Source organism: Nostoc sp. EspVER01, assembly GCF_034530635.1.
Taxonomy (GTDB): Bacteria; Cyanobacteriota; Cyanobacteriia; order Cyanobacteriales; family Nostocaceae; genus Nostoc.
This window is the reverse complement of record NZ_JAVRCS010000047.1, coordinates 1-46,630: the sequence shown is the minus strand read 5'-3', so window position 1 is coordinate 46,630 and position 46,630 is coordinate 1. Positions and strand designations below refer to the sequence as shown.

The following is a 46,630-nucleotide window of genomic DNA, read 5'->3' as shown; positions in this document are numbered from 1 at the left end:
TCCAATGGTCGAGTGAGAAAACTTTTTCTCTCCCGACAATTAATCCACCCTGCCTTCCCGCGTCGGGAAGGGGGGTTAGGTTTTGGTGGACTTTTCCACATAACCTGAAAAGTCAGTCGTTACACAGGGCGAAGGCACGGGTTTTCAGAAACCCTTACTGGGTAAGGATCTGGAACAAAAAATAGGCTAAACGATAAAATGCGGAAACCCTTGCTATCAAAGGTTTCGTATACAGATGATGGGTTTGCTCTGGCTCGTTGCATCCGTTTGCAATTTCCGGAAAGTGGAAAAGCAAAGCATGAACGAGAATCGGGTTGTTACCGAAAACTTGCTCAAAACGATGAAATATCAAAATGTTTCGACACAATCAGAAAGTGCAGATTTGACAACCTGCATGGAAAGTCGAAAATGGATATTTGCGATTTTTCCCCAGTTGAACTGGAGAAAATAGCGTGAAGTCAGTGGAATCTATATCGTACTAGCCGTAGTCAAGAACAACTTCCAAATGCGAGTTTACATATTTGACATCTTGATATGTCAAATACCTGAACTTGTGAACTCCTGGCTGAGAGCAAGCGTCACGCTACACAAACACGAAACGATGCTTTAGCAAACCCTAAATAGCAATTTAAGGGATTGCTGTACAATGAGATGGCTTTTTGCTGTATATTAGCCTAATTATTGATTTACAGACGATTATATCCTCATATAGATGCTTGTCAACAGACTGTAACATTATATGTACGTATTTATATGGAGACGCACATCAATAACCCATATTGACCACGTAATAATCTGGGTTTTAGCCATCGTGTAAAAAACCTACACCTGTCAGGGGGATTAAAGTTGTTGGCTTATTCGTATCAATGAAAGTATTTCATGAACGAGTAAGCTTTTCTTATCTCAAAGAAATTTTGGGCAACCCGTACATCTAATTCCACTGTCTCTATCAGGCACAGCGATCGCTCTTTGCGGGCGGATAGCCATCACAAAGCGCGCTCAACGAAAGCAGCGATCGCTCAATGCTACTGACTATAGGTAAAGTCAAATAGAGTGCGATCGCCACTGAGGTATTTTTGTGAACACTACCATGCCAGCAATACAATTAGAAGATGTTTAAAATTTTGAATAGTCCGTCAAACTATTGTTATATAAAGCTTTTCAGAAATTATTTAATCGTTTTATTTGTTGATTAGACTAGGAATCAAGTTTTTTGAAAGTCAGGAATCAAATTGTTCAACCGTTATTTCTTCTTTGTCAGGAAATAACAAGCATTTGATGCGCTAAAATTGTTCAACCGAATTATTTGTCTACAGTAGTCGGTTATTTTTTCGTATGATAACTTTAGGTCACTCGAAAATAGAATTACATGACTACGAGCATTAGTTTTAAGATTAGTTTTGACTATAATAAGCTAATCAGCATTCAAGTTGCATAATCAGGGCGGGCAAGATGCCATTAGTGTCAACTTAAGGTTAAAATCCATTTGTCAACGATAGGTTTTGTTAGAAACGAAGTATAAAGGTGAACTTTTTCTGACTTCTATACACAAGCTGGGAGTGATGCTAATAAACAAAGCATTAATAGTCCCTGAAAAAGTTCGTTTTTTGTCCCTTGAAAACCGAATTATTCAGCCTAAATGCTTATTGACATAGTAAGTTTGAGCTTAACTTGACACCAATGGCAAGATGCCCACCCCACAAGATATTGAGAAAATTTTCATCTGCAAATTAGATGTGTTTTAGCTTAACTATATTCAGTGCTTGGGCAAATTCTTTATGAAGTAGGGTAGCGTGATAAACATCTGTTTGGATTTGATCCTCTATACTACTTTTACATAAATATTTGTTCTGTATGTTACTATAATCCAGCTTTTCACCGTATTTACGACGAGAGCGTTTATTGGGGTCAGGATTTTGATAAGGTACGTACAATGCTGAATCGTAGCGTAACTTGGAAATTATATGCAAGTTAACTTGTCGAGCCATCTGCAAAGCGTTATTGTTACCAAAATGTCCATCTATTACTAAGTAAGTAAGTGGAACAAATCCAGATAGTAATTTGAACAGCGAATTAATCATTTTTTGAATTCGCACTAATTCAGATGTTAAAGTAACCTCCACCTTATTTTTGTTCTTGCTCCCTTTTGGTCGCCCACGTCCACACTTTTCTTTGGGTTTGATTTCTGGTTTTGGCGCTACATTACTTTTTTCTACATCCTTCCTGATTACCTGTTCTATTATCGCTATTACAGGGTTGCGTTATCCATTTGCCTTCAAGATTCTGGTAAAAAGTTCCCAGAAGTTGGGAACCGTTCCAAACTCGATACAGTTCTCCCAAATCATCTGGCACTGAGTCAATTTCAATTTCTGGCGCTACTGCGTCAGCTAAGTGGTCAACATATTCCTCAAACTCTGCTTGATCCGGGGCTTGGTTGTCAAATTCATCTTGTACAATCATTTGAGTAACCTCATTGATGGGGTTTAACAAAAGGCGATCGCCTTTTTGCTTTCATCAATACATTAGTTACTTTAGTAGCTAAAAATCAAGAAAATATCTAAAACTTTAATTAGTTACTTCAAGAGTGCTAAGGAAGTCGCTTAGAGAAATACCCAATGCTGCACAAATAGCCTCTAATACTTTAATAGAGACACTTTCAGACTCACCGTACTCTAGTTTTTTGATGTTCTGATGGGAGCATTCCCCTCCTGTGGCTGCAATTTCATCAGCTAGTTTCTGCCGCGATTTTTTACCGCGTAATCGCTTTAGAAGCTCCCCCCTCTCGTTATTCCAAGCAACGAATACAACATCTGCAACATAAATATACATTTTAGTTTCTTTTTTACCCTTCTCACTCATATAATAGCTACAGCAGTAAACAAAGACCGGAATTTTGGGCTACTACAGTTTACAAACAATGAGGAGATTAAGATGAAAGCGATCGCATCAGGATAGATTTAATTTCTGGAGTCCCTTACTGTTCTCCTTGGCAATAATTTCGATATTAGAAAGCCTTCTTGGAATAACTCGCGTACATCAGCGAGATTTTAAGAGTTCTAGTCCGATTATTAGGCTTAAGGATAACTCAACTGTGAGAACCAGGGAAAATCCAGTTGGAGTTGATCGTGTTTTCGTAGATGCTTTCAATACTAAACACTTGCGAGTAGCCTTTCTGATACGACAATTGGCTGGTAGTTTAGGTGAGATATGATTTGAACAAAAGTCTTGGTTACTTGGTTGAAATTACCCAAAGTATATTGTAATATTGCAATCCATTGAATTTTAAAAAAGCTAAGTATAAATAGGGTGCGTTACGTCGGAGTCCGTAATGCACCAAAGCTTTCGGACGGTGCGTAACGCAACGCTTTCACACCCTGCGTATATTTCCAAAATCAAACATGAGTCCTATAGTAAAGCAGGCTAATTTGGCAAAGTGGTTATGTAAAGATGTTAAGTTATAAAAGCCTTATTGATATATGGAGTTAAAAAAGGTTCTTGGGTGAAGTACGTGCAGATTAAATCCTTAGAAACTACAGTAACATTTGCAACAGAAAAAGACTTACCTTTTGTCAAGGCTCTCGCAGATGCCCATCGCCATGAGATAGGTTTTGTTAATAGAGCTACTTTGGCTGAGGCAATAGCTCATAAGGAAATTTTATGTACGTCTCATGGCTTCTTGCATTTTCATCACAGGCGTGACAGAATATCCACTTTATACCATCTTTCTGTTTCCCCATCTCACCGCCGACAAGGGGTAGGTTTTAAACTAATTAGAGCATGGGAAGAATATAGCAGAACATCCGGTATAAAAACTTTACGCCTCAAATGTCCATTAGATTTGGAAGCTAATGGTTTTTATTGCCGAATGGGCTTTAGTCGAGTCAATATTGAACCAGGAGTAAAACGCAGTTTAGTTGTGTGGCACAAAAAATTAGTGTCTGCAACACCATTAAGTTCTCAATTTGTTGCATCTTTTAGTGCGGGTGGTTCCCAATTGCAGCGCCTTTTTGAACTATGGAAATCAGGCGGTGATTTGGAACGTAATCCCTTTGCTTACGTTATTTATTCACCTATCACTTGCCCACCATCTACTACCAAATTTTTGCAGCAACAAAAAGATGTAGCAAACATTAAAAGTGTCTGGTTAGATTGTGGTGCTTATCAAGTGCAGCAAGGTAAACGAACTTATGATGAACTTCTTGCCTTTTTAGATAAATTTTATAAAGAAAATCAGTGGGCAGATGGGTATGTATTACCTGACATTGTACCTTTAAGCACAGATAATGATGAGATTGTAGAGTACAAAGTCCGTGACACACTCTACCATTGTGAGGCATTTTATAGCAAAATGCCTAATTATGTACAAGAGCGTGCGATCGCTCCCGTACAGGGACGTACTATCAAGCAAATCAATCGTTGTATCGAAACCTATGCGAGACTTGGTATTCGCAGAATTGGCTTTGGTTCTTGGGGAACATCAGGCCCTAACGGAAGTGTCAATATGATATCTTTTGAGAGCTTGGCATTATTTAAAAAAGTCTGTGATATTGCTAGAGAACATGGAATGCTTGTTCACTGTTTTGGGATTGGCGGGCCAAACAGCTATAATCGCCTCCGCAGACATAACTTAATTCCCGATACTCTCGATAGCACAACTTGGTGGAAAGCTGGAGGCTTTGGCAGTATCTTTTTCCCCAATAAATCTCAAATTCAAATTACAGTGAGACGTAGTTTTGAAACCACGAAAGCGGGTGTAGAAAAGCTCAAAAGAGATACTCACCACTCCTGTTATTTTTGTGAAAGTATTGAGCAATTAAGAACTAGCCGAAATCATCGAATTATGCACAACCTAGTCGCTTGGTTGGATACATTGGAGCGTGATTTATGAACAAAAGATTGACTCTCCACCTACAGCAAAATACCACTTTGTCAAGAGTGGCGGTTATTCTGGAAAATTTTTCTATTCAACAAACAGATATTGACCAGTTAGCGGTTCTCTGTAAACTTGGAGCTACTGTTTTACAAAAAAATGTTTTTCCCTTTCTGCGTAACCTTTCTATTCTCGACAAAAAGAATCCATCTAGTTTAACTTCACTAGGTAAAGTAGCGGCTGATATTCAACAATCAAACCCAGCTTTACTAGGCGATTTTTTACACTTAGTAATTTATCAGCTACATCTTTTCGACCCTGATAAAAGGTTCTCCTGGGCTTATGCAACTGTCGTACAACAACTGTGGTTACGAAAAGAAGTTATTTTATCACCTGCTGAAAAAAAGTCCATAGTGGGAGAAGTGATTGAAAAAGCTGCTGTGAACTTTGAACTTACTGCCAGTGAAATAGCATTCAGTGATAGCAGTATCACTGGTGTCTTGAACTGGTTACATTCTCTATCACCCTGTGTAATTAAATCAGAAGGAAAATCCGAATACTTCAGTCGTCGCTACTTCTGCGCTGCTCCTATTTTTATAATGGCGGTAGACGCGATTTACAAACAACGGCAACGAACCTATGGAACTAAGATTTTCTTGCGCGAAGACATTAAAGACGCTATCTGTCAAATGCTTTTGCTAGATCCGAGTGGGTTAGACGGCACTCTAGATAATGCAAAATGCACCTATGATTATGACCAAGGAGAGTTCTTTGACTGTGGGTATGAAGGGGGTTATGGACAGTGGATTATGTTAAATAAATCCCCAGAGTGGACTCAATTAATTTAAAAATTTATATTCCCTTCAAACCTATATATGAAACGACTATTTATGAAGAAATTATTAGAGCAACTAGAATCAATTCAAGCAATTGTAGATACCGTTAGTCCATCTCAGATTGAAAGCGAACTTGAAAGTATAGCCCATAATTATGAATTATATGCTATCAGCTACGACCCACTCGAACAAGTTAAAACACTTCGAGATCGTTTAATTGATGAAATTGGTAAGGGAAAGCCTGTCAATGGCTACCTAAGTGCTGACTATGGCTATGGTAAAACAGCAACCCTGATTTATTTGTGGTCTGAGTGCAGGCAGAATACAATTGTAGCTGTGCCACCGTTCAAATTTAAAGAATTGGGCGACTTAATGGTTGCCACTTATGCCTGGATTAAGGCAAGTTTAGAACAATCCTCCCCTAGTCTTGTTCCTAAAATTGAGGCACTATATTCTCAGTACGGTCTAAAGTCTCAACAAGAACAAGCCGCAGAAATAGCCCGCAAGTACAGAGTCTCTGAAGACAAAGCTCTGAAAATTGTTCAAGAATTAAAAACTGACACCACCAATACTGATAGTGTTCTAAATTTTTGGCAGGAGAGTGTTTCTATTTTGCGGGAAGCAGGTTTTAAGGGGTTAGCAATATTTGCTGACGAATGTCAAGAATTCCTGCGGACTGAAGAGGGATCTAGCGTTCGTATCCAGATTTTGAGCGATTTAGTCAAAGGAATGCGGGCTTTAGGTTCTACACCTGTCGCACTCATTCTCGGAATGCCTACCACGCCCACTGAATCAGCGATTGAAGAACAGGCTGGTGATATTATCCACCGGATGCAGGAGCAGAAAGTATCGCTGCGATTAACTGACGCTTATAAATCTGATTTTCCGGGTAAGCTTTGGGATTTTTTGTGTGAGAAGTTTTTGCCAGAAGATAAGTCTCAGGGAAACGAGTTAGTAGATTTAGCAACCCTTGAAAGTTTGGGACAGTTGTGCGAGCGCAAAGACCTGGGAAACGGCCCTCGCACCGTTATCGAAGTCTTTAAACGCATAGTTACTTTTGCTCAAGAAAAAGGGAAGCCGTATACTCCTCTGGATTTGATTGAGGATTATCTTGAGGGACGAGTGCAGTTATACGGTACGCAGCAGCACAAAATTAGTGATGCTATTAACAAAGTAGAGTCAGTGATTTCCTTTAAAAAACATCCAAAAGGACGAGAAGTAATTAAGCTTCTTGCTAGTTTTCCATCGGGTGTGAACGCAAGTATCGCTGAGAGCTTCAGACTGTTAAAGAGTTTAAAAAAGCTGGCAGAAGACGACGATTTTTATGGTTCGTACATTGTACAACCAACCGAACGTAGCTTTGCCTTAGTTGCTCTTCTTCAAACAACTCCTCCTACAGTCATTGATAAAATTCTTGGGTCATTTCGTCGTAGCTGGTTTGGAGAGTGGAATGATGCTCAAAAAGAAAAGATAGCAACAACGATTTTCTGCCAGGAAATTCTCCCCTTACTTTTCCCAGTTTCTCGCTCTGGTCAGAAAGCCAATTGGAATTGGCGCTATAAAGGTGAATGGCAAGAGGATAGATTTGGATTTTATAATTTTTTGACCGGCTCTCCTGAGAGATATAATTTAGAGTTTCCCAACCGTTCTGTCGTTATTAGTGTTGGTGGTGAAGACTCTGACTTGATGAGATTTACTCCGCCGGAAGAAACTCACTTAGACTGGCGATTTTACTTGAGGTATGACCAGAATGCAGCTAATGTTCCACAAAGATTAACTGCGATCGCGGGGACAGGTCAAGTAGATTTCCACCTTCAGCTTGCTCGAAGCGAAAGGGAATATCCGACAGCTTTCGGCTTACTCCGCAAAATCATGGTTGCCGAACAGTGTTCAGCTTGTACGTTGCTTAATTTATCTAATTATATTCAAAACTGGCTCTCAAGCCATCCTGAAGTCAGCGCATCAGATAGAGATAGATTAGAACATCACCGTCAGGAGTGCCACGCCTTAGCTCTGCGGCTGCTATTCCCATCAATTGCATCAGAAACCTGGAAAATTCTCGGTTTAGAGGCAGTCAATGGTACGGAAACAAAACTGATAGAATCTGTGTTTTATCAAAAGTGTAAAACTCTATTTCCGAACTATCAATCTTTCTACACAAATCTGCGTCCAGCACTTCTCAAGTATAAGGTAGCGCTTGAGAAAATTTCGTTGTCTGTTCGCCGGGGTCGTCAGTTTTATCAAGCCTCAAAGGAAGATTTTGAAAATTTATTTGAAGTTGCGGGTTCTGGTCTGCCTAGCCTTTTGGCAATTTTGAAACAGCACAGTTTGATTAGTGAATCCAAAATTGCTAGTAAGAAAACAGAAAATTCTCAAGTTCAATTTACTGTTCATCCTCTGGAATCCTTGATTCAAAACCAACTCAAATCAAAAGAGGCAGTTGAAAATGTACAGGGTCAGGAAACTCAGATATGGAAAGAGGTCAAAAAACTTGGCTATCTTCAAGAAGAGTTTGAGGAAGCACTGGAATGGTTGCAACGTCGTCGCTATATAGAATGGGAGCGACCAAGGGGAATCATTCGCACTTCTGTGGCAGAACTAGACCTTAATGATTTGAAGGGTCAGTTAAATGAACTTCGCACTCATGTTTCTTCATTACTAGAAATTTTTGATGAGAAGCTTTTAGACGAGGTTCTTAGCGACCTCAATGAAGCAGAAACAACTCTTTCTTCAGTAGCAACTTCACCACAGGGGTTTAAGACAACTGAAGAGAAACTAACTTTATCTAAAGACTTTGATAGCGCAGCGTTAGCGAGTATTCGAGCGTCTGGCGTAGAGACTGCACAGAAGTTCGCGCAACACAAGGATGATGTGGTTCTTGATGGAGTTTATAGAACAATACAAAACCTAAGCGATCGCCTGGAAATATTTCGCCGGGATAAACGTTATACTCTGCAAAAAGAACTAGGTGAAATGACACGAAAATTAGAAGATTTAACGCTCGAATTGAAGGCTTCTAAAGTTAGTCAGGCAATTCTTACTATGAGTGGTTTAGAAGATTGTTTTAATGACCATCGAAAGACTTTAGAAAAACAATTTTTACAGCTAGATCAAGATTGCCATAATATAGCCAGTTCGGTTGCCTTAGAAGAAGCAGACATTCTGAAATTACATCATCAACTCAATCACTGTAAGCAGTTTTTGCAAACTAACGAAAGCACTCAAAAAAAACTTATTGATTTAGTAGCTGGTCTCGAACAGTGGCGAATTATTTTGACACGTGCTGAGAATTTACGAAACAGTTTGAGTAACGATTCAGAACATCTAGTGCGGTATAACGATGAGTTTGTTGACCGAGTGGTAGAGCATTTTAGCCGTCATGGGGTAAAAAGTTTTAGAGAATACGATCTGCTGCAAAAACCCTTGGCTGAAATTGAAGTTATTATTAAAGGTGAGAGGCGATCGCGTCGAGATAGTTTCGACCAACTACTAACTCAATACGAAGATTTATTGTGTCTAATTGCTCCTAATGAACGTTATTTGAAAGACAGATGCAAATTTGATGATGAAGACCGTGAAGGGTCTTATGAAGCCCTAAGACAAGTTTTTTGGGAAAAACTACTCCAGCAGTGCAAAAATTGGATTTTAGACTGGGAGCAACTAGAAAGAGATTTATACTTTATTGCCCGAAACCGCGAACAAGATGTGACGGCTTTTTTGAATCAAGTCAGCAATTTAAAAACACAGTTACTATCAAAAATAGACTTTTGTAAAGAAGCACTCACAGACTTTGAAAACCTTGAAGCCCAGGTTAACGAAATCAAATCTATTTTTGATAAATGTCTGGGTTTGCATGAGGAATTGAGCAAAATTCACCTTCCAAAGGATGAAAATGTTCTAGAAGAAGAAAGACAGTTTTTAAATGTCATTAGCACAGTAGAAACTGGTCTTACAATTAGCCAGGTTTGTCAAAGTTTACCAGATAATCAGGATGTATGGAAACTTTTAAAGACTTTGCACAAAAAGGGATACTTAGAGATTACGCTCCGCCAACGAGATTAATTTTTACTTTGAAAGCAAGGGTATTTTTGAATAAAAATAGCCAGACTACCGTAGCACTCCGATTAAGTGATAAGCAATAAAATAGAATAAACTTTCTACTTATACACTTAAAGGTACTATGTCCAAGATAATTCCAATTTTTTATTTACCTAAAGAGTATCCAGAGGATATGAGCATACTTGCAAAGGGTCTTGTAGTGAATAACGGTCAGACCTTAAAGAATGCTTTGTATTGGCTAGAAGGTAAGCTAGTTACTCACAAAGTAAATAAAGGAAAACCAGCAGGTACGCCTATGTCTGCTACAACTATAAAAAACTATTTAGCGGGTTTTTATGTTCTCGATCTGTATAAAGCAGATGGATATATATACTCAGAGACAAACACTAAAAAGACCACAGCATCGATTTCTGTTCAATCAACAATCAAAGTTATTAATTCTTTACAAGACATATCACATAATTTGCCCTCTATTGAAGTTTTTAATGAAAATTTAACTCAGATTTGTTCTCAGTACTCGCAACTTGTTAAAGATTACACTAACGCTAGGTTTCAACTTCATGAAAAACATCAATTATCTGAAAATCCAGAACCATCACTACTTCAAAAATTATTAATACAACACTGTGGCTACAGCTATGTTGGTAATCCAGGGGTGGGTTATCTGGATTTGTTTTATAGAGACAAAATACAAATTGACAATTACTTAAACCTCTTAGACTTCATTTTAAATAATTACCGCGATATTGCCCGAAAAAGTCTTGGTTTAGTTCCAGTTTCTCAAATTCGTGATACAATTTTGAGTTACGTATCAGCTTATACAGAAGAAGACTTCAAAAAACATCTGATTCAGTTGCAGCTCACTCACCGTATCGAATTAAGAACAACTAAATCTCAGCTTGCCCGTAATATGGGAATTGAGTTAATTGACATTCGAGGAGTCAAGTATGGATTTATCAAACTTCTGGAACCTATGGCTGTTTAACTATGTCCTATCAAAATGTTAAGGGAAAACTCATAGAACCTGCTCTAAATCCCTATGTCGCTTCTGGCTCTGCCATGTCAGTATTAGAGCAGAACTATGATTTTACAATTGTTCATACAAAATTTATTAACAATCTTCTAGAAGAGGTTAGACAATCACTGAAAATAAAGAGAACAATAAAACTATTTTTTGTTGGAGATTATGGATATGGCAAGACAACTTTATTAAATCTTATAGCCAAAGAATTTCGTGAAACAACCGGTATCTGCATACCCATTAAATTCTCTGAGATAGTTACGCCAGTCGCTGCTTCTAGTCACCCTGATAAGCACTTTGAGAGTCTTCTGGGAGCTATTTTAACCAAGATGTATAACGTTTTGGTTCAAGAAGGATATTTGACAAAACAAGATGAAGGACTATTTAAGGAGATAGAGTTGATCGATCTCTTCGACGTTTTTTTTAAAATGCTGGAACGAACCCAGAAACAGAATATATTAATTGCTTTTGATGAAGTAGAACTCCTCTTTTCCAACCTAGAACTAAAACTTTCATATTTTATGACTTTTTTGCACGGGTTGTCGGAAAAATTTTCAAACCGACCTGGTTGGGGATTGTGTATAAGTGTCACTCAAGAATACTATAGTCAAATAATTTCAGAGGCTAGACAGTTACAAGAAGCTAGGTTTAATTTTAAAATTATCACTCCTCTCCCTTTAATAGAAGTTAAAGAATACATAGAAACAAAAAATAGTGCAGTTACTTTGAGAACGACTGATAAAATTTATCCTTTTGAAGAGGAGGTAATTGATTTTATAACAGTAGTCTCTGGAGGGGTTCCAAGATATGTAGAAACTATTGGCCAATTGCTTTGGGCAGAAGCAGAACCCCACCACACATCGGTTAGTATTGAAACTGCTAGAAGAATTTTCAGTAATACTTATCGAGTTTACGCATCACCGTATTTCTCTGAGTTACGGGACAGTTTCAATTTTACGGAAGAAGCTGAAGCTTTTTTGAATATTCTCTTTTTTAGCGGTGGGAGAAGACAGTCAGTTCCAGAACTTTTGAAGTTGAAGGATGCTTGTTCAATTTCATATTTTTATGGGCTGTCCGTTGAACAAGCTAATTCTAGACTGAAAAAAGCAAGTACAGAACTCAGAAATAAGTTAGGGGCACAGTACTTAGAAGTGTTTGGGCAAAAACCATATAGGTACACTCTCACTAGCTTAGTTTTCCAAGATATCTTCCGTTCGCGTGAAAGAATTTAATAAGAGATAGTATTGAATATATGACCCAAAAAGACTCTAATAATTATCCTAAATTAAAGGGAAATATTATAACGGATGAAATCAAGTCATTGCGAAGAAAAGTGTTAGAAATAATGGCTCCATACAGGAGACCTATTTCTTCTATTTTACCAGAGAAAAGAGAAGTAGATGAAAAGGAAATCTACGATATTTATTACATAGACGCTATTGCTGAAAAATTGCGAGAAGCTCCGGGAAATATATCTACCAATACACTCCGTGAATGGTTAAATCAATTTGATACGTTGATTGAGAAGAATATAGCTTATTTGCTTTTGAAAGAAATTCAATTTTTTTCAGAAGATAATATTAAGTCATCCGTGAGGAATTTACGAGACAAACTTCTGGATTTTCTAATCGATCAAGAACATTTAAGGGAAGTATTTCATTCTCTTGAAAACCCAGCAGCAAAGACTGAAATACAATTTAAAAGGTGGTTACGTAATAAAGTTATCCGGTATGCTTGGCTTCCTCAACCACAAACAACAGGTGTTGAAAGCCAGCATGGACTTTGGGACTATTATGAAATTCATGCTCTTACTGGTTCTGAAACTGCTTGCCCTTCTGCAAGTAAACCTAGACTCCTAAAAGATTATTTTGAAAATCCTTGGTACAACGATCCTGAAAATGTAACCCCGGAAAATACTGTTTTTGTTTTTATGGATTACATAAATGGAACTGGGAGACAATTGTCCAAATGTGTTCCCCTCATCAACGATCTATTGGAACAGTCCCCTCAATGGAAAAAGTCATTTTTTATTTTTATGTATATTGCTCAATCAAAAGTTTTTAAAAAAGAAAATGTAAGTTTATCATCAGAAAACTGGCAGACAATTTACAATGAACCAGTGTTTTCCTATAAAGATTCAAAAATTATGCAAATTCTATCTAGTCATAAAATATTAGAAATAGAATATGAAAATTTTGTCAATAAATATTGTCAACGCGCTGGAAGCACATCTTTAGGATATCTCGACTCTGGCTCTCTAACTTGCTTTTACCGTAGTTGCCCTAACAATACCTTGACATTTTTTTGGAAATCTTCTGCTGACTGGACAGCAATTTTTGACCACAGCCAGACTCCAAACGCAACACGCTATGGAAAACGTTAAATTCCATCATGATGGTTTGGAGCCAAGTAGATTAAAAATTTTAATCTTTTTGTCTCTTCAACCTACGTCTCTTCCTCTCAAACTTCACTTGTTGCTCATAAACTACTTTTAAGCATAATCTGCTGGGCGACGTAAAACCTTAAACGGATTGGCAGATATTACGTCAAAACCCGTATATTGTTGCCTTGCCATTTCCTCTGCCGCTATCCACTCAGGATGCTCATCAGTCCACAATGGATGTCGCAAAATCAATACCTTTGCCAACTTCCCACTGCGAACGTAACCACGTAAACTGCCAAACTGTACATGTGAAGTGTACCCCAGACGTGCCAAGGTAGCAGGGATTGGTGCTTTTGCTCCTAGAATTAGATTCCTCCAAGGATTGGGACAGCCATTCCAAGATGATTCAAGGTCGATCGCACTGGCACTTGATGACGCTATCCGCGCCATATCCAACGCTAACCGCCAGTCTAAAAGACCATGATAGGACAAATTGTAAAAATCTCGCAGGCACAAATTGCAAGAGGTATCGCACTCGCTTTCATGCTCTGGAGACATCCACTTTGCGGCGATATTATCGGGATGCATTGGTTCTGCCATCGCCATCAATCTGCTCAACTGGGCAGCATCATTAAAAAACTGGCAATATCCTGCACCATTTTCTAGCTTGTCACATAAAAATGCTTGACCGATAGGTTGTCCCGTCACTTCATCTGGCAAAACACGCAACCCCGCTTCCAACTCCAAGGCATCCACATCCAACAGCGCACCCGCCGCAATTCTCAGCCAAAACGCGAAAGAATACCAACCGGCACGCCCCTCAACCGTCGTCGGATCGGCAAACACCCCAGAAGGCCACTGTTGAATATTGACCAGCAAAATATCTGTTACCCGCCGCGAAATCAACGCCACACGGTAAGCAGCACCAGAGACGGAAACATAACCCTCCTCGCCAACAGCATAAGCCCCATTCTTCAATTCCCCGTAAATTTTGGCGGCTTGGAAATCGAATCCTCCCTTCCCTTCATGATCATTCACTGAGAGAATTTGGTCAGTTAGCGCCACCACCGAACAGTTGCCGACATTGGCAGAGGCAACTCCTCTGGCATCCACAGTCAAAGAAGGACGAGTCGATCGCGGTTGCCACTCGAACTGTCCATCAAAATCTTGCGGTTCCAGATCGCTAAAAAAGCCCTTCGGTTCGCGGACATCCAGAGGTATGAGAGAGGGTTCGGGGTATTGACAAACTGGACAGGTTTGCTTTTCAGGTTCCCGTTTTCCTAATGCGGGTTGTGGCATAGCAGGCAGGGACAGAACCGCCTGACAATGTTCGCACACTCCGATGGGGTTGGTGTTTCCTTGAGGCAAAGGCGGGTAAAAACCATTTTCTGAACTGACAACCTTCCCTGCTGGCCTCAGCACCACCACACCAACTGCCGTGTGAACTGCCTTATCCTTAACTGTTTCCGAACCCGGTGCAAATTGACTGAGAGCAATATCCAAATTACGATCAACAAGACCATCTTCTGGGGGCCAGGGGAAAGATTGGCGGGGCCAGCGCGTGTAAAGCACTCGCACACGAGTCGGGAAACCAAACATTGGCAGCAAACCAGCATTGGCGAGGCGTTCGCTCAAAGCATCCTGGGAGTAAGATTCATTGCTAGCAATCTCTCTGATTTCCTCAATCAGGCGATCGCGCAAATAGCTTCGCATTTCCTCTTGAAATTTCTCACCAGCCACACCCGCCCAAGGGGTTTCAATACTGAGAGATTCCATAATCGAATTGATAACCTCTTCATTCCTAGCATCTTGCAGCCACTCTCGAATTTCCGGCTCATAAGTTGCCCATTCTTCAGCCGTGCCAAATTCCCCATGTACATTATCAGTTTGACTGCCTTGACTCAAAATTGGTGTGTCGGTAAAAGCTTGGCGCAATACCTCTTTAATTAACACCCGTTTGTAGATTGTTTGGCTTCTCATATCCACATAGGGAGGCGGGGGCGGATCGCCTGTCATGCTTTCAGGACGTTGGTAGTAAAAATCATCGTGGCTTCTCCCCCGGCAAAATGTCACCGCCAGAGAAACCCCACTAGCGCGACGACCAGCCCGCCCAACTCGCTGCTGGTAATTAAAGCGTCGCGGCGGCATATTTGCCATCATTACCGCATTGAGAGCGCCGATATCAACCCCTGCTTCCATAGTGGTTGTCACGCTTAACAAATCGACTCCGTAAATCTTCTTTTTGGCAAGTTCATTAGCAATGAAAACTTCCTGAAACCAACGCTGTCTTTTCGGTCTTTCTGCTTTATCAGTTTGCCCGGTCAATTCTTCGCAATTCATGCGAAACAGCTTGGCATCTGGTCTATCTGTTAATTCAGTGTAATAATCAAAATCCGATGTTAACTTTTCTGGTGCAACAGGTTGCAAAGATTCAGGATCGATGACCACATCATGGAGATAAAACGCATTGGTTTGCGGACACCTGTAGACTCCCTGACTCAGTTCTGGAGGGACTAAAGTTAATTTATCTGGGTTTAAAATCAGTCCATTAGACGAAGAAATTCCTGCCCCTGACTGTAACAATTGCTGTTGCACTTCATCGTCAGTCACGCCCCAATTTCGTATTCCTGCAAGATAATCGAGCGAGTAACGCCGAAAGTGGTTTTCTGTGCCTTGATAAATCCAAGAGCAATATTTATATAAACTTCTAACGCCTAACTGACGGATAACGGCTTCTGTGGCATTAATTAAAGCTAGTGAAGCATTTTTGTCAGTTTGGTAACTCACCCAACCTTGACCCAAGGCTTCCAGCGTCCTGGCAATATGGGGGAATAAAGCATACATTAGCTCTGCCATCAACAGAGCGTCCAAGCGAGCAATATGCTGTCCTTGTTCTGCATCAGCGTTGACTAAAGGCAAGGGAACAGCATTACTCCAGTCGTAGCAATTAAACCAAAAATCCCAGAATTTATCTGCTGTTTTGTATCGCTTGGCTTTGAATTCTGAGCCACCGTGACAGATACCTATTTCTAGTAATTGATCGCGAATTGTGCCGCGTAAATTTGCTAAAGGAATTCGCCCTGGATAACATTCTAATAACTTTACCCAGTCCACATGAGCTTGCTGATTATTAGGTGGCGCTCCCATGAACCACCTTAAGGCTTCAGTCATTAGATGATCGTTAGCAGCCTCAAATCTTCTCTGTGCGATCGCATCTTCTGGTTGGGAGGGTTTTGTAACTTCAGCATAAAGAAGCGAATTTAACGTTTGTAACTGGGGAAGATTAGCAGGGTTAAAGGTAAACATTATCCGCAGGTAGGAAACCAAATCACCCCAATATTGCCGAAACGATTGAATCATAGTGAGGCGTACCATATCTCGATAATGATCTCGTTCCATTCCCGCAGCCAGTTTTGCCGCATCTTGGCGACTGTCAGAAAAAATCACAAGTTTTCGGGATGAAGATGTTCCTATCCCTTCATCGGTCATTTCTCGGAATAAAGCTCCCGCCAAGACTTGACAGGCTTTTTGAAACCCTGTCCGATGACTTCTTAAAGGTGTTCTGAATTTCTTGCGCTTTCCGTAGTCAGCATCGCACCGAGGACATTTGCTTGGCATGGAAGGCTCTGTTGCAGCTTTTTGTCCGGTGGAGGGTATTGAAGGCGGTACTGCTGCTTTTTTTCCGGCTTTTTTTTCGTGAACTTGATACAGCCATCCTGGAACCTCTTTGTCTAAGTTGAGCGGTACAATTTTTTGGGAAAGTAAACCTGTTGTTTTATCTAACTTAGCCTTGACCCACTTTCGCTCGATTTTGTCAAGATCCCATTTCAAATCTTGCGGTTCAACTGACCAAGCGGGTTGATCGTGGGGGAGTGGCCAAAATACAGCATATTGCCCATGTTGTTGCTTGAGGTTAACACGGTCAGGCATATTTTCCAGATCGGGTCTGTCGGAAGTAAGAATGAAATTACCTTCACCAAAAGGCCGTTTATAACCGCCGAGAAATACATCACCGCAGACTTCACACACAATTAAATCCAAAACGCGAGAACCGCAAGAGCAGGCAATTCGATGGGTAGTATGAATAGCTCCAACTGTAGGAAGTTCTGAAGTGGCGGCGGTGCGAGCTTGGGCATCAATTGCATCATCATCGCATTTGGGATTGCAACACGCCCAAAGATTTTGCAAGTTATGGAAGAACAAATGCCCACGCATTGGTTGTGGCGAACGTCCTGTTTTTGTGAGTTTGGACATTCCCAAGGCTAGTAGCAAACCTCTCATAGCATCAGAGGCGATCGCATTTGGGGAAATGGTAGCCCCAGGAAATAATACCCGATCTAAATTTTCCACTCGCGCCGGACGCACTGTGCGATCAACGGCAACAATTTGACAAGCATCTCGCAATGCATCAGCAGCTTTAATATTTTCGAGAGCTTCTCCTAGAGCTTCCGCTCCCTTTCCATCTTTACGAGGGTATGCCAAACGCTCGGTTAACTGATTTAATTCCCGATCAAACCGACCGATTTCGGGAACGCCAGCCAAAGGATCGCCTTGAATGTTCTGGGCAAAGTCTGCAAAAGCACTTTGATAAGGTAATAAAAATGTTCGCGCCCCCCGCTCAGGTTCGGTTTGCTGACTTTTGATAAACTCAAATCTATCTCTGCCAAAAAATTCCTGCAAAAACTTCCGCCCTGAACTATCATCTGTCAAACTAGCTGTAGTCGTCAGAATGCGAAGTTGAGGAGAATCTGGGGTTAAACCGAGTCGATACAAAAGTAACCGGATAATATAAGCCACCTCCGTACCAGGAGTTCCTCGGTAAGAGTGAAGTTCGTCAACGATCAGGAAAAATTCTCGCTCTGGATGTCCGGGTTCTGCTAACCATTCCTTCGTCTGCTCAAAAATATCGTTCTCAATGCTCCGCATCATCATAATGTTGAGCATTGAGTAGTTGGTAATTAAGATATCTGGTGGGGTTTCTTGCATATCCCACCGCGACCACATTTCACCGCCATCCAGTCGGGGAAAGTAGTATTGCAGATTGCGATCGCAGTTGGGATCGTTATTCAGTGCATCCAAAACCTCTTCACGTTCTTCCTGTATCTTTTGCAAAATTTTACGGAGGCGATCGCGGCTTTGTTTTGTTTCTCTGCCGGAAACTGGAGTTAAGCCAGTATAGCGACCAAAAGTGATATAATTTCCTTGACGCTGTTGTTCCAACCACCTGTGAACGTCATTGTCATCTAATGCTATTCGCAGTCGTCGCAGTTGGTCTTCTACTAAAGCATTCAGAGGATAAAGAATAATCGCTCTCAAAGCGTGGGGACGAGTTGTGTGCGCCCACTGCGAAACTCTGATATCGTTATTATCATCTTTAGAATTATTCCACCACTGGCGGTTAGCAGATGGTGAGCCTGAAGTAGTCCAAGTTAACGACTCTCGTGCGAGTTGGGCAAAAAGTGGCAGCAAGAAACACTCAGTTTTTCCCGAACCTGTGCCGGTGGTGACGACAATATCTTTACGGTTGACTAAAACTTCATCTAGACTTTGCCTTTGGTGTCGATACAGTTCGATATTGGAGGGAAAGAGCTTTTGCCCTAATGATGACAAACCACTATATTCTGATGGTAGCCGCTTTGTTGCAGCCGCTAGATTCAGACCGGAAGAGGGATAGATGGGTACGGTTTCGATTAAGGGCGGTTGACTTAAAACTCCGGTTTGATTGAGAACCCGAAAGCGTTCTTCGCCTAAAACTTGCGATCGCAAAGGAAAAGCACTTTTGATGTAAAGTCGATACAGGCGATCGAGCCTTTGATAAGCTCCTAGTAGGTCATGCACAGCTAAAACCCTCGTCGCAGTTTATATAAAGTTTTTTTGTCAATTTTTCTGCTAAATTTGGAGCAATATTTTCATAAATAAGCCATAGATTCTGTTCGGTTTTGTGATAGATTGGCACAAATCCAGAAGCTAGCACTAAAGCACGTTCGTATAATTCAGGCCATCGTTGAGAAAACGGAATTGCTAAACGTGCGGTTGTAGAATCGTAATGGGCGATAAGCAAGCGATCGCTGTAGTGCAGAGCGAGAAATCTTAACCCATACCAATCTCCTTGTAGCCAAGTATCGGTTTCTGCTTCATAAAAAAGGGTCATACGGGAAAAATCGCTGCCTTCTCTATTCCACATTTGGTACATTCCAGTTTCGTTCTGGAAAGTGCGCTCAACAAAATCATTGCCGTCAAATCGCATCCATTCGTAAAGAGATGGCACTATACCCGGTACGCTTCTAAGACTCTGCTGCCAAATTCTCATATCCGGTAAGATGTCAGCCAGTCGGCTCGATACATCACCCGTGTTAATAATAGGAAACTGCTCTGTAATTATATTACGTTCGTTTACTTTCAGACGAATACAAGGTGGTGCATTTCCTGTGGGTTGGGAAAGGGGTATTATCTCTGCATATTTTTCTAACTGGGTGAGCCAACTGATGCAACGCTGACCGCATAAAATAAATTCTTGTGAGTTTAACTGAGAGTTAATTTTCACAAGAGTCGCAGGAGCAGCAGACCATCGTTTACCATCTAATGAAGATTCAACATGACCGAGCAACCTAAGTCGGCGTAAGATGCGTTTAGGTTCTTCAAGTTGCAAGACTTCACACCCTTTCTTGAAAGATTCCCAAGTTCCACTACCAAGAGCGGATAGCCAGTAAAGAAGTTGCTCGGATCGACGGGATATATCAATATCAATGAATGAATTATTGATAGATGCTGATTCTATTAAGTCAAATGGATGATCGCAGGTTAATTCCTGTACGGGCTGATAGGGAATGTTGTTACTATACTCATAAACATCATGAGCGACCCCAACCATAGGTTTTATTTCTTCATAACTAAAGCTGGGATTACCTGGAATAGTAGATTTAAAAAAAGGTAGTTTAAGCAGATTTGATTGAACTTCCGTTGGTATGTCACCTTTTTGTAAACTTTCAAGCGCCAGAAAAAAGTAAAATGGTTTGCGTGATTTTACCCCTTTTTCCACTCGTAAAAGCGGAACGAAATTTCCCAAATTGTGACGTTGAACTTGCTTGGAAATTTGCTCAATAAGTTCTTGTGGATTTCCCCTATAAGAAAAACCTTTATACCAGCGCTGGATTTGTGGCATTATGCACCTGATTTGCTTTTACTCTTTTGCAGAAACAGTCTGAATGACGCTGCCACATATATAATTCCCAGAACTAATAGGTGTTATTTCATAACGTTGTGGTTTTTCTATACCAAGCCAACTCCAATCGACGATTTTGACCAAACGTTCTGTGGATTCTCCTGCACAAGTTGCCTTGACAACATAGTCTCCTGAACTTGGTAAATTTACCGAAATTGGCGTATTTGTACTTTGCGATCGCTCAATTATTGATAAATTATCCAATAATCGAGTTATTTGTAACGTCACAGTGGGATAAAAACCAAAGATGGTAACTTGAGGACTATGACCCTCCAACCATGCGCTCTGCTGCGGAACACGTAACCCCCCTGAAAAGCTAATAGATAAACAAACATTGGGCTGCAAAGCATCCTTAAGTTCTTGATTGCTAATAAATACTCCATTCCAAGCTAAGGAAATAACCATACACTGGTGAAGCTCTACCCAGTTTGAATTATTAAATACAGGCTGAGGTTCACCGCTCCACTCTATTAGCCGCTCATCTCGCAAGCGATTGATATCTGGAAGTAGTTCTTTTTTACATAGCAGGATAAATTTAGTGCCGAGTGATGGTTGACCCCAAGTTGCATAAACTCCTGTATCTGTATCATCTGGATCGGGAATTAACATCCAAAAATCACGAGAAGGTAAAACCAGAGAATCAAGGTCAGATTGCAGAATAATTGGGTATTTAGCACCGCGTTCCAATTCACTTAAACTTAGAGGAAATTCTAAGGGTAAATACCAGCCAGGGCGTTCATCTATTAACCGTTGATCTCTCTTACCATACTGAATTTTTATAGTGTTTAACTCCCATCCCCGCACTTTTTTTGGGTAAGGATAGTAATTAACATCACCAAAAAACGGATCTTCTGTGCGATATAAACCAGCAAATATGTTACGACTCCAATTACGTACTCCTGCTTTTACTACTGCTGGCCGTCCTTGTGCTTGCCACTGCTGGTAAACTTCATGAATAGATTCGGCTACTGCTTCATAGCGTTCCCTGTTATCAGTTAGCAATAGTTTGAGATGTGTAGAGAGTCGCTGCGCTTCTCGTCTCACACCAGCAAACAGAGTCATAGCATCCCACTGCGCTGTCCATTGTTTCTCATTAAACAGTTGTACAAGTCGGTTTTTATCTGTACGACGAAGTAACGATTGAGAAATTGGATAATTAATATAAGTGGTTGGGCCTCCACGACCTCGATGTGCTGAAGGCATGAATCCATTTACCATCAACCAAAGATTCCAGCCTTCCCATAAGGGTTCTTCTCCTTGTTTACCAAACTTCATACCTGGCGGACGACCATTTTCTGATGTTGGCAAACCTAATACTGCTTTTAGACGCTTAAAATAGTTCTCTTCTGAGATTTCCTCTTCATCTACCATTTCATTGGCAGCCAGAACCATTGCACCTAAAAAAGCAACTCCTTGCGGTAAGCTGTCTAAATTACATCCTTGCAATTTAACCAAATCAACTCGTCCTTGTGTGACAACTTTTTCTCTTACGGCTCTACGGAAGTCATCACTCCAATTGCCATCTTCAATTTTTTGGTTGAATTTCTGACCAATTTGCTCTAAAATTTCATTGTCAACACTCAGATAAACTCTTTTACCCCGTGGCAAGCCAGTGGTAAAATAAAATATAAGCGCTTGATTCCACTCTCTGTAATTTGCCATTGCAATTCTAAGTACTTTGATCTTGATGTGTGTATTTATGCGTTTATAGACAAAATATTAGATACACTCATGCTTTGGTCAGTACAATTTTTTATACCTTCATTATCACAATAAATTATACAATTATTATACTTAAAAGGCGAGGTGTGGTTATCGCTTTTATACCAAACTTCACTATTTACGGTAAGAAAATGTCATAGACCAACAAGTTTTCTAGAAGCGTACCAGTCCTTCATTTACACTTGGGAATACATGGAGCCGAAATCAGCTTGTAATATGCGTTCCAAGCAGTTTTGTTCTGGGTAGACTTCAGAGCGATCGCTGGTGATCATGATGGAAAGTCCCAACAAAGACGGCTGAAAACTTCATTTTCTCATCACCTTGCAAAAGTTTTTGGTCTACTGAACGTAATACATCCTAACTGGAAATACTTTTGGCAAATACTTGCTAAGGCTGGTGTGAGGAAAGGCTCAAAAGATTAGTTTGATCGCGCAGTGAAGACTTCCGTGCCGAACTATAGTATGTTCACCACTTTAGAAACAACTGCTCTGAATCTGGTAGGCACAAAACTGGTGCTATTATCCACCTGTGATACAGGTTTAGGAAATATCTCGGCTGATGAAGGGATTTATGGCTTATGTTGCGCTTTGGTAATTGCTGACGCTGAAAGTCAGCTGATTATCTTATGCAAAGCGGCAGATATTTATAGCAAATATTTGATGATAGCCTACTACAAAAAATTACTATACAATAAGGGACGAAGTGAGGTACTGCGCCAAACACAACTAGAAATGTTGGAGAGTGAAAAGCATCAACATTCTTACTATTGGACAGCAATCACAAATTTTAGAGTTAAGTGATCGCTCAATGCTACTGGCTATAGGTAAAGTGAAATAAAGTGCGATCGCATCCCTCGAAACTCAAGCTTTTGATTCAGCTTTGTACTTGGAATGCTTAGGCGCAGCCAGCCGTAGGCATCGTTACTAAATCTTGGAGCAAATATTCCCAAATCCTTACAGGGAAATCGGTTGCAAAATTGTACAACTTTTTTATCTGTTTTTATATGGTAGTATGATGAAATTGTAGAACTTTATTTTTTTAAATCTTCTCAGTAGCTCACGATATAATAGTGCTTGTAGCCGCGTAAATTGTACAACTTTTTTAGTTGTTGACAAAACTCTGCCATTATTTGGTTATTGGGGTGCTGGAATTAAATTTCCGAAATTTATGCAGCTATTTCCACACTTTTTTAAAGCTATCAACAACCTCTCCTTCTGTTCCCTGGATGTAAAATTGGTTAGGATTACATTCTCCTTGAGTTGCCCTCAACATGGCGTGAATTAATGCTTTGGCTTTCAGCATTGTTTCCTGAAATTCCATTTGGGGGTCAGACAGTGCTACAATACCACCGCCAACGCCAATTGAGGTTTGCTCGGTCGTCAGTACAGCGCTACGAATGACGATATTCAAATCAGCTGATCCATTCAATCCCAAAAAGCCGATCGCTCCTGAATATACTCCCCGCGCTGACTGCTCTAATCGGTCAATAATTTCCATAGTTCTCAGTTTGGGAGCGCCTGTCATGGAACCACCGGGGAAAGCATTGCAAATGCATTCTATGGCGCTCATATCGGCGCGTAATTGACCGCGAATTGTCGTCACTAGTTGATGCACTGTGGCATATGTTTCCACATCCATTAATTTAGGAACATGGACAGTACCAACTGCACAAACCCGTCCCAAATCATTACGAAGCAAATCCACAATCATCAGATTTTCAGCCCGATCTTTTTCGCTGTTTTGCAATCGTTCACGCAGAATAAAATCTTCGTCGGGTGTCTTTCCTCGTGGTAGAGTCCCTTTGATCGGCTTTGTTTCTACCCAACCTTGGCGATCAATGCGTAGAAATCGCTCTGGGGATGAACAGGCGATCGCCACATCACCAAAGCGTAAAAATGCAGAGTACGGAGCAGGATTGATGTGGCGTAATGAACGATAAAATGCTAGTGGCTCAGGGGTCGCATCTGTGTGAATTTGGTTTGTCAAACAAACTTGATAGGTTTCTCCTTCGTGAATTTCCTGTAAACATTTCTCAATGTCATGAAAATAAGTCCTTTGCGATCGACTTAATCGGAAGATTACAGGTGTCTCTTTCTTCTCAGGAACCACAGGTGACAAGGGGGGGAGGTGGTCAATCTCCTGTCTAATTGATTCAAACCAGGCTTCGGCTGAAGCTTTTTGTCCCGGCTGAATTAAGCACAGTAAATAAAGGGTTTGCTCCTCGTGGTCAATTGCAATCATCCGATCAGCCAAGAGAAACATGGCATCGGGTAAGCTAGAGGGGTGGTTTAATTCAGAACCACATTCTGCTTTTAATTCATAGCCAAAGTAACCCACAAAGCCGCAGTTAAAATCAAAGGGTAGATCATCAGATGCACAGCGGCGTTGTTCCAGTTCCCGCTTGAGATACTCAAAAATCCCCTCTATCCTACGGATAATGGCATTAGAATTTGTGACTGTGAGTTCTTGGGATAGGGTCTGATAACGAATCAGCAGACTATTTTCCCCGCTGCTATCTCCCATGAAGGAAAAGCGAGCAAGACCGGGTTCAACACGGCTGCTGTCTAACCAGAAAGCATTCGGTGATTTGCCAAACAAATGCACAAACATCTGCTCGGTATCAGGACATATATTCAGCTTGCGCGTACAAAGTTCAAATTTCTGCTGCTGTGTTTGGCAAGAATAACTTGCCGATAAAGGAGCAGTCTGGCTCTTTCTTGTCCAATACTGCTTTGTGGAACCTTTACCGCACTCTTGGACAAATTTAAGAGTAATTTCTTTAAAATTCTCAAATAAGGTGTGTCCATACTGAGTGCAGATTGACTCTGGATGGAACTGCACACCCCATAGTGGTAAAGACCGATGGCGCATTCCCATGATTAGATTGTCTTCTGTCCACGCCACTTTTTCTAAACAGTCCGGTAGGTCATCTGCAACTAGCAAGGAATGGTAGCGCACCACAGAGAAAGGTGAAGGGATGCCGGCAAACAAATTAGTTCCAGTATGATAAACCTGACTAAGCCGACCATGCCGCACCTCTGGGGCATGAATAACTTTTCCTCTAAACACATGACCAAGCCCCTGATGTCCCAGACAAACACCCAGAAGAGGTACTTGGGTATTTTGAATCGCTTGATAGCAAATGCCAAAATCTTTGGGATTTTCAGGACGACCAGGCCCTGGTGAAATTACAATGTTGTCAAATTCCCACTGTTGCACTTCTTCCCACGCAAATTGATCGTTGCAAATTACAGTGGGATACTCTCCATTGACTTCTGCAATTAATTGATAAAGATTAAAGGTATACGAGTCATAGTTGTCGATAATTAGTGTTTTCATGTGGTAATTATTAGTAAAATATAGAGAACTAGATTTTAAATTTTGAATCTTAGCTCGACTTTATCCAAAATTAAGAACTTGGTTCTCTTGATACGGCAAAAACCCTGGCTTTTTGGCAAATACTTTTTACACATCATAGATGAGCGATTCACTTCAAAAAGTAAAGCTACTGTCCCACAAAGGTTTTAACGATAGCGATCACGGTACGAAAAAAATGGATAAAGTCGTACCGGACTGTAGCTCACACCGACATTTGGGTAACTCGATAGCAAATCCCAGGTATGCCAAGGTAGTTTCCACACGATTGGTTCTTTGGCTTTGATGGCTAACCGCATGGTATCAGGCTGACTGGCTAGCTCTTTGCTTAACCTTTCTCGAATTTTTTGCCAGCCCAGTTCCCCCGATGGTTGCAGCCATTGGTTCAGGTTAGCCTCCACTTGTTGCATCCGTTGCCAACAGTCGGCTGCAATCTCGCTATTGGCGCGATTTGTTGGTAAGCTTTTCTCAATCTCCCAACCATGATTTCGGGCGATCGCAGTAAGATTGCGAAAAGATTGTTGGCACAAAAAATACAATCCTTCAATCTCTGTGTTAGCTCTTAGCCTACCTTCAATTTCCCCCGCGGGAAACCCACGCAAAGCTACAGCAGAAGTTAACTGATGCCCTCAGAGCAATTACACCTGAGATGATTGCTTCTCTTACTTCTTACGACTTTATCCTTGAAGCCTTATTTAGCGTAGCTTCATCAAGAATTAGTATTACAAATTTTTTAACACAAAAATAAGGATTCCAAGTTTTAAGAGCGGGCACTTTATGCTTGAAAAGCTGCCATCTTATCTTTTAAGTGACAACAGTTTTGAGTAGCTAGATTTTAATAATGGAGCTAAGCGGATTCGAACCGCTGACCCCCTCAATGCCATTGAGGTGCGCTACCAACTGCGCTATAACCCCATAACCCTTAGTAGATAAGCTTTAAAAGCTTACTAATTAGTTTTATCAACTGTATTAGTTTAACTATTATGCAAGTTTATGCAAGTTAAGTCAAGAAAACTATATTAAGTTATATACCAGCTAGTATGTCTAATTAAGCTTGACGTGCCTTAATTTCAACAATCACCGTATTTTCAGCAGTGTCAGCTAAATTTTAAGATAAGTATTTATGATTACCATTGAACAAAAGTCTAGGAAATCTTAATCTTAAACGACCTTCCAAGGCTTCAATTCCAACTTTCATGACTATCACGCTGTTGAATAAGCATAGTCATTCCATAGTCAAAAGAGCCTTATATAGCAATTCAGTTCCTTAGTACTACAGATGACTAGAAGCTGAAACCGTTATATAGATTAACTTTTAAAGTGGCTCAGGTCGGAGTTGAACCAACGACCCCAGGCTTATGAGTCCCGTGCTCTAACCAACTGAGCTACTGAGCCATGTCTTTCCAAATCATAAACTATGATAGCATACAAAACTGCATAAGACTAGCCCCTTTTGCAATTTTGTTATAAGTTCCATCCCTAGTGAGTCAATAGAAAGTAGAAGAGGGAGGGAAGCTCCCTCTTCTACCAAGATAATAATTTAGTTACAGACAGCCAATTATATGCGTTCCGGTAACATAGCTATTGGGTTAACAGCACCCTTGCCTGATGGATGGATTTCAAAGTGGGTGTGTGGCCCAGTACTGTGACCAGTGCTACCCATTAAAGCAATTGTTTCTCCCTGATTTACTTCCTGACCAGGTTGCACCAGAATTTTGCTGTTATGAGCATAGCGAGTAGTGCTGCCATCAGGATGGCGGATTTCGACGAGATTGCCGTAGCCACCATTGTTCCAGCCAGCTTTTAGTATTGTCCCCTCAGCTGAAGCGACAACTGGCGTGCCAGTGGAGTTAGCAACGTCAATTCCTTTGTGCATTCTACCCCAGCGCCAGCCATAGCCAGAAGTAAGAGTGCCCTTTGCTGGCCAAGTGTAAGCTAAGGTTGAGGAAGATGGAGGAGGTGTAAGTTCGTCAATGGGTCTGGGAAGATATTGATCCACTGCTGCCAAAGGCGGTAATACCTGTGGAGAAACTGTGGTTCCTCGCATCTTTCCTAAGGAGTCAGAGGCATTTACTCTTACAGAAGGTGTGGTAACTCTTGTGGCAGATTGAGTACGAGAGGGAGTCCACTGGCTAGCAGAACCTAGATTAGGCAAGAATTCTGGGTTTACTGCTTCGGTAGGGCGTACAGTCGTACGGAATTGGGGCTTAATTGGCTGAACGCTATAGTTAGCCCGAATCGGTGTCGGAACTGGAATTGGTATTGCTACACTATTCGGTCTAGATGCAGGTTTAGGTACACTGAAATTATTGGGCGTAGAAATAGGAGTGAGCATAGCAGCATTATTTGCTTCGATCGCTGCTGCTGGCACAACTAAATTACCAGACTGTTGAGCGCGATATTTCTGCTGTAACCTCTGAATTTCCGCTTGTAAGCCCCGCAAACGGTCATTATTGTTATTGTTTACCCTTGCTACCCTATTTGCTGGTGTCTTAGGCTGTTGCATTTCGGCAAAAGCTTGTGGCACTGGAATGTCACCACCGACGCCATAAGATTTAGCTGTAGGGGGGGCAGTTTCTAATTCGGTCGCACTATTTGCCTGAATCTGTACAGTTACCGGTGTAGGGACGGCAACGCTATTGTTGTCGGCAATAGTTGGCGATGGTGAACTAGGTAGATATGAGTTAGCACTGCCAATATTCAAAGGGGAGGTAGCTACTTTTGGAGTTTTGCTAGGCTCTACAAAAGTGGGCTGACTCGCTACAGTTGCCTCAACTTGAACAGCAGGAATTTGAACAGCAGGAATAACTAGTTTTTGACTAATTCGCAGTTCATTGGGATTATTGAGGTTATTTGCTTTAACTAGTTCTGATACTGAAGTGTTGTATCTGCTGGCGATCGCTGCTAGTGTATCTCCAGGTTTAACTTCGTAAGCTGTATGTGCCGAGGAGGCAATCACTATTGGCGCCGCTGGTACAGATGCACTTGTCTGTGCCTTCTGTTTTAACCTCGATATCAGGTTCGCTTGGCTTACATCGCTAGAAGTGTCTGACTGGGCTGGTAATGCAGTCTTCTCAACCACAGTTGTCGGCTGCACCAATGCTATATCAGCTTGTGATAAATTTTTGGTCTCTCCAGACTGCAACTGCGCCAGACTCTTTCTTAAACGGTTCGATTTTTCTTGTAAGCGATTTAGTGCGAACTCTTGTTGCGCCTTAAGTTGTGCATTTATTTCACTGTTGACTGCGGTTGACGTTGCCACTGTTTGTGGCTGGGCAGTTAGTGATGCGTTTGTATTATCAACACTATCAGCACTATAGTCAGACAGATTATTGACTGTTGGAAAACTAGTTTCGGCTAAGGTATTGTTCAATCCCTGTGCCACTTGGGGCTTCAGGTAGGTGGAATTTTTATAACCTGCGTTTGTTTGAGAAAACGTGTTTGATGCAGGAACTTGCAAAGATATTCCACTTGCCGCGACTTGCCATTTAGCTTCAAGCCCAGGTACTTGTGAGACTGCCGTTGGTTCCACGATTACAGGATTTTCCGGCACGCTCGCTGCTGAGACTGCTTGGGACTCCAGCTTTGTGGAGGTGAATTTCACCTCGGTGTCAGGAACAGCAGGAATAGTTGAGGTTGCCTTTTGGCTGCCTACTGGCACCGCTGCTTGGGCTTGATCGCTTTGTCGAGTCACCAAAAGGCTGGTTGCTCCCATAGAGATTGCCAAGCCAATCATTGCCGCTTTTGTCCGCACCCGGCTGTTAACTTTTGGATTCATCACATTTAGCAGTTCTACCGGGGCATCATCGCTGCTGGGGGTATTGTTCAACACAGCTTTTACTCTCTTTTTCAATGCTCGTTTCAAAGACGACCTCCTATGATCACTAGCGCTTAACTGACCTCAATTTTTCTGTTGGATACTAGTAAATGATTTAGATCACAACAAACCATAGATTGAGATCACATTCACCAGAGATGCTTACGCAAGATTAACCTGCTTCTCTGATTTAGACAAGTTCACATCTGTTAGCAAAACTTAAATTTTGCTGTGTTTACTTGTCCGAACCACTCCTAACACCACTTAGGACGATTTTACTCTTTACCATTATCCGCCCTTGTCTTGCGTCAATTGCGGGAACTAGACAAACTTGTTTGCCAAGTTCAAGTCGCTGCTGAAAATTAAATTGCGGCGACTTCTGGAAAAGTTATGCCCCCTGCTGTAGATATCTTCAAGATATTTCTACCCCATCAGTCTTCTCAACACGAGACTTTACGTTGATTATTCCCTAAAAAACAACCGTATTAACTATCGGCTACTTTTGGGCTGATTTCTGTCCTTGATTGAGCCAGAATAGCTCAAATGTAAGACATGACTGGATTTTAGCAATTTCGTTCCTAGTTTAGGATGTTTTAAATTCATCAAAATCTATCATTCAAATTTGGCAATATCCCAAGTTTCATATACAAATTTCTTATAATAACCTTACTATACTTGTAAGTATCTTCCACTACATTTTGCGAATAAATACAATTTTCGGTATATTCTTTTACATATTCTTGCTGTCACCAAGAAAATTTTTGCAATCACAAATAAATCGTCTAATAGGTTTTTGGAAAGCTTATAAGTAAATACACTTATAATCATGAATGTAAGCAACTATTCTAAATAGCCTAACTGACGACGGGTTTCAAATAAGCCAATGGCCACACTTACTGACAGATTCAAGCTACGAACCCCCGGTTGGCTCATGGGAATATAGAGGGTAGCATCGCAATCTGACAGAATTTCAGGTGGTAAGCCCGTGGTTTCACTACCAAACAGTAGCCAATCATCAGGTTGAAACTGAAAGCTTACATAATTACACTTTCCACCAACCGTATAACCCAACCACCTGCCGCCACGCCCCTGATGTACGGTTTTAAAGGCTTCGATGGATTCGTGATAGTGTAGTTTGACATAAGGCCAGTAATCTAAGCCGGCTCTTTTGAGGTAGCGATCGCTAATTTCAAACCCCAAAGGCCCCACTAAATGCAACTCTGTACCCGTAGCTGCACAAGTACGGGCAATATTACCTGTATTAGGAGGTATCTGCGGGTTAACTAAAACTACCTGAGGCATTATCCGTATAATTTAAGTATTGTATAAAACAATTAATGGTCAATGTTAAATCTACCAAAAGATAGAGGCTATTCATAGGTTTTGTTAATAATAATCAAGCATCATCTATCTATTAGATTTTTTAAACGAAATACAAACCATCCCAGATCAATGCCTGAGAGGATATTTGGCTACAATCGGGAAATATTAAGTTTTGTGTAGAAAAAGTAAGTACTTGTATTTTTTGGGGCTGGTAGTGCCTGCAATAAAATCTACTATTTGTATGAAGATGAAAGTGGGGAAATGAGGGGATAAGGGGATAAAACAAAGTGTTTTCTCAATGCCCAATCCCCAATGCCTTTTGAGTTAACCCAGCAGAGACGAACATAATTTGTCTTCGAGTTCGATTTCGCGCTCTTGGGTGGCGATAATAGCCTGAGTGATGACGCGCTGGGTGTCAACACCGACCGCGTGTAATTGCAACCACTGTTGAGCTTCATTGCCTTCGCGGAGGATTTTGTGCAAAGGGGAAAGGAAACAGCTAAAACCTTGTTGCTTGGCGATCGCCCAAACATCTTGGTACATTTGAGCAATCCAATCTCTCGCTACGATGCTTCTGCCATCTTGCCAATGCCTCAACTGAGCATCAAGACTACCAGCAGCAGCAGCAGCTTCGTTCTCAGCAGTCAGAGTAACAAGTTCTTCAGCAGAGAAAGTACTTTGGGTTAACGGATCGATGCTGGGATTTTCGATTATTTGCAATAAACGCGCTTCTAATAAGGCAGTAATGGCTAGTAAGGCAATAGGATCTGTGACTAAATCGCAAATTCGCAGTTCTAGGCGATTCAAGTCATAAGGACGGCGATCGCCATTTGGTCGCACCGATGCCCACAAGTGCCGCACATTCTGCATGGTTCCGGCAACGAGTTGATCTTCCACCCACTGGATATGATCGGCGTGGCTGGCAAATAAGGGCACATGGCTAGGCGTTTGTGGGAAAACGCCCCAACGGGTGGAGTGATAGCCAGTAGCTTTGCCATCCAAGAAGGGAGATGAGGCGCTGAGGGCGAGAAATAGGGGCGCTTCCATACGGATGACTCGACACGCCCGCATTAATACTTCTGGGTCACTGATGCCGATATTGATGTGTACGCTAGCGGTAACTACTTTCGTGCCGTAGGTATTCTCAATGTAATCATGATAGGGGTTTGCTGGATCGGAACGGAGAAAGCGATCGCCCCCACCCAAAGATAAAGTACTCCCTGGTATTAGGGTGTAATCGCCCAAACGATTGAGGTAGTTTCGCAACTCCCGCCGGGGACGCAACAAAGCACACAATAAATTTTCGTAATTATGGGATGGTTGGGTTATGTACTCAACGTTGCGGCTATCTGGTTCGCGCATAAATCCATCCAAAGCCGCAACAATTTTGTCGGAGAGACCGACGATTTCACCTTGAGGCGTGCCAGTGTACATCTCAATCTCAAAGCCTTTTAATAAGACCACCTTGTTCTCCTCGGCTCTCTCTACCTATAAATTGTATCGAACAAGACGAATCTCTGGATCTATCTTTAAGTCAATCAAAGGTTAAGAATCATTTAATTGACAATCCCCGCGAAATGCAAGCTCGGTATATTTCTGGGCTGTCTTTGATAAATTATTACTATTGGAGTATGAAAAATATCCTACTGTGGGTTAAGTACGGTACAAAATAAAATCATTGCGTGAATCACTCTCTTGAACAATCTTGAGACGTATAAACTCCGCCCATACTTCATCACTAAGTAAGTTTAAAGCAGTTTCGGGATTGTTAATTGCGATCGCGCCGATAACTTTCCGCCATCCCTGTTGCAATTGCTCAATAAAAGCCTCTTCAATAGAAACTTGACTCAGCAACGAAAGTGCAGTTTTAAAACTTGCTGAATCATCTGATAAATTTTTCGACTTTAATGCCTGTAGTGCTACATTCAACCATACAGGCAAAAGTTCAAACCAATTATTTTTCTGTATCTCTTTGATTGCAATATCTTCCATACCTAGCGCACCCCATAGACATAAAGACTCTATTGCAAGTTTAGAATCGCGGTTTTCTAGAGCATTTTCCCATAATTTTTGAGCGTGATTTTGGAAGCGATTAGCGATAAATTCATAAGTTTCCTGGACTTGAAGAGGAATTGTCACTTTATAAACTGACTCGCCTAGTGGTAAATAGTCGCCGCGATAAGATAGCCAGTTATGAGATCCGCAAAGATAGATTCCTCGATCAACTATTACTTCTTTGACATGGGAATCTCCCAACCAAAAAACCTCTACGGATGGTAAACCATCAGGTGTTTTTATCGCTCGAAGTTTTTTCTCTACTTCTGGTGAAATTAGTGTCTCTTCATCTTCTTGTCGCTGCGCAATTCCATGTCCAATTAAAATCCATACTCCGCGATTAGCTAATTTCTGTAATAGAGTAAGAAATTTTTCATTAACAACTGCTTGATTCACCCAAGGAGAATAAATCAGAACTTGGCTTGTAGCCGAATTTAAAACTTCTAAAAAAGCTTGGCTAATTTGTCCATTTCGTAACTGAATGGCTTCACCTACTACTGATTTTTTACCCGCTTTTGTAGCAGATGTTATCGCCTTTGTGCGAATATTTTCGAGTCTAGATTCTATTTCAGTATTTTTCTGCTTGAGAATAGTTTCACGTTCATAATTGAGGGTTTCGTTTGACAATTTACATAATTTTTGCAAAGAGATTTTACCTTCAGTGTGGAGAACTTCTAACCAATTTGATGCTGATTCTAAAATTTGTTTTCCATTTCTTATTTGAATAATCAATTTATCTTCAAGGGCATCAAAGATAATGAAAAGCGATATCTTTCTCCAATTTTTTTGAGTCGAAGCTAGTACCTTGGAGGAAGTGACAATTTTTCCCTCTTCTGGAACATGAAGTGCTAAACCTGAAGCTTGAATACTTTTTTGGATTTCCTCAAGCGGTAAGGAAGCAATATCGGCAATTGTATTATCAATAGTTATAAAGTCTGCCAAATCAGGCAAATTTATTACTGTCTCATTTAAGGATTCAGATTGAAAGGTTATCTTGTCACTTAAAGGGTCTGTAATAGCATAAATTTGTATAGGATATGGTGGCTGTGGTACAGATCCTTTTTCATAAAATGAACGTCCTTCAGGAGTAACTGTTAGTGGCGATGTTGCTGATAGAGTTTGTAATGAACGAAGAGTTGCAGTAGTAGTTTTAATAAATACAGAATCAAGCCCAAGTACAGAGGCTAATTCATCCTCTGTTGGCGGAGGTTGAAATTCAATAGCAGCGCGGATGATAAATTCTTCGAGTACATTAAACTGGCGGGGTTCCTTGATATTTACTTCTACCGAAGTTTGACGCAAACTATAACGGAATTCACGCGCTGCTAAAACTGAGAAACTAGGACTTTGCGCTTCTATTTCGGTTACAAAATTTTTGAGATTGTCGTCAATCGGTTTACCAGAAGAGGCGAAAAACATCAACAGAATAAGATTGGATAATTTAATTTGTACAAATACTTGTAACCCATAAGGTAAACTACCTTTATGCTTTCAACAAGCCTTGGCTGCGACTAGCCCACCAAGCAAATCCAGCACCAGTCACAAACATTAGCAGACTATAAATTGCCCCAGGAATCGCCATTGTGGGATTATTTAGCAGCGTAGGTGTAGAAGCGATCGCGATCGCTAGAGTTCCATTTTGAATTCCTACTTCTATGGTAATTGCCGTAACGCTTTTTTCTCCTAAGCGGGTTAAGGTTGCGATCGCAAAACCTAAAGCCATTGTTACCACATTCAAAACCAGAGTTGCCCAACCCACATCTATTACATAAGAAATAAAATTATTTCGTTCTCGCAGCAGCACTCCAGTAATTACCACTGCCAGGAAAAATAAAGACAGCCACTTCACAGGTTTATCTGCCTTGTCTGCCAGTGCAGGTGCATATCGCTTGGCTATCATCCCAATTGCTACAGGTAGAAGTGTAATCACCGCAATCTGCAAAACAGTACTTAAGAAAGGTAACTGTAGCGTTGTTCCTTGCCCCAAAAATGTCTGCATTGACAAATTTATGATCAGAGGAATCGTAAAAACCGTAATTAAACTACTAATAGCTGTTAGCGTCACAGAAAGAGCGACATCACCCCCAGCCAAAAACGTAATCATATTAGAAGTAGGACCACCAGGACACGCTGCTAAAATCATCACGCCTACTGCTAATTGTGGGCTAAGGGGAAACACTGATGCAATGCCAAAGCCCACAATCGGCAACACGACCAACTGCGCCACCAAGCCAATCACCACCGCTTTAGGATAGATTACAACTCGTTTGAAGTCCTCTAGGGTCAAGGTTAACCCCATACCTAACATGATAATAAATAGAGCCAAGGGCAGAAAAACAGCCGTCAGAAAATTTGCTTCCATCTTTAACCCGCGTTGGTAACAATAAAAGTTCCTCTGGATTTTACCGTATTCCCGTTAAAATTCTAGTTATTGCTTGTGACAAATCAATATAATTAACCACAAATAAATATAGATTCTCATAGAAGCGCACAGATGTACGCCCCTAAGCAAGCTTATATTTAATTCAAATGAGAATCGCTACCTGGAAGACGAGTGGTTTGTACCTCTTCTAAGGATGGTGGAGATTTAGAAGAACTAGCGCTACTTTCTGGTGTTGAAAGCTCATCATTTACAACTCCATCCCATGAATAATTGCAGATTTTAGTGCGAAGTAATGTACCAAATGTCAGGTTAATTACTACAGCGAAGGAATCGATAAAAATTAGATTCAAAAAGCGATCAATCATTAGACCCCCTTGAGCTAAATTGAGCATCAAGTGATACTTGCTTTCTTACTACACATGCCACAATGTCTTTTCCAGAAATGCATGGTGTCTCATATCGTGTCCGGCTAAAGACTAGAGCGAACGCAGGGGGGGCGGTTTGCGGAAATGTTTTTTCTAATCAGCACCTTAATGGTTCGATAGCTTTCTTGTCGATTCCCTCAACTCAAAATTGTTCGGAGTAATGCTCTCATATTGCCGTTCTTGCGTCTGCCCGTTAGATGTCAGACGGCAATCTCGATGCTAAGACTTGCTGTAGACGATACCACCAAATAGTCAACAACGGTTGCCCGTATTGCTCTAAATATTTAGTTGCGTTAGTTCGGATTGTCTCAGACTGAATATTCTTTAAAACCGTGTGGTAGTCAAGCTAGAACAACCGCAGACTTTTTATCGGTAGTATAGTAAATGATGTAATTATTATCTACATGAGACATGGAAGAAAATTCCTTAGCTTCAAGAACTTCAGACTCACTTACTCAGGAAGTGAAAATATTGGGTTCAGAGGAAGTAGAATTATCACTGAATGTTAATAATATATCTTACTCCTTGAAGATAGAACCTCGTGTTACATTACTAGATGCACTTCGAGAAAAGCTGGATTTGATGGGCACTAAAAAAGCTTGCGATCGCGGTGAATGTGGTGCATGTACTGTATTAGTTAATAATCGGCGAATTAACTCTTGTATGACTCTAGCTGTAATGCACATCGGTGCTGAAATTACCACAATTGAGGGATTAGCACAAGATGGTAAACTCCATCCTATGCAAACAGCCTTTATTACCCATGATGCTTTTCAATGTGGCTACTGTACATCAGGTCAAATTATCTCAGCCGTAGGGATGATATTAGAAGAATCGCCAACATCTGAAGCAGAAATTCGAGAAAAGATGAGTGGAAACCTTTGCCGTTGTGGAGCATATCCAAATATTATTGCAGCGATTCGAGATGTGCTAGAGGAAAAGGAAGATGCAGCCATTTAGTTATGCTAAAGTCACCTCAGAAGAAGTGGCGATCGCCACAGTTGAGCAAGATAAAACTGCTGTATTTATTGCTGGTGGCACAGATTTACTGGGGTTAATGAAGGATGGAGTCCAAACAGCGGATATATTAATTGATATTAATAGTTTGCCCTTAGCAGATATTGAATCTCAAGCGAATGGAATCCGCATTGGTGCTATTTCTCGAATGAGCGATGTGGCTGTTCATCCCCAAATTCAGGAATGTTATCCCGTAATTAGCCAAGCTTTATTACAAAGCGCTTCACCGCAACTGCGAAATATGGCAACAGTGGGCGGTAATTTACTGCAACGAGTCCGCTGTGGTTATTTTCGCGATCCGGTTTTTCCTTGTAATAAACGCACTCCCGGTATAGGTTGTTCGGCAATTACAGGTTACAATCGAATGCATTCTATTTTCGGAGCAAGCGAACATTGTATTGCCGTTCATCCTTCCGATTTAGCTGTAGCTTTGACGGCATTAGATGCAGTGATTTGCATCCAAGGAATAGAAGCATCACAGCGAATTTCAATTCATGATTTTTATCTCTTACCAGGTGAGACACCAACAAAAGAAACTCTATTACAGCCTGGAGAATTAATTGTTGCTATTGAAGTTCCAGATTTTGCATATAAATCCCATTATTTAAAAGTAAGAGATCGAGCTTCTTACGAATTTGCTCTCGTTTCCGTAGCTGTTGCTTTAGATATAGAACAAGACACGATAAAATCAGCACGTATCGCTTTTGGGGGAGTAGCACCCAAACCTTGGCGTGCAAGGGATGCTGAGGAGATCCTCAAAGGTAAAGCAATTAACGAAGATATCTTTACAGCCGCAGCAGCCGCCGCCGTCAAAAAAGCAAAACCGCAAACACACAATGAATTCAAAATTGAATTAGTCAAACGCGCTTTGATACGCGCACTCTCAGTTGTGGCAGAAAAATTATGAATAAAATTATTGGGAAACCACTCGATCGCGTTGATGGTAGGCTGAAAGTTACAGGAGAAGCGCCTTATACAGCCGATGTGCCAATAGAGAATTTAACTTATGGAGTGATTTTTCAAAGTGCGATCGCCAGCGGTAAAATTATCCAAATAGACACAACGGCAGCCGCAGTCGCCCCTGGTGTAATCGATATCATTACTTACCAACAAACTCCATCTCTGATCAAAATACCCTTCTTTGGCCCTCCACAACCTCAGTCAACTGAAAAAGACCATAATATCTACTACGATGGTCAACATCTGGGGGTTGTAATTGCCCAAACTTTAGAACAAGCCGAAACTGCTGCCTCTAGGATAAAAATTATCTACGAAGAAGCTATTCCGACAGTCACAATGGCACATGCAGAGATATTTGAACCCGAATCGATATTTTTGGGCATGATGCCAGGTAAAATCACTAGAGGGAATGTTGAATCGGGGAAAGTACAGGCAGATGTCTTAGTAGAGCAAGTTTATACTACGCCAATAGAACATCATAATCCCCTAGAACCTTCTGCAACGATCGCAATGTGGTCAGGGGATAACTTGACGCTGTATGAAACCACTCAAGGCGTTTCAGCAACCCAAAACCGAATCGCATCTATTCTGAATATTCCCGAAGAAAATGTCCGCGTCATCTCCAAATATTTAGGCGGCGGATTTGGTTGTAAAGCACTACTGCGATCGCACACGATTTTAGCAGCGATCGCAGCTCGTCAAGTAAAACGCCCTGTGAAAGTTGTGCTAACGCGATCGCAAATGTACACAGCTTGCGGCCACCGTTCTGAAACTCAGCAGCAGCTAACGTTAGGTGCAACCAAGGAAGGCAAACTAACTCTCATCGAGCAAATCGGGACATCTTTAACTTCCCTGTTTGATGACTTTGCCGAACCTGTGGGTGCAGCAACAACGATGATGTACGCCTGTCCCAATTTGGAAATTAAATATCGTTTGGGACGCATCAACGCCGGCACACCAACCTTTATGCGTGGTCCAGGAGAAGCGCCGGGAATGTTTGCCTTAGAAACGGCAATGGATGAATTGGCATACACCTTAAATATCGATCCAATTGAACTAAGACTGAGAAATCATGCAGATATCGATCCGCACAAAGGATTACCTTGGTCAAGTAAATCCCTGAAAGAATGTTATCAAAAAGGGGCAGAAATTTTTGGGTGGGCACAACGCAATCCAGTTCCCCGTTCCATGCGAGACAATTATTTCCTGATTGGTTGGGGAATGGCAAGTGCGACATTTCCCACCAATGCTAGAACTGCATCAGTCAAGGTAGAAATTTTTGCTACTGGAGAAGTAAAAGTACAAAGTGGTACTCAAGACATCGGTACTGGTACTTATACAGTGATGACGCAGGTAGCTGCTGAAGTATTAGGCTTACCAGTGCAGTTTGAATTAGGTGATAGCAATCTTCCTAAAGCCCCGATTACAGGGAACTCAATGACAGTTGCCAGTGTTTCCCCGGCGGTACATCAAGTGGCGATCGCTGCACGGGATAAGATAATTAAAATGGCGATCGGAGATGCAAATTCTCTGCTTTATGGCTCGCAAGCAGAAGATATTGCCGTTGAGTCAGGGCAAGTATTCTTAAAACAAGACCCATCAAAGCGAGACAGCTACAGCGATATTCTCCGCCGTCATGGATTAGAAAGTTTAGAAGTTACAGAGGAATCGTCACTCAACCCGGAGAGTAAACAATATGCCAAACACTCATTTGGTGCGGTATTTATCGAAGTTGCAGTTGACGAGTTGTTAGGAGAAATCAAAGTTAGACGTTGCGTAGGCGTTTATGATGCTGGGCGAATTCTCAACTTCAAGACAGCGCGGAGTCAAGTTATCGGCGGGATTACCTGGGGAATTGGTATGGCGCTGATGGAAAAAACTGTAATGGATGCTAATCACGGCAGAATAGTTGGTGCTAACCTTTCCGATTACCTGATTCCAGTTCATGCAGATATCCCTAATATGGAAGTGCAATTTGTTGAAGAACACGATCCTTATGTGAATGCACTAGGAACCAAAAGCCTGGGGGAACTTCCGATTGTTGGGGTAGCCGCTGCCATATCTAATGCAGTTTATCATGCCACAGGTAAGCGGATTCGCGATTTGCCAATTACACCAGATAAGTTGTTGTGAGTAAATCGGTTTGTAGAGAGAAGGGGTTGGGGGATGAGGGCAACCCCAGAACCCTTTCTCTTACATAACTTGTACTTGAAGTTGACACCTATGATAAATGCTGTGTCCCTAAAACAGATATGGTTCAAATAGATGAAAAATACTTTAAATGAGCAATAGCTTCAGTTAGTTTATTTCTAATTGGAAAAGTTCACTAATATTAAGTAATGTGATAACTTCAGTAGAGTGAAAGACTATTAAAAGTATTATATCTCTTACTTAAAAAGTATTTTATACCTTCTTATAAGATACTATCATAAAATAAAAATTATTAGTCGGCATAGTCGTACTTTGCCTTAATAGCTGCGACTTACAACTGTATTTATTATTCTTTTTTCAGAGCTATTAAATAAAATAAAGATCCTTGAAAAACTTTTTGTAGTTATAGCATAATAACATTATAGGACTCATATTTGATTTCTGAAAAAACTCAGTACATCTTAGAAAGCCTATCAAAACTAATAACAACTCTTTCTGGATTTATCTGCTGTTCGTTTTCACATTTGCCTATAGCCATAGCAACTCTTCCCCAATTCGGATCTGCTCCATAAACAGCAGTTTTTACTAATGGTGAATTTACAATTGCTTTCGCTACTGTTTTAGCTTGTGTATAGTTAATCGCTGAATCTACTGTCACCTCAATTATCTTAGTAGCACCTTCTGCATCTCGTGCGATTTTCAGCACTAATTCCTGTGCAACTTCTTGCAATGCCCTTGCAAAATCTGGTTCTGAAACTTCACCGGCTATTCCATTAGCTAGAATCACAGCAGAGTCACTAGTAGAAGTATCCGTATCTACGCTCAAGCAATTAAAAGTTTTATCTATAGTAGAACGAAAAATAGAACGAAGGCTATTTGCAGAAATTGCAGCATCAGTAAAAAAGAAAGTTAAAAGAGTAGCCATATTAGGCTCAATCATGCCAACACCTTTGGCAATTCCTACTAGCTTGGCATTTCCTATTTGTCGTGTAGCTAGTTTCGCTACTGTATCGGTGGTCATAATACCACGAGCGGCGGCATTAAAATCAGCATCAGTCAACTTTTTGCCAAATCCTAATAAACCAGCCCGGATTTTTTCAATGGGGTAACGTCTGCCAATTACACCTGTAGAAGCTATCACAATATTATGTGCAGCAATTCCAGTTTCAGTTGCGACTAATTGCAGAACCTCTTGGGCGTCAGCGATGCCAATAGAACCATTAGCTACATTTGCATTTTTAGATATAACGACAATTCCTTGTGCTTGTGAATCTTTTAAATTATCGCGGCTAATAGTAACACTTGGCCCAGCAAAAAGACTTTGAGTGAAGACTCCATCTGCAACACAAGGAACTGATGATTTAATAAATACAAAATCATCAGTTGTATCTCGTATTCCCAAATTAGTGATAAATGCACTAAAACCTTGAGGTGCGGAAGATATGGTTAATGACATTTTTCGATATTTAATAATTTGCTTTCATTATCTCATATCAAGTTCAGTTAATTACTTATCATAAAATCTATTCATGCAGATTGGGTTGGATGACAGTGAAGCCCAAGCTACATAACAAATCATGAAATATTAATATCAAAAACCTATTATTCTTGCAAAATAATTTGCTAAGTATTCAAATATTTGGCAACACAATTTTTTTTGCTTCCCACCCTCATCTAGAAAAATTTGGGTTATCGAGGACTATAAATCAGTTAATGTAAGAGTGAATATAGTCCATCCATTGCCACTTTCTACTTTAATATTTCCTTGCAATTGTTCGACTAATTTCTGGACTATAGATAAACCTAAACCCGAACCACCTTGATTCCAGATATCTGCATTGGGGAGACGATAAAATTTATCAAATATCCGTGGTAACTCTGTCACCGCAATTTCTACTGAATTACTGACAGTAATAATTGTTTTTGCAGGTGCTTCCGAGGAATTGTGACTTACACTTAAGACAATTTCACCACCCGCAGGTGTGTATTTACAGGCATTATTGAGCAATTCTACTATAATGCGTTCCAAGCTAATGCCATCTGACAATAGCGGCGGGAGATTTGCAGGGAGATTCGGCTGTAGAGTTTGCTGATGTTGTTGAACACGAATTTGAAACGGCTCGATAACCCAAAGTAACCACTGTTGTAAGAGCAACGCATCAGGTGTAATAACTGGATAGGATGAGCTTTCTAGCCGTTGTAAGTCTAGTAGATCGTTAATTAATTCTAGTTCGCGATCGCACTCGCTTTCCATTAACTTTAGACAGCGTTGAGCTTCCTCAGTATTATTAGATAGTTGTATCATTTGAATCATCATCTTGATATTACTCAGAGGCGATCGCAGTTCATGAGAAACTAAATTCAAAAAGTCATTTTTGAGTTGATTTATCTCTTCCCATTGCTCCACAAGTTGTTCTTGCTCAATTTGCTTTTGATGCGCCTCAATCGCTCTTTTGCGCTCAGTAATATCTCGAAACACTAACACAGCCCCTGTAATATTATCTTTGTCATCTTTAATCGGTGCAGCGCTGTCATCAATTGGTATTTCTGCACCATCTTTATTAATCAGAATTGTTTCTGCGGGGAGATGAACGATAGTACCATCTTGAAGAACTTTTATAATCGGACTTTCAATAGGGTTATGAGTTTTGCCATTAGCAATATTAAATACTTCTGATGAATTTCTACCATAAGCTTCTTCCTGTTTCCATCCAGTCAGATTTTCCGCAACTGGATTCATAAAAGTGATTACATCTTGTAAATCGCTAGCAATCACACCATCGCTGATACTTTTTAAAAGTGCATCCAGCCATTTTTTATTAACTTTTAATTGCCTTTCAAAACCATGCTTAATCAAAGTTATTTCAATATTTGTTTGTAACTCTTTTTCTTTAAAAGGTTTTAATAGGTAGCCAAATGGCTCAGTTATCTTAGCTCGTTCTAATGTCTTATCATCTGCATAAGCAGTCAAATAAATTACTGGAATATCCAAACGCTTATAGATTTCTTCAGCAGCTTCTATGCCGTCCATTGAGCCTTTAAGCTTGATATCCATCAGTACTAAATCTGGAGATATTTCTATTGCTATATTAATTGCTTCTTCTCCTGAAGAAGCGATAGCAGGCACTGTGTAACCAAATTTCTTCAGCCGATATTGTAAGTCTTTAGCAACAATAGCTTCATCTTCCACAACTAAAATTTTTGCGTTTGTCATCTTTTATTGATTGTCTATTTATGGTAAAGGAAATGTCACCTGACACTCTACTCCAGTAGAGCCTGTAATATTGATGTTTCCTGCTAACTGATGGGTTAAAGCATCTACTAACTCCCATCCTAATGATGCATTTTTTTGAAAATCAAAGTTTGGTGGTAAGCCAATCCCGTTATCACTAACTATCAGAATTAGATTATTATTAATTGTTTTCTTTATTTCAATATTAATTGCACCATTCCTATCTTTGGGAAATGCATATTTTAAAGAATTAGATACAAGCTCATGGATAATTAAGCTGCAAGGAATTGCTGTATCTAAACCGAAAAAAATACAATCTTCAGTACTTATTGTCAAAGCGATCGCATCTTCATTGACTTCATAAGCAGTAAATAAACTTGCTACCAAATCTCGAATGTATTCACCAAAATTAATCCTTGCTAAGTCTTGAGATTGATACAACTTTTCATGAACGAGAGCCATTGATGCAATCCGCTGCTGGCTTTGTTGAAATATTACCAAATCGTCTTTGTCTTTGATATAGGCAGATTGCAAGTTTAGCAGACTGGAAATAACCTGTAAATTATTTTTGACCCGATGATAAATTTCTTTTAATAACACCTCTTTCTCTAATAGTGATGCTTTAATTTGCTCCTCCCACTGCTTGCGTTCGCGCTGCGCGGCTTTCCGTTCGCTAATGTCTTCGACCACAGAAATAAAATATTTTGGCTCCCCATTAGATTCACGCATTAAAGACACAGTGAGATTAACCCAAACTATGGAATTATCTTTGCGGAAATAGCGCTTTTCCATCGAGTAAGTTTGAATATTATCTGCTAAAATCTGCTCAACATATTTCAGGTTAGTATTAAGATCGTCCGGGTGAGTAATATCTTGGAAAGTTAACAACTGTAGTTCTTCGAGTGTGTAACCGAGAATATCGCAAAGCTTCTGATTAACTAACAACCAGCTTCCATCAATTGCGACATGGGCAATGCCAACAGCAGCTTGATGGAATGCAGCCCGAAATCGCTGTTCGCTCTCTCGCAATGCTTCTTCTATTCGCTGGCGTTCAGTAATTTCTGTCTGTAATGATTCGTTGATTCTTGTTAACTCTGCTGTCCTTTCCTCAACCATGCTTTCTAATTGGTTAAGTAGGCTATTTAGTCTCTCCTCTGCTTGCTTGCGATCGGTAATATCAGTATGTGAACCTGCCATTCGTACTACATTACCATCTTCATCCCACAGTGCTTGCCCTCGATCTAAAATCCATTTATGGGTGCCATCTTTACATAAAACTCGATACTCAGTAATGTAAAACGGTGTTTTCTGAGCAAAGTGATCTTGAACCGCTTGTTTCACCCACTCAATATCGTTCGGATGCACTCGTGTCAAGCATTCATCTAAATTGTTAGAAATTTCGTGGTTTTCATAACCGAGCATTTCTTTCCAGCGAGCCGAGAAGAAAACTTCATTGGTTTTAACATTCCAGTCCCAAATTCCATCATTATTGCCTCGCAAAGCTAATTGCCAGCGTTGTTCACTTTCCCTCAACACTTCCTCTGTCCGTATGCGTTCAGCAATTTCTTTTGCTAGTTGGTAGTTTGCAGCCTCTAGTTGGGCAGGACTTGGTATAGCTAGCACCTGTGGCATTAATGACACAAGCTCTATAGCCGTTAATACCGAGACAAAAGCAGTGATAGCTTTGATTAACCCTGATAGCCAATAGGTAGGATACCAAAGCGTCCATACATCCATTAAATGAGTTGTGCCACAAGCAACTATGAATGTACCAAACATTAGGAATATCCAGCCGAAAGGCATATCTCGCCGTTTACGAACAAAATAAACCAGCATCACTGGAATTGAATAATAAGCAAGTCCAGTTAACACATCTGAAATCAGATGCAACCACACCAATCCTGGTTTCCAGAGGTAGCAATGTCCGTGGGGAATAAACTGGCTAGTAGAGAAAAAATTATTTAAAAATTCCATTATAAAAACCTACAAACCTACATATTGCACAATTCTTCACCAAAGCCTGAAGTGCGAAAGAAGAGTTTTTAACCTCAGACCTCTTATAGATGCGTATACGCCTAGAGAGTGGCTCTCATATTTTAAAGGAGAACTAGGTTTGGCATTTGTCAGAGTTTTACTGTACTAATTTTAGACTAGATCGATTATTAGCTTGAGCTTCTATATTCTGTATTCGTCATCTTTTCTGAGTTTTTTAATCTGAATAATATAAGATTTATTAAAATTAAAGTACCGCGATCGCTTTGGTTATTGTTACCGGATATCCTCTGAAATCAACCATTTACATATATAAAAACCTTCAAAAACCACAGTCATATTTCAGTTATATAATAATCTAATTATAATCTAGCTGCATACGTGTATTTGCGGGGTTGTTTTGCCGCATCCTCTACAAAAGTTTCTCACTCTTGTAAAAAATCAAGTACAACATTTGTATCTATTAAGATTCGCATTATTTATATTTTTCAGTCAGATATCCCTCTTCTGCCACCCACCATGCAATTTGCAGATTTCTGGTACATTGTCGCACTCAGCGAAGAGTTACAACCTCACCAAGTATTATCACGCACCGTTTTAGGAGAATGGTTAGCGATATTTCGCGGTGAAGATGGACAACCCGTAGCTTTGCGCGATCGCTGTTTACACCGCAATAGCCGTCTATCAACAGGTAAAATCTGTAATGGTGCTTTACAATGTCCCTATCATGGTTGGGTATACGACACTGTTGGAAACGTTATTGCAGTTCCAGCCGAAGGAGATGATTTCAAACCTTCTCCACAGCGTCGAGCCAAGTGTTACGCTACCAAAGAGCAAGATGGCTATGTTTATGTGCGGTTAGCCGATACTCCAAAGGTTGATTTTGAACCCTTTTCTATGCCTCACTACGGACAAACCGGATGGGAGACGGTGCGGGTAATTAACCGTTTTGCTAACAACGTGACTAATTGTGCGGAGAACTTTATTGATATACCTCATACGGCTTTTGTTCATCCTGGTGTTTTCCGTACTTCCCGCCAACAAAAGTTAGAGATGACTGTTGAACGCTGCAATGGTTCAGTTTTGGTGGAGTATCGCAACGAAAACAGTAATTTGGGATGGTACAGCCGTTTTTTGAATTTGCAGGGTGCAGAGATTAAACATAGCGATCGCTTTTATATGCCAAATATTACCTCTGTAGAGTATAAAATAGCACATAATCGCCATTTATTCATTACCAGTCAATCTATTCCAGAAAATGATAATTCAACTCTGGTTTACACCGATGTCACCTATAACTATGGTATTTGGAATAAATTAGCGCGTCCCTTTGTGCGGTGGACTGCTCAACACATTATCCGCCAAGACGTGGAAATTTTGGGTATTCAGGGAGAAGCGATCGCTAAATACGGGACACAATTTTATAATACACCTGCGGACACAATTCATATATTTGTAGAGTCAATTATGGCAGCGATATCTCGTGGAGAAGATCCGCGTTTATTGCCAAATCAATCAGTAGAAGTTACATTTTGGGTTTGAAAAATAATATCATCTATGCATAAATTAGTCATGATTTCCACAGTCATTACACCCCACCCCTTAATCCCCTCCCCGCAAGCCTACGGTGTACACACATCTCTCTAAAAAACCAAAATGTTGTAGATCCTCCTAAATCCTCCTTAAAAAGGAGGACTTTGAGAGGTTTTTGCCCCCTTTTTAAGGGGGGTTGGGCAGGGTGGATTAATTGTCGAGAGAGAAAATATAACATAGAAGGATGATTCCTT

At 40.7% G+C, this 46,630-nt stretch carries 28 protein-coding genes, 2 tRNA genes and 2 pseudogenes; 12 read left to right on the top strand and 20 right to left on the bottom strand.

The features are described from left to right. Nucleotides 1–298: 298 nt before the first annotated feature. Nucleotides 299–451, top strand: coding sequence for a hypothetical protein (locus RMX69_RS26260; RefSeq protein ID WP_289795964.1), 153 nt, complete (start codon nt 299–301; stop codon nt 449–451). A gap of 498 nt (nt 452–949) precedes the next feature. On the opposite strand, the gene RMX69_RS26255 is transcribed toward RMX69_RS26260, so the two are convergent. From RMX69_RS26255 to RMX69_RS26240, 4 genes and pseudogenes are all read right to left on the bottom strand, one after another. Further along, nucleotides 950–1,105: a hypothetical protein gene (locus tag RMX69_RS26255; protein WP_289795965.1), complete on the bottom strand. Its 156-nt coding sequence runs from the start codon at nt 1,103–1,105 to the stop codon at nt 950–952. 637 nt (nt 1,106–1,742) lie between these two features. Next, nucleotides 1,743–2,240 (bottom strand): annotated as a pseudogene (locus RMX69_RS26250) (transposase); the annotation flags it as partial. Next, nucleotides 2,203–2,460: a hypothetical protein gene (locus RMX69_RS26245; protein WP_289795966.1), complete on the bottom strand. Its 258-nt coding sequence runs from the start codon at nt 2,458–2,460 to the stop codon at nt 2,203–2,205. The gene RMX69_RS26245 and the pseudogene RMX69_RS26250, both read right to left, overlap by 38 nt. 105 nt (nt 2,461–2,565) lie before the next feature. Next, nucleotides 2,566–2,859, bottom strand: a complete 294-nt coding sequence (locus RMX69_RS26240; protein ID WP_322639187.1) for a helix-turn-helix transcriptional regulator — start codon at nt 2,857–2,859, stop codon at nt 2,566–2,568. A gap of 649 nt (nt 2,860–3,508) precedes the next feature. Between RMX69_RS26240 and RMX69_RS26235 the strand changes: the two genes are divergently transcribed. The 6 genes from RMX69_RS26235 (at nt 3,509) to RMX69_RS26210 (ending at nt 13,169) form a co-directional block, all read left to right on the top strand. After that, nucleotides 3,509–4,888, top strand: a complete 1,380-nt coding sequence (locus RMX69_RS26235) for a GNAT family N-acetyltransferase (protein WP_322639186.1) — start codon at nt 3,509–3,511, stop codon at nt 4,886–4,888. Then, nucleotides 4,885–5,718 carry a hypothetical protein gene (locus RMX69_RS26230; protein WP_322639185.1) on the top strand — a complete coding sequence of 278 codons (834 nt, stop codon included), beginning with the start codon at nt 4,885–4,887 and terminating at the stop codon, nt 5,716–5,718. Before RMX69_RS26235 ends, RMX69_RS26230 begins: the two co-directional genes overlap by 4 nt. Before the next feature lie 27 nt (nt 5,719–5,745). Next, nucleotides 5,746–9,768, top strand: a complete 4,023-nt coding sequence (locus tag RMX69_RS26225) for a hypothetical protein (RefSeq protein ID WP_322639184.1) — start codon at nt 5,746–5,748, stop codon at nt 9,766–9,768. Nucleotides 9,769–9,886: 118 nt separating this feature from the next. Next, nucleotides 9,887–10,750, top strand: a complete 864-nt coding sequence (locus tag RMX69_RS26220) for a hypothetical protein (protein ID WP_322639183.1) — start codon at nt 9,887–9,889, stop codon at nt 10,748–10,750. Nucleotides 10,751–10,752: 2 nt separating this feature from the next. Next, a complete protein-coding gene (locus tag RMX69_RS26215) occupies nt 10,753–12,018 on the top strand; it encodes a hypothetical protein (RefSeq protein ID WP_322639182.1) in 1,266 nt (421 codons plus the stop codon). Nucleotides 12,019–12,038: 20 nt separating this feature from the next. After that, complete coding sequence (locus tag RMX69_RS26210; protein WP_322639181.1) at nt 12,039–13,169, top strand: hypothetical protein; 1,131 nt, start codon at nt 12,039–12,041, stop codon at nt 13,167–13,169. 108 nt (nt 13,170–13,277) lie between these two features. On the opposite strand, the gene RMX69_RS26205 is transcribed toward RMX69_RS26210, so the two are convergent. From RMX69_RS26205 to RMX69_RS26195, 3 genes are read right to left on the bottom strand one after another with little or no spacing between them, the layout of a single operon-like run. Then, complete coding sequence (locus RMX69_RS26205; RefSeq protein WP_322639180.1) at nt 13,278–19,007, bottom strand: DEAD/DEAH box helicase; 5,730 nt, start codon at nt 19,005–19,007, stop codon at nt 13,278–13,280. Next, entirely contained in the window at nt 19,000–20,331 is a 1,332-nt protein-coding gene (locus RMX69_RS26200; RefSeq protein ID WP_289795976.1) for a hypothetical protein, read from the bottom strand. The genes RMX69_RS26205 and RMX69_RS26200 overlap by 8 nt, the downstream gene beginning before the upstream one ends. A gap of 18 nt (nt 20,332–20,349) precedes the next feature. Then, entirely contained in the window at nt 20,350–22,053 is a 1,704-nt protein-coding gene (locus RMX69_RS26195; protein WP_289795977.1) for a hypothetical protein, read from the bottom strand. 506 nt (nt 22,054–22,559) lie between these two features. On the opposite strand from RMX69_RS26195, the gene RMX69_RS26190 reads away from it, so the two are divergent. After that, the gene (locus RMX69_RS26190) at nt 22,560–22,913 is read left to right on the top strand and encodes a CHAT domain-containing protein (protein ID WP_322639179.1); all 354 of its coding nucleotides are present in this window, start codon (nt 22,560–22,562) and stop codon (nt 22,911–22,913) included. A 373-nt stretch (nt 22,914–23,286) separates the two neighbouring features. Here the strand turns inward: RMX69_RS26190 and pabB are convergent, their stop codons facing one another. From pabB to RMX69_RS26140, 10 genes are all read right to left on the bottom strand, one after another. After that, on the bottom strand, nt 23,287–25,452 hold the full coding sequence (pabB, locus tag RMX69_RS26185) for an aminodeoxychorismate synthase component I (protein ID WP_322639178.1): 2,166 nt from the start codon (nt 25,450–25,452) through the stop codon (nt 23,287–23,289). Nucleotides 25,453–25,637: 185 nt separating this feature from the next. Then, nucleotides 25,638–26,018: a hypothetical protein gene (locus RMX69_RS26180; RefSeq protein WP_289795980.1), complete on the bottom strand. Its 381-nt coding sequence runs from the start codon at nt 26,016–26,018 to the stop codon at nt 25,638–25,640. A gap of 312 nt (nt 26,019–26,330) precedes the next feature. Further along, nucleotides 26,331–26,403 (bottom strand) — tRNA-Ala (locus RMX69_RS26175). Nucleotides 26,404–26,809: 406 nt separating this feature from the next. Continuing rightward, nucleotides 26,810–26,883 (bottom strand) — tRNA-Met (locus RMX69_RS26170). A gap of 163 nt (nt 26,884–27,046) precedes the next feature. Next, the gene (locus tag RMX69_RS26165; protein WP_322639177.1) at nt 27,047–29,353 is read right to left on the bottom strand and encodes a peptidoglycan DD-metalloendopeptidase family protein; all 2,307 of its coding nucleotides are present in this window, start codon (nt 29,351–29,353) and stop codon (nt 27,047–27,049) included. A gap of 792 nt (nt 29,354–30,145) precedes the next feature. Beyond that, on the bottom strand, nt 30,146–30,607 hold the full coding sequence (locus tag RMX69_RS26160; RefSeq protein ID WP_322639176.1) for a tRNA (cytidine(34)-2'-O)-methyltransferase: 462 nt from the start codon (nt 30,605–30,607) through the stop codon (nt 30,146–30,148). A 345-nt stretch (nt 30,608–30,952) separates the two neighbouring features. After that, complete coding sequence (gene gshA / locus RMX69_RS26155) at nt 30,953–32,092, bottom strand: glutamate--cysteine ligase (protein ID WP_322639175.1); 1,140 nt, start codon at nt 32,090–32,092, stop codon at nt 30,953–30,955. A 189-nt stretch (nt 32,093–32,281) separates the two neighbouring features. After that, complete coding sequence (locus RMX69_RS26150) at nt 32,282–34,102, bottom strand: hypothetical protein (RefSeq protein ID WP_322639174.1); 1,821 nt, start codon at nt 34,100–34,102, stop codon at nt 32,282–32,284. Between the two features lie 64 nt (nt 34,103–34,166). Beyond that, a complete protein-coding gene (locus RMX69_RS26145) occupies nt 34,167–35,045 on the bottom strand; it encodes a bile acid:sodium symporter family protein (RefSeq protein ID WP_322639173.1) in 879 nt (292 codons plus the stop codon). Between the two features lie 158 nt (nt 35,046–35,203). Further along, the gene (locus tag RMX69_RS26140; protein WP_322639172.1) at nt 35,204–35,431 is read right to left on the bottom strand and encodes a hypothetical protein; all 228 of its coding nucleotides are present in this window, start codon (nt 35,429–35,431) and stop codon (nt 35,204–35,206) included. Between the two features lie 471 nt (nt 35,432–35,902). Between RMX69_RS26140 and RMX69_RS26135 the strand changes: the two genes are divergently transcribed. Genes RMX69_RS26135 through RMX69_RS26125 form a run of 3 tightly spaced genes read left to right on the top strand, consistent with a single transcriptional unit; the run spans nt 35,903 to nt 39,601 of the window. Next, nucleotides 35,903–36,451 carry a (2Fe-2S)-binding protein gene (locus tag RMX69_RS26135; RefSeq protein WP_322639171.1) on the top strand — a complete coding sequence of 183 codons (549 nt, stop codon included), beginning with the start codon at nt 35,903–35,905 and terminating at the stop codon, nt 36,449–36,451. Further along, a complete protein-coding gene (locus RMX69_RS26130) occupies nt 36,438–37,415 on the top strand; it encodes a xanthine dehydrogenase family protein subunit M (protein ID WP_322639170.1) in 978 nt (325 codons plus the stop codon). Before RMX69_RS26135 ends, RMX69_RS26130 begins: the two co-directional genes overlap by 14 nt. After that, a complete protein-coding gene (locus RMX69_RS26125) occupies nt 37,412–39,601 on the top strand; it encodes a xanthine dehydrogenase family protein molybdopterin-binding subunit (RefSeq protein ID WP_322639169.1) in 2,190 nt (729 codons plus the stop codon). The genes RMX69_RS26130 and RMX69_RS26125 overlap by 4 nt, the downstream gene beginning before the upstream one ends. A gap of 484 nt (nt 39,602–40,085) precedes the next feature. Here the strand turns inward: RMX69_RS26125 and argJ are convergent. From argJ to RMX69_RS29530, 3 genes and pseudogenes are all read right to left on the bottom strand, one after another. After that, nucleotides 40,086–41,075: pseudogene (gene argJ, locus RMX69_RS26120) on the bottom strand (bifunctional ornithine acetyltransferase/N-acetylglutamate synthase); the annotation flags it as partial. Between the two features lie 243 nt (nt 41,076–41,318). Further along, entirely contained in the window at nt 41,319–42,833 is a 1,515-nt protein-coding gene (locus RMX69_RS26115) for a response regulator (RefSeq protein WP_322639168.1), read from the bottom strand. An 18-nt stretch (nt 42,834–42,851) separates the two neighbouring features. Continuing rightward, on the bottom strand, nt 42,852–44,825 hold the full coding sequence (locus RMX69_RS29530; RefSeq protein ID WP_409879013.1) for a PAS domain S-box protein: 1,974 nt from the start codon (nt 44,823–44,825) through the stop codon (nt 42,852–42,854). 537 nt (nt 44,826–45,362) lie between these two features. Here RMX69_RS29530 and RMX69_RS26100 point away from each other — a divergent pair. After that, nucleotides 45,363–46,385, top strand: coding sequence for an aromatic ring-hydroxylating dioxygenase subunit alpha (locus tag RMX69_RS26100; protein WP_322639167.1), 1,023 nt, complete (start codon nt 45,363–45,365; stop codon nt 46,383–46,385). Nucleotides 46,386–46,630: the final 245 nt, after the last annotated feature.

Excerpts from the sequence above, each read along its gene's own strand:
- RMX69_RS26260 (WP_289795964.1), top strand. The coding sequence starts at position 299 with ATGAACGAGAATCGGGTTGTTACCGAAAACTTGCTCAAAACGATGAAA.
- RMX69_RS26245 (WP_289795966.1), bottom strand. The coding sequence starts at position 2,460 with ATGATTGTACAAGATGAATTTGACAACCAAGCCCCGGATCAAGCAGAG.
- RMX69_RS26240 (WP_322639187.1), bottom strand. The coding sequence starts at position 2,859 with ATGAGTGAGAAGGGTAAAAAAGAAACTAAAATGTATATTTATGTTGCA.
- RMX69_RS26230 (WP_322639185.1), top strand. The coding sequence starts at position 4,885 with ATGAACAAAAGATTGACTCTCCACCTACAGCAAAATACCACTTTGTCA.
- RMX69_RS26225 (WP_322639184.1), top strand. The coding sequence starts at position 5,746 with ATGAAACGACTATTTATGAAGAAATTATTAGAGCAACTAGAATCAATT.
- RMX69_RS26220 (WP_322639183.1), top strand. The coding sequence starts at position 9,887 with ATGTCCAAGATAATTCCAATTTTTTATTTACCTAAAGAGTATCCAGAG.
- RMX69_RS26215 (WP_322639182.1), top strand. The coding sequence starts at position 10,753 with ATGTCCTATCAAAATGTTAAGGGAAAACTCATAGAACCTGCTCTAAAT.
- RMX69_RS26210 (WP_322639181.1), top strand. The coding sequence starts at position 12,039 with ATGACCCAAAAAGACTCTAATAATTATCCTAAATTAAAGGGAAATATT.
- RMX69_RS26200 (WP_289795976.1), bottom strand. The coding sequence starts at position 20,331 with ATGCCACAAATCCAGCGCTGGTATAAAGGTTTTTCTTATAGGGGAAAT.
- RMX69_RS26195 (WP_289795977.1), bottom strand. The coding sequence starts at position 22,053 with ATGGCAAATTACAGAGAGTGGAATCAAGCGCTTATATTTTATTTTACC.
- pabB (WP_322639178.1), bottom strand. The coding sequence starts at position 25,452 with ATGAAAACACTAATTATCGACAACTATGACTCGTATACCTTTAATCTT.
- RMX69_RS26160 (WP_322639176.1), bottom strand. The coding sequence starts at position 30,607 with ATGCCTCAGGTAGTTTTAGTTAACCCGCAGATACCTCCTAATACAGGT.
- RMX69_RS26150 (WP_322639174.1), bottom strand. The coding sequence starts at position 34,102 with ATGTTTTTCGCCTCTTCTGGTAAACCGATTGACGACAATCTCAAAAAT.
- RMX69_RS26145 (WP_322639173.1), bottom strand. The coding sequence starts at position 35,045 with ATGGAAGCAAATTTTCTGACGGCTGTTTTTCTGCCCTTGGCTCTATTT.
- RMX69_RS26140 (WP_322639172.1), bottom strand. The coding sequence starts at position 35,431 with ATGATTGATCGCTTTTTGAATCTAATTTTTATCGATTCCTTCGCTGTA.
- RMX69_RS26135 (WP_322639171.1), top strand. The coding sequence starts at position 35,903 with ATGGAAGAAAATTCCTTAGCTTCAAGAACTTCAGACTCACTTACTCAG.
- RMX69_RS26130 (WP_322639170.1), top strand. The coding sequence starts at position 36,438 with ATGCAGCCATTTAGTTATGCTAAAGTCACCTCAGAAGAAGTGGCGATC.
- RMX69_RS26125 (WP_322639169.1), top strand. The coding sequence starts at position 37,412 with ATGAATAAAATTATTGGGAAACCACTCGATCGCGTTGATGGTAGGCTG.
- RMX69_RS26115 (WP_322639168.1), bottom strand. The coding sequence starts at position 42,833 with ATGACAAACGCAAAAATTTTAGTTGTGGAAGATGAAGCTATTGTTGCT.
- RMX69_RS29530 (WP_409879013.1), bottom strand. The coding sequence starts at position 44,825 with ATGGAATTTTTAAATAATTTTTTCTCTACTAGCCAGTTTATTCCCCAC.
- RMX69_RS26100 (WP_322639167.1), top strand. The coding sequence starts at position 45,363 with ATGCAATTTGCAGATTTCTGGTACATTGTCGCACTCAGCGAAGAGTTA.